This is a genomic window from Agromyces sp. 3263, assembly GCF_031456545.1.
Classification (GTDB): Bacteria; Actinomycetota; Actinomycetes; order Actinomycetales; family Microbacteriaceae; genus Agromyces.
This window is the reverse complement of record NZ_JAVDUV010000001.1, coordinates 2,786,466-2,841,067: the sequence shown is the minus strand read 5'-3', so window position 1 is coordinate 2,841,067 and position 54,602 is coordinate 2,786,466. Positions and strand designations below refer to the sequence as shown.

The following is a 54,602-nucleotide window of genomic DNA, read 5'->3' as shown; positions in this document are numbered from 1 at the left end:
ACGGGTCGCGGAAGGCGCAGTCCCGGGGGCCCCACGGCTGGTCGATGGGCTCCTGGAGCACCTCGGCCCCCGAGGCCCGCACCGTCTCGAACGTCGCGTCGATGTCGTCGGAGCTGAAGACGAGCATCGGCAGGACGCCCTTGGCGAGCAGCTCCTGCATCGCGTCGCCGTCGGCCTTCGAACGGCCCGCGTGCGGCTCGGAGAGCACGATGCCCAGGCCGGGCTGGGCATCGCTGCCGAGTGTGACCCAGCGATGCTTCCCCGAGGCCACGTCGTTCACCACCTTCAGGCCGAGCGCGTCGCCGTAGAAGGCGATGGCCTCGTCGACGTCGTTGACGGTGATGTTGGTGTACTGGAGTGCGATGGTCATGGAGGCGACTCTAGGCCGCGCTCACGCCACCGGCTTCTCCGATCCTGCTCGATGCGTTCCGCACCGGACGGGTGTGCGCCTTGGCGACGCAGGAGGGCATCGCGTTGACGGCGTCGTGCTCCCGGCTGCGGTACGCCGACGGCGACTCGCCGACGATCTCGGAGAATCGCGAGCTGAACGACCCGAGCGAGGTACAGCCGACCGCCATGCAGGCGTCGGTGACGCTCACGCCGGCGCGCAGCAGCGCCATGGCGCGCTCGATCCTGCGGGTCATGAGGTAGCTGTAGGGCGTCTCGCCATACGCCGCGCGGAACTGCCGTGAGAAGTGCGCGGGCGACATGAGCGCCTTCTCGGCCATGGTCGGCACGTCGAGCGGCTTGGCGTAGTCGCGGTCGATGAGGTCGCGCGCCCGGCGCAGGTACACCAGGGTCTCGAGCTCCTGCGGGGTCATGTTCCCGACGCTAGCATTCGGCGCCGCAGTTGTCAGCGGCGGGACCGCCCGAGCCCGTGCCGACCGGGACGCTCGACCCACTAGGGTGAATCCACCCCCACCCGAAGGAGCCTCGATGACGCGTGCTGCCAGACTCGGACCGGTCGCCGCCATCGTCGGCTTCCTCGCGTTCGTGGAGTTCACGAGCGGCATCCTGCAGGGCTACTACACGCCACTGCTGACCGACATCGCCCGCCACCTCGGCATCCACGACGCCGACGTGAACTGGCTCGAGGGCACCCAGCTCATGCTCTCGGCCCTCGTCGTGCCCGCGTTCGCGAAGCTCGGCGACATGGTCGGCCACAAGCGCATGCTGGTGTGGTCGACGGCCATCACCGCCGTCGCGTCCACGGCGCTCGCGTTCACCGACCAGTTCTGGGTGTTCCTCGCGGCATGGGCACTGCAGGGGTTCTACGTCGTGTGGCTCCCCCTCGAGATCGCGCTGATCTGGTCGCGCAGCCGGTCGGCCGAACGCCCCGCCGCGATGACGCGCAAGGCGGCGGGCCTGCTCGTCGCCGCCCTCGAGTTCGGGGCGATCGCCGGGGCGCTGGCGGCCGGCGCCCTCGCCGACGTGCTGCCGATGCAGGTGCTGCTGCTCATCCCCGCCGTCGCCGTCGTGCTGTGCCTCGTGGTCGTCGTGTTCGGCGTGAAGGAGTCACCCGGGCTCGCCGGCGGCCGTTTCGACACGGGCGGCCTGGTACTGATCTCCCTCGCGCTCCTGGCGCTCACCGGCGGGCTCAGCCTCATGCGCCTCAACGGCCCCGCCGACCTGCTGAGCTGGGCGCTGGTGCTGCTCGGCGCACTGCTCGTGATCCCCTTCGCGCGGTACGAGCTCCGACACGACGACCCGCTCATCGACGTGCGCATGTTCCGTTCGCCGTCACTCTGGCCGGTCTTCCTCACCGCGGGCCTCTTCGGCGTCAGCGTGCTCGGGGCGCAGGCGCCGCTGTCGACGTTCGCACGCACCGACGTCGCCGAGGTCGGCTACGGGCTCGGCGCCACGAGTTTCCAGACCTCGCTCCTCGTCGGCTCCTACGTGCTCTCCCTCGTCGTCGGCGCCATGCTGTTCCCACTCGTGACCCGTTGGATCACACCTCGCGTGGCGCTCATCGGCGCCAGCGCGCTCGTGTCGCTCGGGTACCTGCTGTTCCTGCCGTTCCACGAGGGATACGGCCAGGTGCTCGCGAACATGGTGATCGCGGGGATCGGCTCGGGTGCGCTCGTGGCCGCGCTCCCCGCCGCGGCCGCCGCGGCCGCCCCCGCGCACCAGACCGGCGTCGCGACCGGACTCACCAACTCGGTGAAGACGGTCGGCGGCGCGATCGCGTCGTGCGTGTTCGGCATCGCGCTCCTCGGTGCGGCCGGCGAGGCGGCCACGGGCACCGCCGGCTCCTTCGCCGGGTACGTCACCGTCTGGCTCGTCTGCGGCGTCACCGCGGCCGTCGCGGCCGTGCTGCTCGCGTTCGTGCCCAAGCTGGCGTTCTCGGATGCACCAGCGGTCGAGGGTGCCACGGTCGTACGCTGAGTCCGAGCGCCACCCGAGCGAGGGAGCAGTCGATGACGGATGCCGCGGAGTTGGTCGCGACGCTCGAGGGGCTCGCCACCGTGGCCGAGCGCGAGAAGTACACGCGGTACTTCCCGCCCGACCCCGACGCGCCCTTCATCGGGGTGCGGATGGGGGCGGTGTTCGACCTCGCCAAGACCGCACTCGACCTTCCGATCCCCGAGCTCGAGGCGCTGCTCGAGCGGCCGACCCACGAGGTGCGGGCACTCGCCTGCAGCATCATGGGCAAGTCGGCGGCGGCCAGGAAGGCCACCGACGGGCGACGGACCGACCTCTACGAGCTGTACCTCCGGCGGCACGACCGCATCGACCAGTGGGACCTCGTGGATCTCGCCGCACGAGACGTCGTCGGAGGCTACCTGCTCGACCGCGACCGCTCGCCGCTGGCCCGCCTCGCGGCATCCGGATTCTGGCCCGAGCGCCGCACCTCGCTCGTGGCGACGTTCGCGTTCCTGAAGCGCGGCGAGCTCGACGACGCCTACCTCCTCGCCGAGACGCTCGCCGCGGATGCGGAGCCGTTCGTGCAGAAGGCGCTCGGCTGGGTCCTCCGCGCCGCCGGCGACCACGACCGCGCTCGCCTCATCGCATTCATCGAGCCGAGGGCGGCGACCATGCCGCGGGTGGCGCTCCGCGCCGCGATCGAACACGTCCAGAAGGACGAGCGCGCGCGTCTGCTCGCCATCCGCTGAACGGCCGGCTGCGGCATCCGCCCCGACGCCGAACCGGTCAGGCGAGCGAGCGCTTCTGCCGTCGCCGGGCGCCGAGGTCGAGGAGGCCCACCGCGAACGCGACGGCGATGAACATCGCCACGGCGAGCATGCCGAGGCCGTAGGCATCGTGGTAGACACTGAGATCGCCCGAGTCGGCGGTGCCCGTCTCGCGGTAGATGGTCGCGTAGAAGAGCGACAACGTGACCGCCGTACCCACCGCCGTGCCGATGCGCTGGCCGAGTTGACCGACCGATCCGGCCAGGCCGCCCTGCTTGACCGGGATGTCGGCGAGGGCGAGCGTCTGGTTCGGCGAGATCACGAGCCCTCCGCCGAAGCCGGCGACGACCATCGCACCCGCCATGGCCCACGGGGTGATCTCGGGCGACGTGAAGAGGGCGGCGAGCACGAGCAGTCCGATCCCGACGAGCACCGTGGCGAGGCCCACCACGACCAGGGGCCGGCCGAGCCGGTTCACGAGGTTGCCGCCGATCCACGACGATACGGCGCTCATGAGGGCGAACCCGATGCTCACCATGCCCGCGAACACCGGTGCCAGGCCCAGCCCGTGCTGGAGGTAGAGCGTCGTCAGCAGGAACATCGACGGCGCCGCCGCGAAGTACGTCGAGGCGAGCACCGTGCCGTTGCGATACGAGCTCACGCCGAACAGCGAGAGGGGTACGAGCGGGTGGCGTCCGGATGCCGCGTAGTGCCGTTCCCACGCGACGAAGCCGCTCGCGGCGATGACGAAGACGACGAGCAGCCACCACCGGGCGGGATTGTCGTCGGGCGACCCGGTGGTGAAGAGGAAGGGCCACATCAGCGAGACGATCGTGACGGCGAAGAGCAGGAGGCCGACGGGGTCGAGCTCGAGCGGCCGTGACGACCTGGTCCTCGTGTCGGGGAGGAGCCAGAGCGCCAGCGCGATGGCGGCGAGCGAGAGGGGCACGTTCATCCAGAAGATGCCGCGCCAGCCGTCTTCCGGGCCGCCGATCGCGATCGCGAGCCCGCCGAGCGTCGGGCCGAACGCCGTCGCGATGCCGATCGTCGCGCCGAACAGGCCGAACGCCTTCCCGCGCTCGGCGCCCTGGAACAGCTGCTGGATCAGGCCGAGCACCTGCGGCATCTGGATGCCGGCCGCGACACCCTGCAACAGCCGCGCCACCAGCAGGAACTCGCCGGTCGGCGCGAGGGCGCAGGCCAGGCTCGTGACCGTGAAGAGGCTGAGCCCGATCACGAAGAGCGCACGGCGCGAGCGCTGGTCGCCGATGCGGCCCGCCGGCACGAGCGTCAGCCCGAACGCGAGCACGTAGCCCGACACGATGAGCTGCAGCTCGGTGGACGTCGCGCCGAACGCCGACTCGATCGACGGCAGCGCGACGTTGACCTTCGTGAGGTCGAGGATCGTCAGCCCGGCGACGGCGACGCACACCCAGTACGCACGCCAGCGCTTCGCGTCCGTCAGCGGAATCGACTGCGTGGGCGTGGGCTGCGACATCTCGTCCACCCTACGCCCGCGTCCAAGTCGAACGGAGAACGGCCGGCATCCGAGTGGATGCCGGCCGTCGAAGTGGACCCAGGGGGATTCGAACCCCCGACCTTCTCATTGCGAACGAGACGCGCTACCAACTGCGCCATGGGCCCGAGCGAGAACGACTCTATCATTTCTCGCAGGGTGGTTCGGACCACGCCACGGTGCCGGTCAGCCGACCTGGCGGCGTCGTCGCAGTACGGCATCGAGGTCGTCGAAGCCGGGCGCCGCGTCGTCGATGATGCCCATGCGGGCGTAGGGGCTGGCGGGTTCGAGCCGTTCGCGAGCGGATGCCGCGGGCTCGGCCGGCCCGGCGGATGCCACGGCCGCGGGGGCGATCGACGGCACGGCCGGCTCCAGTCGCTCGACCCGGCGGGCGACCTCGGCGTCCAGCTCGGCGCGCTTGAGTTCGGCGGCCGCCTCGACCGAGGCCATCGCCATCGCCGCGATCGTGCCGCGTGAGAGGTGCAGCGGCTTGGGCAGCGGCCGCGGTACCCAGCCGTGGTCTTCCGCCTCGGGCTCGGGGAGCTCGATGGGCTCGAACGGCACGGTCTCGGGTGCCGCCAGCGGGGCAGCGGCGACGACGGAGGGCACGCGGACGCGCGCCAGGCGGGCGAGCAGGCCGAGCGCGACGATCACGCCTCCCGCTCCGACGCCCGCGATGAGGAACGTGGCGCCGAAGGCCGTGGCGACGAGGCCGAGGACGACGGTGAGCAGCGAGACGAGGAGGAAGAGCGAGCTGAGTCCGCGACGCCGGCGAAGCGCGCGGCGCCGGCGCGCGGCATCCGTCGCCGTCACCGGTGCCGGCGTCGCGCCCGACGGCCGATCCGTCACGGTGGACGAGGTCGCAGCGGGCGCCGTCACGACCGTGATCGGCTCGGTGGCCGTCGCCTGCGCCGCAGCCGCGAGCTCGCGAGCGGTGGCAGCGGCGTCCTCGGCCGCGAGGCGTTCGGCGATCGCGAGGAGCTCGGCAGCCTCCGCCTCGAGCCGGGCGGTCTCCTCGTGCTCGTGCAGGATGCGCTGCTGGACGGCGACCTCGCGGGCGGTCGCCTCGACGCGCACCTCTTCGGGGGTCTCGCTCGTCTCGGCGAGGATGCGGAGCGTCTGCTGCAGGCGCACGGCGTTGCGCTCGGTGTCGAGGTACTGACGGCGCCGGAGCCAGCTCGGCAGCAGGTACGCGATCCAGAGCGCCGCGGCCGCCGCCACGAGCACCCCACCGCCGATCACGTCCATGCGACCACGCTAGGTCACGGTGGACGATTGGCTCCGCTCGTCGCGGGCGTGTTCAGCGATCGGCGACGTGGAGCGGGTACGCGGCGGCGGCGCGGTCCTCCGCCGGGATGCGCGCGGCATCCGCCGGCACCTGTCCGTCGCGCCAGCGGCGGAGGACTCCGCGCGGCACCTCCTCGGCCACCAGGGCGAATGAGAAGTGGTCGCGCCACTCGCCGTTGATGTGGATGAACCGGCGCCGCAACCCCTCGTAGCGGAACCCGAGCTTCTCGACGACGCGCAGCGACGGCTGGTTCTCGGGCCGGATGCAGATCTCCATGCGGTGCAGGCGCAGCACCGAGAAGCAGTAGTCGGTCGCGAGCGCGACGGCAGTGGGCGTGATGCCCCGGCCCGCCACCGACTGCGACACCCAGTAGCCGATGGTCGCCGACGACAGCGACCCGAACGTGATCGACGACACGTTCAACTGCCCCACCAGTTCGCCGTCGAGCTCGATGACGAACGGCAGCGCGTGGCCGGTGCGGGCGTGGGCCAGGAGGTTCCGGATGCTGGCCCGCGTGTCGATGAACGACCCGCCGCCCGGGTACGTGGCCTCCCACTGCCGGAGCCAGCCGCGATTGTCGAGCAGCACGCGCTCGAGCACCTTCGCATCGCGTGCGCGGATCGGCCGCAGGGTGACGTCCCCGTCACGCAGCGTGGGGATGGCGGCCGTCGCCATGGATCAGCTCCGGCCGAAGCCGGCGACGTAGTCGACCAGCCAGGGCTTCAGCTCGGGACCGAGGTCGTCGCGGTCGGCGGCGAGCTGCACGACCGCCTTGATGTAGTCGAGCTTGTCGCCGGTGTCGTAGCGGCGCCCGCGGAACACCACGCCGTAGACGCCGCCCGTGCCCTCGACATCGGCCGCCATCTCCATGAGGGCGTCGGTGAGCTGGATCTCGCCGCCCTTGCCCGGCTCGGTGTGCTCGAGCACGTCGAACACGCCGGGCTTCAGCACGTAGCGTCCGATCACGGCGTAGTTCGACGGTGCGACGTCTTTCGCGGGCTTCTCGACGAGTCCGGTGACGCGGACTACGTCGGGGTCATCGGTGGGCTCGACCGCCGCCGCGCCGTAGAGGTGGATGGAGTCGGGGTCGACCTCGAGGAGGGCCACGATCGTCGCGCCGCGACGGTCGTGCTCGTCGAGCATGCGGGTCAGCAGCGGGTCGCGCGGGTCGATGAGGTCGTCTCCCAGGAGCACCGCGAACGACTCGTCGCCGACGTGCTTGCGTGCGCGCAGCACGGCGTGGCCGAGGCCCTTGGGGTCGCCCTGTCGCACGAAGTGCACGTCGGCGAGGTCGCTCGACTCCTGCACCTTCGAGAGCTTGGCCCCGTCGCCCTTCTCCTCCAGCGTGTGCTCGAGCTCGGCGACCCGGTCGAAGTGGTTCGCGAGCGCGTTCTTGTTGCGACCGATGATCATGAGCACGTCGTCGAGGCCGGCCGCGACGGCCTCCTCGACCACGTACTGGATCGCGGGCTTGTCGACGACCGGGAGCATCTCCTTGGGCATCGCCTTCGTCGCCGGCAGGAATCGCGTGCCGAGGCCCGCGGCCGGGATGACGGCCTTCGTGATCCGTTGAGTCATGCCGACAGCGTAACCGGATGTCGCGACACGGCGCAGGGCCGACGCCGAGTCGTCGTCGTCCTAGGATGTCTGCCATGCCCGACGATCCGGACGTCCAGAAGCGCGTGCTGCGCGCCGAGCTCCGGGAGCGCCGCCAGAACATGCCGGCTCACGAGCGGGAGCTCGCGACGGAGGGCTTCACCGCGCGCCTCCAGGAGCTCGTCGGGTCGACCGACGCCGAGTCCCTGTCGTGCTACCTCTCGATGCCGACCGAGCCCGACACGCGGCCGTTCGTGAACTGGGCTGAGGCCCGCGGCATCCGTGTGCTGTTCCCGATCACCCGCGAGGACGGGCTGCTCGACTGGACGGTCGGCGAGGAGGAGGTCGAGACGCAGGGCCTGCACGGCATGCCCGAGGCGGTCGGCGAGCTGCTCGGCCCGATGGCGATCAACGACGTCGACCTCATCCTCGTGCCGGCCGCCGCGGTCGACGTCACGGGCATGCGACTCGGCTGGGGCCGGGGCTATTTCGACAAGACCCTCGGTTCGATGGGAAAATGTCCCCCGGTGTACGCCGTCGTCTTCGACAGCGAGTTCGTCGAGCGGGTGCCGCGCGAGGTGCACGACCAGGCCGTGAACGGCGTCGTGACGCCCACGCGCATCATCGCGTTCTGACCGGCGCACCACGATCCGGAAGAGTCACATGCCCACGTATTCCTACCGCTGCACCGAGTGCGACAACGCGTTCGACATCCACCAGGCGTTCACCGACGACGCGCTCACCGTGTGCGAGGTGTGCGGCGGCCGGCTGCGCAAGCTCTTCAACACCATCGGCGTGACGTTCAACGGCTCGGGCTTCTACCGCACCGATTCCCGCGCCGATGGCGCGAAGGGCAAGGCGGATGCCCCGTCGGGCGCATCAGGGTCGGGCGGGGGGTCGTCGGGGTCCGGGTCGTCTGGATCCGGGTCCTCCGGCTCGGGATCCGGCGGATCGTCGGCCGGCTCGTCGGGGTCGTCGGGCTCGACCGGCTCCTCGGGATCGTCGGGCGGAGCGAAATCGACCGGATCGGGCTCGTCGGCTAGCGTTGCCTAGGCGTGCCCGCGCGGGGCGCAGATCGAGGAGGCGGCGTGCTCAAGGGGTTCAAGGAGTTCATCCTTCGCGGGAACGTGATCGAGCTGGCGGTCGCCGTCGTCATCGGCGCGGCGTTCACCGCCGTGGTGAACTCGATCGTGAACAACCTCATCAACCCGCTGATCGGCGCGATCTTCCGCGCCGACAGCCTCGACACCGCCCTGGTCTGGTCGATCCCGACACTCGACGGCGGCACGGCCGACGTGAAGTTCGGCGCGGTGCTCGGATCGATCCTGACCTTCGTCATCGTCGCGGCGGTCGTGTACTTCGTCTTCGTGATGCCGATGAACCACCTGAAGGATCGCACCACCGCCAAGCGCCAGGCCGGAGTTCCCGATGCCGACGAGCCCGAGAACGAGGTGACGCTGCTCTCCGAGATCCGCGACCTGCTGGCCGAGCGCGTCGCGCCCGCGCACGGCACGGAATCGGTCGCCGCGACCACCTCCGGCAAGCACGCCGAGTAGCCGCGCGCCTGCCGCTCCGCACCGCCGTCGCGGCGGCACCGTGGTGGCGCCATGTCGTCGCCGTCACCAGTGCGGCGGGCGCTCCCGCGTGATGCGCTCGTCGTCAGGGCTGGGGCGACCGCGTTGCGACGTGGGCTCGGGCGGCTCGCCGGCTTCCGTCCCCGTCGTCGCCGGCTGCTCGGGCGACGGATCCGAACCGGGCGCCGGGGTGAGCCGCGCGCGACGGGACTTCCCGCCGGCACGCTCCACGCGCTGCCTGGGCTCGTCGGGCATCAGCTCGCCGCGGCATCCGCGGGATTCGCCTCGGGCTTGCCGAGGACCGTGGCGACACGGGTGGCGACCGCCTCGGGGTTGCCGAAGAGCTCGAAGCTGTGCACCCGCAGGTAGTGCCAGCCGAGCCGTCGCAGCACGTCGGGCCGAAGTCGCAGGGACTCCCGCAGGCTGAGCCCCTCGAACGCCTCGTCGGTCTCGACCACCACCGCCTTGCCGGCGTGGGCGGCCGCAAGCGGGAGCCGGCCGCGATGGTCGACGCTGACCCGGATGCCGCGCCGCGCCAGCCGTGCGGCCAGGTCGGCCAGCATCGACGCCCCGGCCTCGCCGTCGACGTCGGCCGCGGCGCGCTCCTCGGTCTGGCTGAGGATGTTGGCGAGCGCGAGCACGCCGTGGGACTGGCGCTCCTCGTCGATGTCCTCGGGCCGGAACGCGGAGACGAGGTCCATCGAACGCCGGGCCCGCGTCATGGCGACGGCGAGCAGCCGGTCACCGCCGGGTTCGCCGAGCGAGCCGAAGTTCGACAGCAGCCGGCCGTGCGGCGTGCGGCCGTAGCCGACGGAGAAGATGACGCGATCCCGGCTCTGCGCCACGGCCTGCTCGAGGGTGAGCACCGTGAACGGCTCGGCGCGGTCCTTGAGGATGAAGTCCGACAGGTCGGTGCGCTTGGCGAACGCCGCGAGCACCGACTGGTGCACCCGCGCCGCATGCCGGGCGCTCGCGGTGATGACCATGAGCGACTCGCGGGGCCGCTTCACGGCGTGGTCCATCACGAGCTCTACGACCTTCGCGACCTCGGAGTCGATGCTCTCGACCGTGCCCGTGACGGCGTCGGGGAGCCCGTTGCCGCGGACGTAGTGCAGCCCGAGGCTGCCGTGGCCGAGGAAGCTGCCCGCCCAGGGCAGGGACTGGATGCGTCCGGCGTAGAACCGGCGGTTCACCAGCTCGGCGAGGTCCTCGCCGCCGGCGCGGTAGCTCCTCGTGAGGGTGAGCGTGGGCAGCAGCTCGCCGAGCCGGGCCAGCGCCGAATCCGCGTGCAGCGCATCGACGCCGTGCTCGGTGGTGCCGGCCGAGCCGGGCTCCGAGTCGTCGATCCCGGTCTCGAACACGGTCGGGGTCTGCGTCACCGGGTCGCCGAACGCGACGACCTGCCGTGCGCGCCGGATCGCGCCGAGGTTCTCCGCGATGGTCGTCGAGCCTGCGTCCACGAGCACCACGGTGTCGAAGGGGATCGCGTCGTCGATCTCGGCCACCTCGTACGGCGACGCGAGCCAGATCGGCGCGAGCGTGCGGAACAGGTGCGGCGTCTCGGCGTGCAGCGCGGCGGGGCGCACCCGGTCGCCCCGGAGCATCCGCTTCAGGCGCTGGGCCTCGTCGGGATGATCGACGAGCGCGACCTTCCAGTTCTCGGCGAGGTGCCAGGCCAGCTGCGGACCCGCTGCCGACGCATGCGCCTCGTCGACGAGGCGGAAGTCGCCCTCGAGGCGGTCGAGCACCGTCGTGTTCGCGCCGAGGAGCGCCTTGTCGCCGGCGAGCATCGATTCGAGCACCGACTGCCACCAGGCGAGCTCGAGCTCGGCGGCGACGGCGCGCTCGGGCACGTGGCGCTTGGCGAGGTCGAGGAGCAGCGGGTCGAGGCCGAGGTCGCGCAGGCGCGAGAGCACCGCCGTGCGCTCCTGCAGGTTCGTGAGCACCTCCGACTCCGCGGCGAGTCCGCGCAGGTCGGACACCAGCTCGCGCACGGGCCTCGCGGCGAGCTGCCGGGGGGTGCCCACCACGCCGAGCGGTGCATCGAGCGCGGCGAGGTCGGTCGCGACCGTGCGGAAGGCGACATGCACGTCGTCGATGCCGACCGGCACGCTGGGGATCGCGCCCGCCTCCGAGTAGCGCTGCCACAGCGTGCGTTGCTGCTGGATGCCGCGGAGCGCGCCGTTGAGGTCGGTGACGTGCACGCCGGGGCGCACGTACTCGAGGGCCAGGCGGCGGAGGCGCCGGCGGTTGGGACCCGACATCCCGGGCGAATCGCGGCGGGCCGACGTGGCGGCGATGAGCTCGCCGAGGGGACGGTCGAACACCGACGGCTGGAACCGGTCGAGCGTCTCGCGCACGTCCAGGAGCAGGCGCAGGAAGACCCCCAGCTCGGCGACCGACTCGAAGGGGCGCAGGCGGGTCTGCGCGATCAGGGCGCGACCGCGCTCGAGCAGGCGGGGCAGCTCCGTGGCGTCCAGCCGCTTCGCGAGGTCATGGGCGTGCGTCGCCTCGTCGGAGGAGGTGAACGATGCGCCGTACCAGGGCGAGTCGCCGGGACCGTACCGGAACTCGCCGAGCTCGGCGGCCCGGGCGAGGTCGTGCGCGACACGGTCGCGGCCGGTGGCGAGCGCCACGAGCGAGGCGTGGTCGAGCCGGGCGGTCGTGGACGGGGCCTCCCGCAGCTGCGCCAGCTTGGCGAGCTCGCCGAGTGCGTCCAGCACGGACACGTGCAGCTCTGGGTCGTCGCGAGTGAGGGCCGTTCGGTAGTCGAGCAGCACCTTGCGGAGTCGCACGAGCGCGTCGTCGACGTCGGCGACCCGCGGCTGCTCGGCCTTCTCGTTTCGGGAGATCGCCTGGATGAGGTCGCGGCGGAGGCTGCCCGTGGACACGGCGGCACCGCCGAGCCCCACCTGGCCGAGGCGATGCGCGATGCCGTCGAGGCTCGCACGGCGGGCGCCGACCACGAGGACGCGCTTGTCCTTGGCGACGAGTGCCCCGATCGCGTTGACGATCGTCTGGGTGCCGCCGGTGCCCGGCAGCGTCTTGACGACGAGCGACGATCCCGACTCGATCTCGGCGACGACCTGCTCCTGCTCGGGATCCGCATCGAGGAGGAGGTGGTCGGTCGACGGCGGACGCTGGTCCTGCGGCACCGGCCGGGCACGCTCCCCCTGCTCGGCGAGCGACGCGCGCGCGGCGGCGTTGCCGGCGATGGCGTCGATGACGGGGTGGTCGAGCCGTCGCACGTCATCGGCCATGGCCGGACCGACCTCCGCGAAGGCCGACACGACGAGTCGCGGCGCGACGTGGAACCACGGCAGGTGCGAGGTGAGACCGCGCAGGCGGTCGATCACGGGCTGGGGCTTGAAGACCCCGTTGGTGATCGCGAGGGCGACGAAGGCGTCGGCATCGAGGGTGATCTGGAACTGCTCGCGCAGCTCGCGGGCGAGGGCCGGGTTGAGGAACGGCTGGCCCTTGAGCTTCAGCTCGAAGTCGCGGCCGTAGCGGCGGATGGCGAGGGGGCGGAGCAGCACCGGCGCGAGGTACTCCTCGCCGGCATTGCGCCACGACGCGAGTCCGATCGCCAGGTGCACCGACTCGATGCCGCGCACCGACCGGAGCTCGATGCCCTTCTGGGTGATCTCCGCGGCCGCGAGCCGCGCGTTGCGCAGCGCGAGCTCGTCGCGGATGAGGCTCGAGAGCAGGGTCGACTTGCCCGTGATGAACTGCGGCAGACCGCCGGGATGCGTCGTGGACAGCTCGATGCGGGTGCGCGGCGTGTCGACGAAGCGCACGAGCGGCGACCGGCCGCCGACCTCCGCGAGCTCGCCGCGCCAGCGGTGCCACGCGGGCTCAGCCACATTGCCGGCGACGAGTTCGGGGTCGCCGAGGCTGACTCCGTCAGGGCTCGTGGTGTCGTGTCGCATGGGATCCGGGGTGAGTTGCTCCGCGGCGGCGTCCGGCTCGGACCCGAGGAGGTCCTCCTCGTCATGGTTCCGATCGAGCCGCCACACACGGACACCATACGTGGCTTCGCGCGGAATCGAGGGAGCATCGCCGGTTCCGGCGGCGTTTCGACGGCCGCGGGTATGCTGCTGTATCCGGATGCCCCGACGAACCATCACCACTGGCGCAGCCGCTCGAAGGAGTCCCGATGCAGACCGCCACCCCCGCCGAGGTGCACACCGTCGACGGCGCCCACATCCTCGACGTGCGCGAACCCGACGAGGTGGCCCAGGCACGCATCGAGGGCGCTCAGCACATCCCGCTCGGCTCGCTCGTCGAGCGCCTGGCCGAGGTGCCGCGCGACCGTACGGTCTACGTGCTGTGCCACGTCGGTGGGCGGAGCGCCCAGGCCACGCAGTACCTCGAGTCCGAGGGCTTCGACGCGGTCAACGTCACGGGCGGGATCGTCGGGTGGTATCGGGCCGGTCTTCCGGTCACCCTCGGCGACGGCGACTGAGCCGGGAGCTCAGCGTGCGGTCTGCAGCTCCAGCCCGTGCGCGGCGGCGACGCCCTCGTTGACGAGCCGTCCGGCGGTGGCGTTCAGGCCGAGGGCCAGCGCGGGGTCCGCGGCGAGTGCGGCCTCCCAGCCGAGGTCGGCGATCCTCAGCGCGTACGGCAGCGTGGCGTTGGTGAGGGCCGGCGTCGAGGTCGCGGGCACCGCGCCAGGCATGTTGGCGACGCAGTAGAAGATGGCGTCGTGCACCCGGTAGGTCGGCTCGGCGTGCGTGGTCGGATGCGAGCCCTCGAAGCATCCGCCCTGGTCGATCGCGATGTCGACGAGCACGGCACCCGGCTTCATGCCGGCGACCATGTCGTCGGTGACGACCTTCGGCGCCGCCGCGCCCGGCACGAGCACCGCGCCGACCACGAGGTCGGCGTCCTTCAACTGCCGGGCGATCTCGTAGGGCGATGAGGCCAGGGTCTTGATGCGGTGGTCGTAGCGGGCATCGAGTTCGCGCAGCTTCGGCAGCGAGATGTCGAAGACGGTGACGTCGGCCCCGAGGCCGAGCGCCGTCGCCGCGGCCTGCTCACCGGCGACACCGCCGCCGATGACGACGACCTTCGCCGGCGCGGTTCCCGGAACGCCGCCGAGGAGCACCCCACGGCCGCCCTGCGACGCGTGCAGCGACGCCGCGCCGACCTGCGGGGCGAGCCGGCCGGCGACCTCGCTCATCGGGGTGAGCAGGGGCAGCGAGCGGTCGGGCAGCTGCACCGTCTCATAGGCGATCGCGGTGACGCCCGAGTCGAGGATGGCCCGGGTGAGCGGCAGGTCCGCCGCGAGGTGGAGGTAGGTGAAGAGGGTGAGGTCCTCGCGGAGGAAGCCGTACTCGGCCGCGATGGGCTCCTTCACCTTCATGACCAGCTCGGCCGACCACGCCTCGGCAGCCGTCTCGACGATGAGCGCCCCTGCCGCCAGGTACTCGGCGTCGTGGTAGCCCGCGCCGATGCCCGCGCCCGACTGGATGGCCACCTCGTGGCCGCGCTGCGCCAGAGCGTGCACGCCCGCGGGCGTCATCGCGACGCGGAATTCGTTGTTCTTGATCTCTGCAGGCACGCCGATGCGCATGGGGACTCCGAATGCTGTGTGGATGAGTACCTCCATGGTCGCCGCTCGTTCGCCGTCTGGGAAGGGTGGCCGCACAGAATTCGGTACCATGGTCGAATTCGTCCCATTCATTCGAGTGAGAGGTGGCTCATGGCCGATGCACCGCAGATCAGCGAGCCGGGCGCCGGCGTCGCCGGTGCGGCATCCGGGCCACTGGCCCTCGACCAGGTCGATCGGCAGATCATCGCCCTGCTGCACGAGAACGCGCGCATCCCGAACGTCGACCTCGCCCGCGCGGTCGGCGTCTCACCCTCGACGTGCCTCGCCCGCGTGCGGTCGCTCCGCGAGCGCGGGGTCATCGTGCGCTATACCGCCGAGATCAACCCGCTCGCGCTCGGGTTCACGCTGCAGGCGCTCGTGAGCGTGCGCATCCGGCCGGGTGCCAGGCACCTGATGGAGCAGATCTCCGACGAGCTGCGGCAGGAGCCCGAGGTCGCGCAGCTCTTCTTCCTCGGCGGCACCGAGGACTTCCTCATCCACGTGCGCGTGCGCGACAGCGAGCACGTGCGGCAGTTCGTGCTGAAGAACCTCTCGGCCAACCCGGCCGTGGCGCTCACCGAGACGAACCTGGTGTTCGAGCACCACACGGCACTGTCCGCCGGACTGCGCGCGGTGCTCTGAGCGCTACCGCGAGATGGGCAGGATCTCCGAGAGGTCCAGCCCGTCGGGCGACTCGAGCTGCTCGTAGGTGCAGCTCTCGGGGGTGCGATCGGGGCGCCACCTGCGGAACTGCGCCGTGTGACGGAACCGGTCGCCCTCCATGTGGTCGTACGCCACCTCGACGACCAGCTCGGGGCGGAGCGGCACGAACGAGAGGTTCTTGCCCGCGTTCCACCGGCTCACCGCCCCCGGCAGCCGTGCCGACTGGTGCGCCTCCTGGTCGGCCCACTCGCCCCACGGATGCACCGAGAGATCGTCGGCGACGAGCGGCTCGAGCTCCGCGACGAGGCTCGCCCGGCGAGCCATCGGGAAGGACGCGGCGACCCCCACGTGGTGCAGCCGTCCCTCTCCGTCGTACAGCCCGAGGAGCAGCGACCCGACGATCCCGCCGGTCTTGTGCCACCGGAAGCCCGCGACCACGCAGTCGGCGGTGCGCTCGTGCTTGATCTTGAACATCGTGCGCTTGTCGGGCTGGTACGTGCCGTCGAGCGGCTTGGCCACCACCCCGTCGAGCCCGGCGCCCTCGAACCGCGTGAACCAGTCGCGTGCCTCGGCGAGGTCGGCGGTGGCCGGGGTGATGAAGACGGGGTCGGATGCCGCGGCGAGCGCCTCCTCCAAGCCGCGGCGCCGGTCGGCGAACGGCTCCTCCATCAGGCGCTCGTCGCCGACGGCGAGGAGGTCGAACCCGACGAACGAGGCCGGCGTGGTCTCGGCCAGCATGGCGACCCGGCTCGCGGCCGGGTGGATGCGCTGCTGCAGTGCGTCGAAGTCCAGCCGCCCGTCGGCGGTGAGGATGATCTCGCCGTCGATCACGCACCGGGCGGGCAGGTTCTCGCGAAGGGCCGCCACCAGCTCGGGGAAGTACCGCGTCATGGGGCGCTCGTTGCGGCTCCCCAGCTCGATCTCGTCGCCGTCCTTGAAGACGATGGTGCGGAAGCCGTCCCACTTCGGTTCCACATGGCCGGCGTCGGGGATCTCCTTCACCGACTTGGCGAGCATGGGCGCGAGGGGCGGCATCACCGGGAGGTCCATCCGTCCATCTTGGTCCGCCCGGCGACGGACCGCAGCCCCGAAGGCGAAGGAGGTCGGGTAGCACCGCCCCACGGGCGGGTCAATCCCCTGTGCCCGCCTCGCGCGCGCGCGTACCGTCGAAGTCGGCGGACCTCGCAGTCGCGGTCAGCCGTGAGCGAGGAGTGAGCGATGACCGATCCCGCCCCCACCGATCCGAACGCGGCGGAGGAGCTCGACGAGGCGGTCGAGGCCGTCGAACAGCACCAGCAGGCCGAGCACGACGCCGACCCCGATGAGCACGTCGTCGTCCGCGACCCGGACACGGGTCACCTGAGCGAGGAGCCGGCGCAATGACCTCCACCATCGAGCCGGCGCACGACGACCGCCCGAGAACCGGCCACGGACTCCCGCCCATCGGCCTCTGGTGGCCGATGCTCGAACGTCCCCTGCAGCGCGAGGTGCTCGAGAACCTCGATGCCCCCCTGCGCGGCGTCATCGTGCGCCGCATCTTCGACCTCTGCGAACTCGACCACGAGCCCCTGCCCCGCGGCGGCGTGCGCCTCGGCGTGAACGAGCGCGCCTACATCGCCGGCTGGATGCACGCGGTCGACTGGGACTGACCGCTGGGACTGACGGCGCGTCGGATGCCTCGGCCGGGCCGACGGCGGGCACACTCCTGACGTGGGCAGTGAACGGGCGGTCGTCGATCGGCCGCGCTACGAGCGCGACACCGTGGAGTTCGCGCGCGCCTTCACCTTCTTCGACGCGGTGTATGCGTTCGCGCTGACCCTGCTCGTCGTCAACATCGATCCCCCCGGTGCGGTCGACTGGACCAGCCTTCCCGCCCTGCTCGCCAGCGGCCTGGAATGGCAGCTGTTCGGCTTCGCGGTGAGCTTCGCGGTGATCGCGGTGTTCTGGCGGGTGAACCACCGCATCGTCTCGGGGTTCCGCGCCGTCACGCCGGGCACCATCGTCGCGAACCTCGTCGCCATCGCCTTCGTGGTGCTCATCCCGTTCTCCACGCAGGGCATCAGCGACGAGGGCTCGGCGGATGCTCCCCTCGCGGTGGCCGTCTACGCCGTGAACATCAGCTGCGCCGTGTTCGCGCAGTCGGCGGTCTTCGCCGTCGCCCGCCGGGACGGCGTGCTCATCGCGCCACTGCCCCGGCGCGCCGACCGGGTGAACTTCATCGACACGATGACCACTCCGGCGATCTTCCTCGCCTCCATCCCCATCGCATACGCGTTCGGCGCCGACGCCGGGCGCTGGACCTGGGCACTGCTCGTCGTGGTCAACCCGCTCGTCGGCCTGTGGTCATCGAGGCGGGTGGCCCGCATCGTGGCCGAGGATGCCGCAGCACGCGGCATCCGTCGTCGCGACGATCTCGATCCCCCCACCGGGTCGAGCGCGTAGACACGCCGCCGGCACGTGCCGGAAGGGACGGCCCGAAGTCAAGACCCTCCCGCGATCCGGTTGCGCCCGGAATGATCGATCCGATCCGGCCGGCGCATCCGCGCAGTTCCCCGCCGGCGCGCCCGGAACGGAGTGGAATGGGCTCTCTGCTGTACGACGCCGACCACGCGGCGGAGTTCGATGACCGGACCCTCGCGCACCTGCAGGTGATCATCGTGAACAAGCTGCGGCGGCGGGAGAGCTTCCCGTTCACGTGGAGCGACGAACGCCGCTCGATGACCATCTGGCTGAGCCCGCACACCCCGGTGGCGTTCGTCTACCACGGCAACCGGCGCCCGCGGCTCAACCGCGCCTGGCTCGAGGACCTCGCCCTCATCGCGAACTCGGCCGGCGGGCTGATCGTGGTGCCGGAGCCGCCCGAGACGGAGTCGGTGGCGGCCGCCGAGGCGCAGGGCGTCGGCTGATCGGTCGGATGCGCTCCCTGCGAATTCGACCGGAGGACTAACGTTCGGGCCGCTCCCGGCGTACGCTCGCGTTATATCGCGTTTGATCGCGCTATATCGCGTTCCTGCCGGCACGGGTCGATCGCCCGACGTCGGGGACGCGCCGTGGCGATGACGGGACGAAGGCGGGGACATGGAAGAGCTGGAGCGGCCGTCATGAGCGGCCTCGAATGGGTGCTGGCGGCGCTCGGGATCGTGATCGCGATCGGGATCGCCTCGATCGTGACGGTCGTCCTCGTGCTGCGGGCGCTGTACCGACGCGTCCGTCGCAGCCGCGCGGTGGGCGGAACCGTCCTGCGGACGCGCGCCGCGCTCAGCCACGGACCCCAGCGGAGCGTCCTCGCGCTTCGCGTGCGCCTCGCCGAGACGCTCGCCAGCGGGCAGTCCGCGATCGATCTGCTCGCGAGCGGCCACGGGCCTCGTGGCGACCTGCCGCGGCTGTTCCGGCGCATCCAGGAGGAGAGCGCCGCGCTCGACCTCCAGCTGCGGCTCATGGAGAGCGAGACGGACTCCGCCGTCCTCGGCGAGTCCCTGCCTGCGGCGCGGCACCGCGTCGAACAGGTGACGGGCCTCGTGGGCCGGATGCGCACGACCGTCGCCGCCGTGCTCGCCGGCTCCACCGACGACGTGCTCACCACGCTCGACGGCGATGTCGATCGCGAGATCGCCGCACTGCATGCGGGCGTGCAGGAACTGCGCCGGCTCGACGGCCACGAGGCCCCAGAACCGATCCGACAGCCGACCATCGCCCGCTCCGACCGCTCGACACAAGGGATCTGACCATGAGCAGCAACACCGCGCGGATGCGCACCATCTTCCGCAGCAAGACCACGAAGGCCCTCGACAAGATCGAGGACCCCCGCGACACCCTCGACGACAGCTACGACCAGCAGGTGAAGCTCCTGCAGCAGGTCCGGCAGGCGGTTGCAGAGGTCGCGACCGCGAAGAAGCGGCTCGAGCTGCAGGGGCAGGAGCTGGGCACGAGGTACGCCCGCCTCGGCACGCAGGCCCGCGACGCCGTCGCCCACGGTCGGGAGGACCTCGCCCGTGCCGCCCTCGAACGCCGCGCGCTGCTCGAGAACCAGGTGGGCAAGCTGCAGCAGCAGTTCATGGCCCTCGACACGCAGACCGCGCAGCTCCAGGAGCGCGAGCGCCGGCTCACCGAGCAGGTCGCCGCGTTCCGCATCGAGAAGGAGACCATCAAGGCCACCTACACCGCGTCCGAGGCGCAGGTCCGGGCGAACGAGGCGGTCGCGGGCGTCGGCAACGCCATGAGCGACGTCGGCACGAGCCTCGACCGCGCTCGCGACCGCGTGGCCCAGATGCAGGCGCGTGCCGCCGCGACCGACGAGCTGCTGGCGAGCGGTGCGCTGCAGGACCTCACTGCCACACCCGACGCGGACATCGAGCAGCAGCTCGCCGCCGTGACGGCGAAGGCGGACGTGGATCGCCAGCTCGAGGCGCTGCGCAACGCCGGAGCGGCGCCGGCAGGTTCGGCCTCGAGCGGGCGCTCCCCCGGCGACGCCCCCGACGGGTGGTTGAGCATCGGACGAGGCTGAGCATCGGGGGGGGGGGGGGGGGGTGACCCCGCACGTGGTGCAAGAGTGCCCCTGGAGGGACTCGAACCCCCAACCCTTTCCTTAGGACGGAACTGCTCTTCCATTGAGCTACAGAGGCTGACCGCACGAGTCTACCGGCTCGCGATAGCGTGTTCTGCGGCGCCCGTGGCGCCCGAGAGCGCGGCCCGGCCGTGAGACGAGGAGTCGTGATGACCGGTGCGGAGGCCACGAGGTTCTGGGTGGGCGCCTCGACGCTCGGGGCGCTCGGATCGGCGGCACGCGGCATTCGACCGCTCGACATCGCCGCCGACGGCACCGTGACGCTCGGCGACGTCGTCGAGGTCGGACCGAATCCGATGTACCTCGCGGTCTCGGCGGCGACGGGCGTTCTGGGCATCGTGCACGAGCTCGCCGACGGGCTCGTCTCGACGTGGACGGTCGAGGGCGACGAGCTTCGAGCGTTCGGCGAACCCGGCCGCACCGGCGCCGCCGACCCGTGCCACCTCGCCTTCGACGAGTCGGGCGACTGGATCTTCGCGGCGAACTACTCGGGCGGCCGCCTCACCGCCCACCCGTCGGCTCCGGATGCCGCGGCCGACGCCGTGCACGCCGTTCCGTTCTCGGGCAGCGGGCCGAACCCCGAGCGCCAGACCGCGCCCCACGCCCACCAGGCGGTCGTGGACTCCGCACGCGACCGGCTGCTGGTGGCCGACCTCGGGTCCGACCGCATTCGCGTGCTCGCGCTGGACGCGCTGCCCGAGGCGCTCCGGCATGACGAGTCGCGCGACCTCGAGATCCATGCGGGTGCCGGGCCGCGTCACCTCGTGATCGCCGGCGACCTCGCCGTCGTCGCGAACGAACTCGACCGCACGGCGAGCGTCCTCGACCTGCAGGGCGGTCGCGAGCTGGCCTGGTTCGACGTCGACGACCGGGTCGCGCCGCGCGGGCTCGGGCTCTCGGCGATCCGCCTGACGAGGGCCGGCACGGTGCTCATCGGCGACCGCGACGCGGATGCCCTCGTCGCGATGCGGTTCGACCGCGACGCGCGCACGCTCGAACGCCTCGCCTCGGTGCCGACGGGCGGGCGGCATCCCCGTGACCTGCACGTGTCGCACGACGAGCGGTTCGCCCTCGTCGCCGACCAGGCCTCGGACTCGATCGCTGTCATCGCACTCGACGAGGGCGTTCCGACCGAGGTAAGGGCCACGCTGCAGACGCCGGCCCCGGCCTGCCTGGCCCGCCTGCCCTGAGCCGAGCAGGCCCGGGCTGCGGTCAGTTGTAGCCGAGGATCACGATCGCCGAGGTGGATGGCGCGAGCTCGTCGACCCACGCGATCTCGTCGAGTCGCGCCTCATCCAAGTCCTGCGTCATCGCCATCACCTGCCTCACCGTGGAATGAGGCCCAACGTTACCGAGGCCGCTCGACGAGATCACTGTCCAGGGCGTCCAACAAATCGAGCGGATATCGCCATGGCGTCGACAATGGCGCGGCGCGTTGGGTCAGCCGGGCGGGTAGAGGTACAGCGCCGAGCCGGCCGGGATGGTGCGCCGGTGGTAGGAGTGGTCGGAGTTCTGGTTGTACTCCTCGATGTTGACCGAGCCATCGGCGTTGATCGACTGCACGTAGGCGACGTGGTTGTAGGGGAACCAGGCGACGGCCCCGATCACCGGCTCGCTCGAGGTCGGCCACCCCTTGGCGGCCCATGCGTCGGCCCACGCGTACGCACTGCCCGATGCGAGGTTGCCCCAGTCCCACTTCCACGGGGCGCTGGTCACTCCTGCGTCGCGGTTGAGGCGCCACGCGACGAAGTCGACGCACTCGCGGTAGTAGTAGCGCAGCGGAGACAGGCCGCCGCCGTAGTCGTCGGGCACCTGGTCCCACCACGGGTAGTCGTCGCCCTCGGCCTTGACCGTGTAGATCGCGTAGCTGCCGGAGCCGCGTGACGCGAGCTCGGCCGCCCATGCGGACTGCTGCGCCTCCTCGGCATCGATGCGGGCCTGTTCGATCTCGGCCTTGGTGGTCACCGCGTAGGTGTCGGACGACAACGGGGCACCGCTCGCGAGTGCCGACACGTCGACGTCCTGCGCCTCGGCGCGGGAGAGGCTGAAGGCGCCGGATGCCGCGAAGCCGCCGATGCCGGGCATGATCGCGTAGGCGGGCAGGGCGACGGTGCCGACGATGGCGGGGACGACCAGCATCGTGGCGAACACGCGCACCGGCCGGTTGCGGCGCACCGTGCGCGACGAGCCCATCACGGGGCGGGCTGCATCCCCGGCGGGGGCCTGACGGGCCGTCGGCGCGGGAACGGCGGACACCGTGGCCTCGCGGGCCGAGCGTGCGCGGCGAGGGGCCTTCGGCGCGGTGCGACGGATGCGACCGCGATCGGCCGCTCGCCGCTCAGAGCGCGTGCGCTCGTGGGCGTCGTTCTCATCGTCACCGTGCAAGTGTGGAACCTCCGGATCCCGCTCGAGGCCGCACTGCGGCCCGGAGTGGGTTGGCTTCTCGTGAGATCTCGGAGGTCGGGGGTCTCCGGACTCGTACCACCATAGGGCACGTCCGCATGGATGTCACGGCGGGATCAGGCGGCGGTGGCGAGGTACTCGTCCCACTGCGGGAGCGGGCGCTCGAATCCGCGCACGACCCAACTGCGCCCCTGGGGCATGCCCGGCGTGAACCGGAGCTCCCAGCCCATCTCGGCCGGCGTGTGGTCGCCCTTGGTGTTGTTGCAGCGGAGGCAGCACGCCACGAGGTTCTCCCAGGTGTCACGACCGCCGCGGGATCGCGGGAACACGTGGTCGATCGTCGCGGCCGACCGGCCGCAGTAGGCGCACCGGTGCTCGTCCCGGCGCAGTACGCCCCGGCGGCTGACCGGGACCGCGTGCACCCGTGGGGTGCGCACGTACCGGGTGAGCAGGATGACGCTCGGACGTTCCCAGGAGCCGCTCGCGGCGCAGACGGGATTGCCCTCGTCGTGGAGGATGACGGTGGCCTTCTCGTTCATGACGAGGAGCAGCGCTCGCTTGAACGAGACGACGGCGAGCGGCTCATATCCGGCGTTGAGCACGAGGGTGCGCATGAAGTGCCTTTCGATCGGTGCTGGATGGCTTCCAGCCGCGTGAACGGACTGACGCGCCGAGCGCACGAAGGCGTGCCGGAGGGAGGGCCGTCGCCGAGGAACGCGATCCGCCCGGAGAACGAAGAACGGGCACCGTCATGAAGACAGTGCCCGTTGCGGCGTTCGCCCGGATCGTGCTCGGCTGACTGCTGCGCCGTTGGCGGAACTGCGCGCGCGCATCCGTGGAATGGATGCTGCGCGTCGCGACCATCGGCTTCCCCTGCCCGGTTCTCGGATCGTCAGGCTTCAAGGGTAAAGCACGAATGGCGCGCCAGGGCTTCCTGGCGCGCCATTCGTGTGCGGTGTCACGAGATGTTCACGAATCAGATGCCGATGCGCACGATGTAGTAGTCGCTCGTCCAGATCGGCTGCACTCGCACCGAGGCGCCCTCATACGGTGCGTGCAGGATCATGCCGTTGCCGGCGTAGAAGCCGTCGTGGCCGTCCATGATCACGAGATCGCCCGGCTGCGCGTCCGCCTCGGAGATGCGGGTGCCCATGGCTCCCTGCCCGGCCGAGGAGTGCGGCATGCTCACGCCGAACTGCGCGTAGACGTACATCACGAAGCCCGAGCAGTCGAAGCCGGCCGGCGTTGCGCCGCCGTAGACGTAGGGCGTGCCGATGTACTGCGTGGCGACGCCGTAGACGCTCCCGAGGTCGAAGTTCGGGTACGGCGGGTTCGCGAGGAAGTCGCCGACCGAGGGGCCCGAGTAGGACGCCGCGTACGAGGTCATCTGCGACTCCGCGGCCTGGCGCGCGGCCTCGGCGGCGGCGGCGGCAGCTGCCGCGTCGGCGGCGGCCTTGATCTCCTCGGCCGTCGTGGCCGCATACGCGTCGGTCGTGACCGGCGCCGCGATCACGTCGTCGGTGACCTCGACGGACTGCGCCTGCGCCTTCGTCAACGCCGTCTCGGCCGAGGTGCCGAACTGCGGGCCCTCGCTGCCGGGGGTGAACGCGTAGGCGGGGATCGCGAGGGTGCCGACGATGCCGGCGGCGACCGTCATCACGAGGACGTTCGCGAGGCCGCCGCGCCGCAGTCGGCGGGTCGACGGCAACGGTGCCGCGGCGACCTTCGCTGCGAGTTCAGTGGGTGGTGGGGTGGTCGGGGACTTCGTGGCGACCATCGCCTTCGAAGCGGCCCCTCGCGTCGTCTTCCGGGTCGGACGTCGCTGCGGGAATCGAGCCAAAACGTGTACCTCCGCCGCCCCACGACCGGTGCGGCCGTCCCACCTGGAGCGCAAGCTGCGCAGTCACGGGTTCCGGATCGAGCGGTGGGCGCCGGGGGGCGATCTCGATCCTGTTCCACCGGCTGGCTTTGGCGCCGGCGGACTCGATCGAGGATACGCGAGGGTTGGTCGAATGTCACATTCTGATCACGGAGTGGCCGTGATCAGGGATTATTCTCCGACGAAGATGTGACCGGCGACCTCGCTCGGCAGTTCGAGACCACCGTCGACGCCGTCGACCTCGACCAGGATGTACGGCCCGGCCGCGCTGAACGAGGCACGTGCGCCCGGCATCACGCCGGCGTGCTTGAGCTGGGCGAGCAGCTCGGGATCGAACTGCACGGGCTCTCCGAGGCGGCGCACGACGCCGCGCACCGGCTCGTCGCTCGCGGAGACCGCGTCGAGCACGCGCACCACGCCCTGCATGAACGGATCGGCTGCGGGAAGGCCCAGCTCTTCGAGACCCGGGATGGGATTGCCGTACGGCGACTCGCGGGGCCCGCCGAGCAGCTCGATCAGGCGGCGCTCGACCTGCTCGCTCATGACATGCTCCCACCGGCATGCCTCGTCGTGGACGTACTCCCACTCGAGGCCGATCACGTCGGCGAGGAGGCGCTCGGCCAGGCGGTGCTTGCGCATCACGTGCACGGCCTTGCTTCGCCCGTCGGGGGTCAGCTCGAGGTGGCGGTCGCCCGACACGACGACGAGCCCGTCGCGCTCCATGCGGGCGACGGTCTGCGAGACGGTGGGCCCGGAGTGACCGAGGCGCTCGGAGATGCGTGCACGGAGGGGCACGATGTCCTCCTCCTCGAGATCGAGGATGGTGCGGAGGTACATCTCCGTCGTGTCGATGAGATCCGTCACCAGAAGCCCTCCCTGTCGCAGCCCGTCATCCAGCCTAGCGGCCGCCGCCCCCTCGCTAGACTCGTGCGCATGCCCAGCCTCGTCATCCCCAGTGACCTCCTGCCCGCCGACGGTCGGTTCGGCTGCGGTCCGTCCAAGGTCCGCCCCGAGCAGCTGGCGCATCTCGCCGCCGAGGGCCCGCGGCTCCTCGGGACCTCGCATCGGCAGGCGCCCGTGAAGCAGCTCGTCGGCCGGGTGCGCCAGGGCATCTCCGAACTGTTCGACCTGCCCGACGGGTACGAGGTGGTGCTCGGCAACGGCGGCTCGACCGCGTTCTGGGACGCCGCGGCATCCGGCCTCATCGAGCGGCGCGCGCAGCTCTGCGCCTTCGGCGAGTTCGGCCAGAAGTTCGCCGGCGCCGCCGCGGCGCCCTGGCTCGAGGCGCCCGACGTGCGCAAGGCCGCGCCGGGCGGCCGATCGAATCCCGAGGCGGTCGAGGGCGTCGACGTGTACGCCTGGCCGCACAACGAGACGTCGACCGGCGTCATGGCCCCGGTGACCCGCGTCGAGGGCGACGACGGTGCGCTGACCGTGATCGACGCGACGAGCGCCGCGGGCGGCGTCGCCGTCGACCCGGCCGAGTTCGACGTCTACTACTTCGCGCCGCAGAAGAACTTCGCCTCCGACGGAGGGCTCTGGTTCGCGCTCTTCTCCCCCGCCGCGATCGAGCGGGTGGAGCGCATCGCCGCGAGCGGCCGTTACATCCCCGAGTTCCTCTCGTTGAAGAACGCCGTCGACAACTCGCGGCTCGACCAGACGCTCAACACCCCGGCGCTCGCGACCCTGCTCCTCCTCGAGAACCAGCTCGAGTGGATGAACGGCTCGGGCGGCCTCGCCTGGGCCGATGCCCGCACCCGCGATTCCTCGTCGGCGCTCTACGACTGGGCCGAGCGCACCGAGGTGACCACGCCCTTCGTGGCCGAACCCGCCGACCGCTCGCAGGTCGTCGTCACGATCGACTTCGACGAGTCGACGGATGCCGCGCGCATCGCGTCGGTGCTCCGCGAGAACGGCATCGTCGACACCGAGCCCTACCGCAAGCTCGGACGCAACCAGCTGCGCGTCGCCACCTTCACGGCGATCGAGCCCGACGACGTGCGCGCGCTGACGTCGTCGATCGACTACGTGCTCGAGCGACTGGGCTGAGGTCCGGTGCGACTCTGGCTGAACGACTCCGAGCGGCGCCCCGATCCGGCGCCGGCGCGGGCCGACGCACGCAAGGCCGTGCTGGCGGGCACGGTCTCATGGCTCGTGGCCCTCGTCGTCACCCTGGTGTTCCGTGCCCAGCTCGAGGCGGCCGACCTGGGCTGGCTCGTCTGGGCGTGCGTCACCGGCGTCGTGCTGGGACTCGTGGGGCTGGTGGTCGTGCAGGTGATCCGTCGGCGGATCGCCCGTCAGGAGACCGGCTCGGCCAGCTGACCCTCGTCACCCTCGGTCGGCTCGTCGTCGCCTGATTCGTCGAGGGCGTCGATGTCGATGCCGTCGAACTCGTCGTCGCCGTCGTCGTGCCCGAACGCCGCGTCGAGTTCCGCATCGTCGTCATCGTCGAGATCCGAGTCGTCGTCCTCGTCGAGATCCGAGTCGTCGTCCTCGTCGAGGTCGTCGTCCTCGTCGAAGTCGTCGTCGTGCTCGTCGTCGCCGTCGTCGTGCTCCTCATCGTCGTGCTCGTCGTCCGAACCGGCGGCCTCCGCGGCGGCGGCCGCAGCCGCCTGCTGTGCCGCGCGGTAGTCGGCGAGCCGCTCGGACCACGGGATCCACTCGGGCGCCAGGAGCGCGGTGTCGCCGGGCATCAGCTCGGTCTCGAGCACCGTCGGCTCGCCGTCGTCGACCCGGGCGATCGTGACACTCCACCGCCACCCCGGGTAGCCCGCGAGGTCGGCAGCGAACAGCATGGTGAGCACGTGCTCGCCCTCGGCGACGTGCCCGATGACGGATCCGACGGTCTCGGGCGGGGTCACCTCGAGGAGCGCACGACGGGCGAGGTCGACGGCGTCGAGGAGGATCACGTCGGGCTCGAACACCGGCACAGCGACATCCGCAGGCTCGTCGAGGGTCACCGCCACGGCATCCGCCGGCTCATCGGTCGACACGGGCGCGGCATCCGCCGGCTGGTCGATCGGGGTGGCGTCGACCTCGTCGACGGGCCCCTGCTGCTCAGGCATCGAGATCGTCTGCGACCTTGCGCAGCACCGCCGCGACCGTGCGCGACTTCGACTTGTCGGGGTAGCGGCCGCGCCGGAGGTCTGCGCCGATGCCGTCGAGCACCTTCACGACGTCCTCCACGATGATGGCCATGTCGTCGGCGGGCTTGCGATTGATCTTCGCGAGGCTGACCGGCGCCTCGAGCACCCGCACCGAGAGCGCCTGCGCCCCGCGCTTGCCCTGAGCGACGCCGAACTCCAGACGGGTGCCCGCACGCACGGTCGCGCCGGCGGGAAGAGCGGATGCGTGGAGGAAGACCTCCTGGCCGTCATCGGAGCTGATGAAGCCGAACCCCTTCTCCTCGTCGTAGAACTTGACCTTGCCGGTGGGCATCGTGTGAACCTCGCTCGCGTGGGGATGGACGGGCCGAATCGGGCTTCCGTCCTCGGTCCAGTCTAGAAGCCCGGGAGCCCTGCGTCCGCCCGCTGCCCTATTCTGGTGAGGTGAGCGACTCAGGCCCCATCACCCAGCACCGTGCCGAGCGCATCCTCGCCTACATGTTCGTCGCCATCGTGGCCATCTCGATCCTCGCGTTCATCGCGGTCATGATCGGCACCGCCAACGGCGCAGGAGCCGACGACGGCTTCAGCCAAGGCGTCTGGCCCCTGGTGCTCACGCTGCCGCTGTTCGGGCTGCCGATCGCCTTCCTCCTGCTCATCGCGCTCCTCATCGTGAACGGCGTGCGACGATCGCGCGCCGGTCGCACCGGATCGAGCTGACCCGCCGCCGTGCTGGAGCTCGCCGCACGTCTCCGCGAGCTGTCGCGAACAGATCTCGCGTCGGCGTTGCAGTCGCGCGAGTTCGACCCCGTGGGCGTGCGCGACCTCTTCGACCTTGCCGAGGTGCTGCTCGCCCCTGACTCGATCGACCACGCGCTGAGCCGGCTCGATCGCCGCCACCTCGCGGTGCTCGCCGCCGCATCGGCCGTCGCCGACGAGCACGGCGACGCCACGGCGGCGTCGGTGCACGACCAGCTCGTCGAGCTCGGGGCATCCGACGAACTGGCGGATGCCGCGCCGGCCCTGCTGGCGCGGCTGGGCACGCTCCTCCTGGTCGTCGAGACCCCGAAGCGCGTCCACGTGCCCACCGCGGTCTCGGCACGACTGGCCGCGCACACGCCCAGGGACATCCCGACGGCGGCCGACCTCGCGGCACCGGCGCCTCCCGTGCTCGTGAGCGTCGACCAGGTCGACCGCAGCCTGCTCGAGCGCCACGCCGCCGAGGCGGCCTACGCCACCGTCGCCGCGACCGCCGAACTGCTCGCCGAACTGGGGCTCCAGCCCGCGCGGGAGCTCGCGAAGGGCGGGCTCGCGCTGCCCGACTCGAAGCGCCTCGCCGAGTCCAGCGGCATCGCCCTCGAGGCGCTGCCCCGCCTCTTCCACCGCGCCGACGAGGCGGGCCTGGTGGTGCGCGACGGCGCGTTCTGGCTCGAGTCCGACCTCGGTGCGGAGTGGACGCAGCAGAGCGCAGCAGCCCGGTGGCGCCGGCTCGCGCAGTGCTGGCGCGACCGCGTGCCCGCTCCGCTCCGCGAGCTCGTCGCGCGCCGCAGCGAGCACCTCACGGCGACCGACCTTCGCGACGATGTGCACTGGTTCTACCCGGCCGGTGGCCGCTGGATCGAGGAGGGCCTCGACCGCCTCGTCGGCGACGCCGAGTCGCTCGGCCTCGCCGTCGCGGGCGAACCCGTCGAGACCGGTCGGCTCGTGCTCGCCGGCGACATCGATCGCGCCGCGCGGCTGCTCGCCGCGCACTTCCCCGCACAGGTCGACAAGGTCTACGTGCAGCACGACCTCTCCATCGTGTCGCCCGGTCCGCTCGAGCCCGCGCTCGACGCGAGGCTGAGGGGCTTCGCCGACGTCGAGGGCCGCGACCTCGCATCGACCTATCGCGTGAGCGCGGCATCCGTGAACCGGGGGCTCGCGGCGGGCGAGACGTCGGAGTCGATCCTCGCGTTCCTGCACGGCCTGTCGCTGACCGGCATCCCGCAGCCGCTCGCCTATCTCGTGGGAGAAGCGGCGTCGCGGTTCGGCTCGGTGCGCGTGGCCGCTGCCGACGATGCCGATGCGCCGGCGCGCGCCGCGATCCGCTCCGATGACGAGCAGCTCGTGCGCACGCTCGCGGTCGACCAGTCGCTGTCGTCGATCGGGCTGCGCCAGACCGGCCCGCACCGGCTCCTCTCCCGGTTCACGCCCGACGTCGTGTTCTGGGCGCTGTCCGATGCGAGGTATCCGGTGGCCGCCGAAGACGGGAACGGCGAGATCATCCGGCTGCGTCGGCACCGCCTCGCCACGGCACCCCCGCCGCCGCCGAAGACCGACCCGGTCGCCGCCCTGCTCGACCGCGTGCTCGCGACCGGCGACGCCGGCGCCACCGAGCAGGCGTGGCTCGCCCGCCAGCTCGAGGCCGCGGCCCGCGCGAAGGAGACCCTCACCGTCACCGTGCGCATGCCAGGGGGCCAGACCGCCGACTACCTGCTCGCTCCCGCGAGCGTCGCGAACGGACGACTCCGCGCCCGCGATCGCAAGGCCGACATCGAGCGCACGCTGCCCCTCTCCGCGATCGCCGCGGTCTCCCCGGCGCCCACCAACGTCTGAGGCGCGGGCGACGGATGCCGCGTGGCGGCCGTCGTCCCCCGAAGCGGGCGTAGACTCGAACGCTATGTCAGACGGCCCACTCATCGTGCAGAGCGACCGCACCGTGCTCCTCGAAGTCGCCCATCCGCTCGCGGAGGACGCGCGGCACGACCTCGCGGTCTTCGCCGAGCTCGAGCGCGCCCCCGAGCACGTGCACACCTATCGCATCACCCGTCTCGGGCTGTGGAACGCCCGCGCCGCCGGCCACGGAGCCGAGGACATGCTCGGCACGCTCGAGCGGTACGCCAAGTTCCCCGTGCCGCAGACCGTGGCCGTCGACATGCGCGAGACCGTCGGCCGCTACGGCCGGCTCATCGTCGACCGCACCGACGACGGCGCCCTGCGCCTGTACTCCACCGACATCGCCGTGCTCACCGAGGTGGCGAACGCCAAGCGCATCGCGCCGCTGCTCACCGAGCGGATCGATGACGAGAGCTTCCTCGTCGCGGCGTGGGCGCGCGGCGCCCTCAAGCAGGAGCTCGTGAAGCTGGGCTGGCCGGCCGAGGACCTCGCCGGGTACACGCCCGGCACGCCGCATCCGATCGACCTCGACCAGACGAGCTGGCACCTGCGCGACTACCAGCAGAAGGCCGTCGACAACTTCTTCGACGGCGGCTCGGGCGTGGTCGTGCTGCCGTGCGGCGCGGGCAAGACCCTCGTCGGCGCCGGCGCCATGGCCACGGCGAAGACCACCACGCTCATCCTCGTGACCAACACGGTGTCGGCCAGGCAGTGGCGCGACGAACTGCTGAAGCGCACGAGCCTCACCGCCGAGGAGATCGGCGAGTACTCGGGGCAGGTGAAGGAGGTCAAGCCCGTCACCATCGCCACGTACCAGATCCTCACCGCGAAGCGGAAGGGCGAGTACGCCCATCTGGCGCTGCTCGACGCGCTCGACTGGGGCCTCGTCGTCTATGACGAGGTGCACCTGCTGCCCGCGCCCGTCTTCAAGCTCACCGCCGAGCTGCAGGCGCGCCGTCGCCTCGGCCTCACCGCGACGCTCGTGCGTGAGGACGGGCGGGAGGGCGACGTGTTCTCCCTCATCGGTCCCAAGCGGTTCGACGCGCCGTGGAAGGAGATCGAGGCGCAGGGCTTCATCTCCCCCGCGGCCTGCTACGAGGTGCGCATCGACCTGCCCCAGTCGGAGCGGCTCGCGTACGCGGCATCCGCCGACGACGAGCGGTACCGGCTCGCGGCGACCGCACCCGCGAAGCTCGGCGTGGTGAAGGAGCTCGTGGCGAAGCACGCCGGCGAGCGGATCCTCGTGATCGGCCAGTACCTCGACCAGATCGACGAGCTCGCCGAGACCCTCGGCGCCCCGCAGCTCACGGGCGCGACGCCGGTCGACGAGCGAGAGCGGCTCTTCCAGGAGTTCCGTGACGGGCGCACCCCGGTGCTCGTCGTGTCGAAGGTCGCGAACTTCTCGGTCGACCTCCCCGAGGCGACCGTGGCGATCCAGGTGTCGGGCTCGTTCGGCTCGCGCCAGGAGGAGGCCCAGCGCCTCGGCCGCCTGCTGCGGCCGAAGGAGTCGGGACTCTCGGCGAACTTCTACACCCTCGTCGCCCGCGACACCGTCGACCAGGACTTCGCGCAGAACCGACAGCGGTTCCTGGCCGAGCAGGGCTACAGCTACACGATCCTCGACGCGCACGGGCTCGCGGCGTAACCACCGCACCCGTGCGAACCGCCATGTCTCCGGCATGGGCGAAAAACCGATTGCAGACTGCAAGCGGAGTGGCTACCCTCTGGACATACCGATTGCACTTCGCAATCGGTTTTGCAGGGAGGAGACACCCATGTCCAACGTCGTCTGCGACGTCGCCGTCTCGATGGACGGCTACATGGCCGGACCCGGCCAGACCCGCGACCTGCCCTTCGGGAGGATCGAGCACAACCGCCTCTACGACTGGATGATCGAGGACGGCGCGGAGAACCGGGACGAGTTCGACGCCATGCTCGACGCCGGCGCCTTCATCATGGGGCGCAACATGTTCGGCCCCGACCGGGGCGAGTGGGACCTCGACTGGAGCGGGTGGTGGGGCGACGAGCCGCTCTACCACGCGCCGGTGTTCGTCCTCGCGCACCGGGAACGACCCGACCTCGCGATGGCGGGCGGCACCACGTTCCACTTCGTGACGGCGGGACTCCACTCGGCGCTCGAGCGGGCCAGGGCGGCCGCCGGCGACCGCGACGTCGTGATCGTCGGTGGCGCCGCGACGGTCAACCAGTTCCTCGCCGCCGGGCTCGTCGACGAGGTCCGCGTGCACGTGACGCCCACGATCATCGGGGCGGGCCCTCGCCTCTTCGACGGGGTGCCGCCGGCGGCGTTCGAGCAGGTCTCGTCACGGGGGACCTCGCTCGTCACGCACCTCGCGTACCGGCCGGTGCGCTGACCCGCGGCCGCCGGGCTCGCTCGACGCGGAGCGTTCGACCGCGTCACGCGCGCGCGTTCGACCGAGTCAGCGCGCCCGTGAGTACCGCAGCAGCAGCAGGTCGCCGGCGGGGATCGCATGCACGAGCCGCATCCGTTGCTCGACCTCGGGCGCCCCGCGCACGATGCGGCCGGCGCCGCCCGCGACCAGGAGCGGACTCAGGCTGAGGCAGAGCTCGTCGACGAGATCCGACTCGACCAGCGAGCCGAACAGGTGCGGGCCGCCCTCGCAGAGCACCTGCCGCAGGCCGAGGCGGGCGAAGGCGTCGAGCATCGCCGCGAGGTCGACGGTGTCGTCGCCGCACACCAGCACATCGGCGACCTCGGCGAGCGCGTCGCGTCGGTCGGCGGGCGCCGCGTCGCGCGTCACGACGATCGGCCGCTCCACCGCGCGCGCGAACACCGGATGCTCGGGACCGAGGTCGAGACGCGACGAGACCACGGCCAGCCGGGGCTGCGGCGGGAGCCCGCGCGACCGCCGCCACGCGGCATCCGCTTCGCCGACCTGCAGGCCGCCGTATCCCTCGACCCGCACCGTGCCCGCGCCGACCAGCACCACGTCGGCGAGCGTGCGCAGCACCTGCATGGCGAGGCGGTCGTGCTCGTCGCCGAGGCTCCCGCTTCGCCCCTCGAGGGTCACCGCCCCGTCGAGGCTGGTGACGAAGTTCATCCGCACCGCGGGCATCTCGCGGTCGGCGATCGCGTAGGCCTCGAGGAGCTCTTCCCTCGTCGGCGCGGTCATGGCTCCTCGTTCGGGCCGTCGCCCATGTTGTGCCTGAGATGGGTCGGTTCGCGCCATCCCATGACGGCCTCGATCATCCGCGCCGCGTCGACCGATTCGGCGACGTTGTGCATGCGCAGGATGCGGGCGCCCTGGGTGACGCAGAAGACCGCCGCCGCGAGGGAACCGGCGAGTCGAGCGTCGCGCGCGCGGTCGAGCGTCTCGCCGATGAAGTCCTTGTTCGACACCGCGGCGACGAGCGGGAACCCGAGCCGTGTGAGCTCGCCGAACCGTCGGGTCAGCTCGAGGCTGTGGCGTGTGTTCTTGTTCAGGTCGTGCCCCGGGTCGAGCACGATCCGCTCCTCGGGCACGCCGTGCGCGACGGCGAGTGCGGTGCGCTCCTCGAGGAACGCGGCGACCTCGCCCACGACGTCGTCGTACTCGGGCCGCGGGAACCACTGGCGGGGTTCGGCACGGCTGTGCGTGATGACGAGCGTGGCAGCGGATGCCGCGACCACCTCCGCGATCGCCGGATCGTGCACGCCCGTGGTGTCGTTGATGACGTCGGCGCCGGCGGCGATGGCCGCGGCGGCGACCTCGGCGTGGAACGTGTCGACGGAGAGCGCGGCCCCCGCACCCGCGAGCGCCGCCACGACCGGCACCACGCGATCGATCTCCTCGCCGACGGGGATCGCGGGACCCGGCCCGAACTTCGCGCCGCCGATGTCGATCCACGCGGCGCCCTGCGCGATGGCGCGCTTGCCGGCGTCGACGGCGGCGTCGAGGCCGAAGGTCGCGCCGCGGTCGTAGAACGAGTCGGGGGTGCGGTTGACCACGGCCATCACGGCGATGGAACGTCGGAAGTCGACCTCGCGACCCGCGATGCGACGCACCGGATGGGCGAACGCGGGCTCGACCCAGCCGAGCGGGCCGCTCACGCGGTGACCTGGGCGGCGCTCGCGCGGCAGGGGGAGGTCATGCCGTCGCCTCGGCGACGAGGCGCTCGAGGGGCACGGCCGGGTCGACGATCCGGGCGCCATCGATGCGGGCCCGTGAGCGGATGAGCTGCTGCACCTGCTCGTTGACGTCCCAGACGTTGACGTTCATGCCTGCGACGACCCGGTCGTCTGCCAGCCAGAAGGCGATGAACTCGCGCCCCGGCACGTCGCCGCGGAACACGGGCTCGACGCCCGCCATGAGAGGACCGTAGCCCGAGAACTCCATGCCGAGATCGTACTGGTCCGTGTAGAAGTAGGGCGGCTCGTCGAACTCGACGTGCTCGCCGGCCATCGAGCGGCCGGCCGCGGGGCCGTGGTGCTCCGCGGTCGCCCAATGCTCCGTGCGCAGGTGCCGGCCGAGGAAGGGCTGGTACACGTTCGCGACGTCGCCCACGGCGAAGACGTCCTCAGCGCTCGTGCGGAACGCGGCATCCGTCATGACGCCGTCGTCGACCTCGATGCCGGCCGCCTCGGCGAGTGCGGTCGCGGGCGAGGCGCCGATGGCGACGATCACCGCATCTGCGGGCACCACCTCGCCGCCCTCGAGTGCCACGCCGGTCGCGCGGCCGTCATCGCCGGCGATCCCGTGGACCTTCGTCGACATGCGGAGGTCGACCCCGTGGTCGCGGTGCAGGCGCGCGAACACCTCGCCCGCTGCGCGGCCGATCGCTCCCTCGAGCGGCACCGCGTCGGGCGCGACGACCGTGACGTCGTTGCCGTAGCCGCGCGCGGCCGCCGCGACCTCGAGCCCGATCCAACCGCTGCCGATGAGCGCGATGCGACGACCCCCGGGCGAGAGCAGCTCGCGGAGCGCCACCGAGTCGCCCACCGTACGCAGGGTGTGGACGCCGGCGAGGTCGGCGCCCGCGCCCGGCCACCGACGCGGCTCCGACCCGGTCGCGAGCAGCAGGCGGTCGTAGCCGAGGTCACGGCCGTCGTCGAGCCGCACCCGGTGTCCCCCGACGTCGAGCGCGGTGGCACGGATGCCGCGGAGCACGTCGACCCGGTGCTCGGGGTACCATTCCGCGGGATGCACGTCGAGGTCGTCGCGGGAGCCGCCGCCGTTCAGGAACTCCTTCGAGAGCGGTGGACGGATGTACGGCATCTCGTCCTCCGCCGCGACGAGGCGCACCAGCCCGTCGTAGCCCGCCGCCCGCGCCCCCTCCGCCGCGCGAGCGCCTGCCAGGCCGCCGCCGATGATCAGGATGCTCCGCTCGCCGTTCATGAGGCCCGCCCCGTTCCCCGGGTCGCGCACCGCGACTCGAATGCCTGTCGGAGGCGCGGATCCTCGGTGAGGAGTCCGGAGAACCTGCTCGTCGTGGTCACGCTGCCCACGATACGTGGCCCGCGCAGTGACATGCAGAGGTGTTCGGCCTCGAGCACGACGCCCACGCCGCGCGGGGCGAGCTCGACGTCGAGCCACTCGGCGATCTGCTCCGTCATCCGCTCCTGCACCTGGAGCGCCCTCGACACGTGCTCGACGATCCGCGCGAGCTTCGACAGGCCGACCAGGCGGTCCCCCGGCAGGTAGCCGACGTGGGCGACGCCGCGGAACGGGAGCAGGTGGTGCTCGCAGAGCGAGTGGAACGGGATCTCGGTGAGGAGCACGAGGTCGCCGTATCCCTCGTCGTTCGGGAACGTGGTGACCCGGAAGGGCTCGGGCGACAGCAGTTCGATGAGCGCGTCGGTCGCGCGCCGCGGCGTGTCGGCGAGGTGCGGCGACCCGAGGTCCTGGCCGAGGGCGGCGAGCAGGTCGGCCATCGCGCGCTGCGCGCGATCGCGGTCGATCGGGGGCGCCTCGTCGTCGGCGACGGCGTGCAGCGGCACGAGGGCGGGCGTTCCATCGGGGCTCATGCAGCACCTCCAGCGTCTCGTTCGGCGGGGCCGGGCGGCCCATTCCGCGCTTTCCACCGACGCTAGGTCGACGGCATTCTTCTGTCAATGCTTCCTGTTTTTAGAGTAGGCTGCGGATCATGGCATCCCAAGGCGGCGGCTCCGACGACGACCGCTGGTCGGCGGCGGCGGTCCTGGCCGATCCGCTGCGGCGACGCGTCTACGCCGCCGTCGTCGAGCACGACGAGGCCGTCAGTCGAGACGTCGTCGCCCGCGAGCTCGACCTGCCTCGGTCCACCGCCGCGTTCCACCTCGAACGCCTGGCCGCAGCGGGCCTCCTCGCCGTGGAGTTCCGCCGCCTCAACGGCCGCTCCGGGCCGGGGGCGGGGCGGCCGTCGAAGCTCTACCGGCGCAGCGACCGGGAGTTCGCGCTCGACCTGCCCCGGCGCCTGTACGCCGTCGCCGGCGGCGTCATGGCCGACGCCATCCAGCAGGCGATGACGGGCGCCTCTCCGAAAGCCGCGCTGCACGACGCGGCCGATCGTGCCGGCCGTCGCCTCGCCCTCGGCGCACCGGCGCTCGACGTCGCCCTCGAGCGATCGGGGTTCGAACCCCGGCCCGACGGCGGGGACACCGTGCTCGGCACCTGCCCCTTCCACAAGCTCGCGGCGCAGCATCCCGAGGTCGTCTGCGACCTCAACCACGCCCTGGTCTGCGCCATGGCGCAGGAGGTCGGCGATGACGCCGGTCGGGTGCACCTCGACCCCGGCGCCGGCGGATGCTGCCTGCGGATCTCCGCGGCATCCGTAGCATCCAAGTGACTCACAGGCAGATCACAGCGAACGTCAAGAGAATGACCCCATGAGCGATGGACCACGCATTCTCATCGTCGATGACGAGCCCAATATCCGCGATCTCCTCACCACGAGCCTCCGGTTCGCCGGCTTTGCCGTGCGCGCCGTCGGCAACGGCGCGCAGACCATCTCGGCCGTGCTCGAGGAGGAGCCCGACCTGATCATCCTCGACGTCATGCTGCCCGACATGAACGGGTTCGGCGTCACCAAGCGACTCCGCTCGGCGGGCTACACCGCCCCCATCCTGTTCCTCACCGCGAAGGACGACACCGAGGACAAGATCACCGGCCTCACGGTCGGCGGCGACGACTACGTCACCAAGCCGTTCAGCCTCGACGAGATCGTGGCGCGCATCAAGGCGATCCTGCGGCGCACCATGCACGCCGAGGAGGACGCGGTCATCCGCACCGGCGAGTTGACCATGGACCAGGACACTCACGAGGTGCTCGTCGGCGACGTGCCCGTCGAACTCTCCCCCACCGAGTTCAAGCTGCTCCGCTACCTCATGCTGAACCCGAACCGCGTGCTCTCGAAGGCCCAGATCCTCGACCACGTGTGGGAGTACGACTTCAACGGGGACGCCGGCATCGTCGAGAGCTACATCTCCTACCTCCGCCGCAAGCTCGACCAGCACTCGAACGAGCCGCTGATCCAGACGAAGCGGGGATTCGGGTACATGCTGAAGTCCTCCAAGCCCTGACTCAGGCTTCGCCGCCTAGACTCGGGCAGCCATGCATCAGACGATCAACGAGCGGTGGAACCGCATCTCCCTGCGCACCAAGATCACGGGTGTGACGGTCCTGATGCTGACCCTCGGGCTGCTCGTCTCCGGCATCGGCACGGCCGCCATGCTCCGCTCCTACGTCGAGGAGCAGACGAAGGGCAAGCTCGCGGCCATCGCTTCGGGCGACCTCATGAAGTACTTCACCGACGAGGGCGGCGACGCCGATCCGGGCACCAACCTCGACGACCTCGCGTTCCGGCCCGCCGAAGACGTGTTCGTCGCCGTCTACGACGAGCAGACGGGCAAGTGGGCGCACAACTGGGGCGACCGCGACCGCGCCGAGCTGCCGCAGCTGCCCGCCATGCTGACGCCCGCGATGGTCAACGAGAAGAACGCCGGCGGCTACCAGGTGTTCCCGTTGCGGGACTCCGACGGCAACTCGACCTTCCGGGCCGTGGCCGCGCTCATGACGGCCGACCAGCACGGCACCTACGCGCCGATCATCATCGCCGTGTCGTCGAAGGCGACCGAGCAGCTGCTCGCCGTCTACCTCACCATCTTCCTGGGCTTCGGGCTCGGCGTCGTCCTCATCGGCGCCCTGCTGACCCGCATGCTCGTGACCTCGACGTTCACGCCGCTGCGCGAGGTGGAGCGCACGGCCGCCGCGATCGCCGACGGCGACTTCAGCCAGCGCCTCGGCGGGGCCACGCCCAACACCGAGGTCGGCCGGCTCAACCGCTCGCTCAACACGATGCTCAACCGCATCGACCGCGCGTTCCGGGACCGCGCACGCACCATCGAGCAGATGCGCCGCTTCGTCGGCGACGCCTCGCATGAGCTGCGCACGCCCCTCGTCTCGGTGCGCGGCTACGCGGAGCTCTACCGCATGGGCGCCCTGCAGAGCCCCGAAGAGGTCGCGCAGGCCATGGACCGCATCGAGAAGGAGGCCATCCGCATGGGCGGCCTGGTCGAGGACCTCCTGGCCCTGGCCCGGCTCGATGAGGCCAAGCCGCTCGAGCTCGCCGAGGTCGACCTGGTGCCGCTCGCGCGCGATGCCGCGCTCGACGCGATGGCGGCGAACCCCGCCCGCACGGTGACAGTGATCGCGCCCGAGGAGCTCGGCACCACGGATGCCGCGACTCCGGCGCCCGAGCTCGAGGTGGAGCTCGAGGCCGAGCGACCGGCGACCGGCGCCATCTCCTTCGCCGGCGCGACCCTCGCGCGGCTTCGGGGCCGTCGACCACGCGGCGAGGTGACGCACGCCGGAGCCCCGCGACGACCGGGTGGCCCGAAGTCCACCGGCTCGGCATCCGGCGGGTCGCGCCGGCAGTCGGCGCGATCTCGTGCTGCGGCGACGGATGCCGCGTCCGCAACGGTCGCGGAGACCGCCGCCATGGCGTCCGGCACGGGCCGGTCGACGGCTTCCGCCTCGCCCGCGGAGGCGACGAGTCGGTCCGCCCAGGGCGGCGCCGTGGTGACCGCACCGGTGCGGCGCGCGGTGGTGCTCGCCGAGGAGAACAAGATCCGGCAGGTCATCACGAACCTCATGGCGAACGCCATCCGGTTCACGTCCGACGACAGCCCGATCGACATCCGCGTGTCGATCGACGATCCCGCCGAACGCGCGATGATCGAGGTCATCGATCACGGCGAGGGCATCCCGCCGCAGATCCGCGAGAAGATCTTCCAGCGCTTCTGGCGCGCCGACACGTCGCGCACCCGCGAGACCGGCGGCTCGGGCCTCGGGCTCGCCATCGTCTCGTCCATCGTGGCCGCGCACAACGGCACGGTGGACGTGGTGGAGACGCCCGGCGGCGGCGCGACGTTCCGCGTCTCCCTCCCGCTCGCGGGCTCGGCCGCGGCTCCGCAGTCGGTCACCGCCGGCTGACGCCGCGCGGTTCCTCGACGACTCGTCCTCACCAGCCGAGGGCGATCGGATGCCTCGGCGTGCCCGTTCCCGCGCCGTCCGCCGGGCTCGGGCGGCCCCTACCGTGGTACGCACACCGACCGAGAGGACGCACTTCCATGACCACGTATCACGTCGACGCCGCACAGGTCTCCGCGGCGACGCAGACCGTCCAGGGCACCATCGGCCGCATCCAGGCGGAGGTGTCGTCGCTCCTCGGCCAGCTGACCGGGCTGCAGTCGTCGTGGTCGGGGCAGGCCGCCACGGCGTTCCAGGGCGCCGTCTCCGACTGGCGGGCCACGCAGCTGCAGGTCGAGCAGAGCCTCGCGCACCTCAACCAGGCGCTCGGCATGGCCGCCACGCAGTACGCCGACGCGGAGCAGGCCAACGCGAGGCTGTTCCTGCGCTGACCGCGACGGGCGGGGCGACGCGCGCAGGGGGCACCGCCGCACGGCTCCCGCGCACGACGAAGGGCGTCTCCCGGAGGAGACGCCCTTCGCGTTGATCGGGCCCGCGGGCCGTGGATCGATTCGGACTAGAAGTCCATGCCGCCCGTGGGGTCGCCGGCCGGAACCGGGTTCTTCTCGGGCTTCTCGGCGACGACGGCCTCCGTGGTGAGGAAGAGGCCGGCGATCGATGCGGCATTCTGCAGCGCCGAACGCGTCACCTTGGCGGGGTCGATGATGCCCTGCGCGAGCAGGTCGCCGTACTCGCCGGTCGCGGCGTTGAGGCCGTGGCCGTCGGGCAGCTCCGCGACGCGGTTCGCCACGACGCCGGGCTCGAGGCCCGCGTTGAGTGCGATCTGCTTGAGCGGCGCCTCGATGGCGACCTTGACGATGTTCGCGCCGGTCGCCTCGTCGCCCGTGAGCGAGAGCTTCGCGAACGCCTTCGCGCCGGCCTGGATGAGGGCCACGCCACCACCGGCGACGATGCCCTCCTCGACGGCGGCCTTCGCGTTGCGGACGGCGTCCTCGATGCGGTGCTTGCGCTCCTTGAGCTCGACCTCGGTGGCCGCGCCCGCCTTGATGACGGCGACGCCGCCGGCGAGCTTCGCGAGGCGCTCCTGGAGCTTCTCGCGGTCGTAGTCCGAGTCGGTGTTCTCGATCTCGGCACGGATCTGCGCCACGCGGCCGGCGATGGCCTCGGGGTCGCCCGCGCCCTCGACGATGGTCGTCTCGTCCTTGGTGATGACGACCTTGCGGGCCTGGCCGAGCAGATCGAGGGTGACGTTCTCGAGCTTGAGGCCGACCTCCTCGGAGATGACCTGGCCGCCGGTGAGGATCGCGATGTCCTGCAGCTGCGCCTTGCGACGGTCGCCGAAGCCGGGAGCCTTCACGGCGACCGACTTGAAGATGCCGCGGATCTTGTTCACGATCAGGGTCGCGAGCGCCTCGCCGTCGACGTCCTCAGCGATGATGAGGAGCTGCTTGCCGGTCTGGATGACCTTGTCGACGATGGGGAGCAGGTCCTTGATGTTCGAGACCTTGCTGTTGACGATGAGGATGTACGGGTCCTCGAAGACCGCCTCCTGGCGCTCGGGGTCCGTGACGAAGTACGCCGACAGGTAGCCCTTGTCGAAGCGCATGCCCTCGGTCAGCTCCAGCTCGGTGCCGAAGGTGTTCGACTCCTCGACGGTGACGACGCCCTCCTTGCCGACCTTGTCGATCGCCTCGGCGATGATCTCGCCGATCTGGGGGTCGGCGGCGGAGATCGACGCGGTCGCGGCGATCTCTTCCTTGGTCTCGATCTCCTTCGCAGCGGCGAGGAGCTCCTCGGAGACGGCCGCGACGGCCTTCTCGATGCCGCGCTTCAGCGAGATGGGGTCGGCGCCTGCGGCCACGTTGCGGAGGCCCTCGCGCACGAGCGCCTGGGCGAGCACGACCGAGGTCGTGGTGCCGTCGCCGGCGACGTCATCGGTCTTCTTGGCGACCTCCTTGACGAGCTCGGCGCCGATCTTCTCGTACGGGTCGTCGAGCTCGATCTCCTTGGCGATCGACACGCCGTCGTTCGTGATCGTGGGGGCGCCCCACTTCTTCTCGAGCACGACGTTGCGACCGCGCGGGCCGAGGGTCACCTTGACCGCGTCGGCGAGCTGGTTGAGTCCACGCTCGAGCCCGCGGCGGGCCTCCTCGTTGAAAGCAATGATCTTTGCCATGTGTGTCTCTCGTCCCTTCTCGGACGTCTCAAAGATTCGTTGGTTAGCACTCAAATCGAGTGAGTGCTAAGACGATTCTGGCACTCGACCGTCACGAGTGCAAGCGAGCACGGATGCCGCGCGCCGCGGCTCAGGGCACGAACGTCGCCGAGCCCTCGTCGGGCACGAGCTCGACCCACGTGTTGCCCGGCGCGAGCCGGATCCGGCTGCCGTCGTCGGCCGTGAGGACGATCGGCGCGGCCGCGGCATCCTTCGTCCACGTCCCGTGCACCGTCCTGCCGGCGACCGAGGCCCATGCCTCGCCCGAGCCCACCATGACCGTGCGCGGCACCTCGCCGTAGCTCCAGTCGATGCCGACCCGCAGGGTGACGACGTTGGTCGCGCGCACCCGGTCGCCCGATGCCTCGGAGTCGGGTGCCCCCTCCTGGGAACGGAGCCATGCGCCGGAGGTCGCGTCCCACTCCCACGACGGGAATCGCGCCTCCGAGAAGACGAGGTCGATGCGCGAGGTCGGCGTCGCGGCGAGTGCCGGTGCGGCGAGGGGATCCCTCGTCCCGTAGGAGAACTGCACGGGCGGCGGCGCGAGCGAGGCGTTGCGCGAGACCGCCTCGGCGGCGGCGAGGATGACGTCGTGCGGACTCGGGCGCTCATCGGCGCGCTCGAAGAGCCCGGTGTCGTCGAAGTCGAAGACGATGTTGACGAGGGGCGTCGCCATCATCATCTCGACGAACTGCTCCTGCCCGCCCGAGTACGACATGATACCGCCGAACGGCGAGGCGATGTCGGGGTCCATGGGGCGCACCGATCGCACCGGGCCGACGGACTCGGGCACGTCGGAATGCCAGACCACGAGGTACCGGGTGAGCCCGCCCTCGACGAGCTCCTCGAACGCGATGTCGCTCCGGTTGAGGGCGATCTGCGGACGCGCCTCCTCATGGTTGTCGATCTTGACGGCGATCGACGGATGCGGCGCCGCCGGCTCCTCGAGTCGCGTGCCCCGCAGCGGGCTGAACGCGACGGTGACCGGCGGTCCGCTGTCGCCGGCCGGTCGAGCGGTCGGCGAGGGCGTCGCCACCGGCACGAGGACCGGCGGGCCGCTGCATCCGGTGACGAGCAGGACGGAGACCGCGACCACGGTGAGCGCTGCACCACGGAACGCGGCGGCCGAGCGAGCGGGCCACGCCATGCGGTCATGCTACCGATGCGCCGCACGCGAGGAGCGCCCCGGCGCGCCCGGATCTCGTCCGGCGACGAGTCGCGCCGTCAGGCCACGCGCGTCGGGAGGACGACGAGGAACGCGCCGCCGGCGAGCCGGCGGCGCGTTCGAGCTCTCGGGCTAGGCGGGACGCACGCCCTCGGCCTGCGGCCCCTTGGACCCCGTGCCGACCTCGAAGACGACCTGCTGGCCCTCTTCGAGCACCTTGTAGCCGGACATGTCGATCGCGGAGTAGTGGACGAACACGTCCTGGCCCCCGTCGTCGACGGTGATGAATCCATAACCCTTTTCAGCGTTGAACCACTTCACGGTTCCGTTCGCCATGCGTTGCTCCCATGTTGCCGTTCGTCGATCAGCACGTGCCTGTCGCCTGTACCGGGGCCCTCGGAACGTGCCGGCATGGCACCGAGGCGGCGCCGGGCGTGACACGGGAGAGAGCGACCAATTCCAGATACTAACGACGTGGTTTCGCGGCACAAGGGGTTCGGCGCAAGAAAATGTCGCGGAATGGCAACGATTCGCTGCGGATCACCCGCCGGTGGCCGTCGCGTAGTCGGATCCGACCACGAGCACGAGCGGGGTGCCGATCTGGGCGAACTGCTCGGAGAGGCGCACGTCGGCCTCGGGGATCGCGGCGGCGACACCGCGAGCGGCGCCCTCGAGATCGGGGGTGGCGTAGTAGACGACCGTCTCGGTCAGGTCGTTCTCACTCGCGTTGGCGGTCGTGCCGACGGGGATGCCCGCGGCCGTCAACGTCTCGGCCGCCCGGGCGGCGAGGCCGGCGGTCGTCGTGCCGTTCAGCACCGTGACGGGGATGTCGGGAGCGACCGTCGGCGGCGCGGTCACCGCGGGGGTGGGTGTGGGCGTGGCCACGCCGGTGTCGCCGAAGTTCAGCCGGTCGTTGAAGAGCACGACGCCGCCGATGCCGACCGCGACAAGCACGACGGTGACGAGCGCGGCCCAGCCGAACGCCACCCAGCCGGCGCCGCGCCGCGCGGGCGCGCGGTGCGCTCCGACCCGCTCGATGCCGTGCGGAATGGAGTCGAAACGATCGCGGGGGAACTTCTGCGCCATGAGGTCCAGTCGTCGGGGTCGGGGGCCGCGCTCAGTCGAGCGCGCGGCCGATCGAGAGCGAGCGACGGGCTCGCATCGCTGCGCGCGCCTCACGCATCCGTTGCAGGCGCTTGACGAGCATCGGGTCGTGACGGAGCGCAGCGGGTGAATCGATGAGCTCTCCGAGGATCCGATAGTACCGGGCGGCGGAGATGCCGAACTCGTCGCGGATGGCCTGCGCCTTGAGGCCCGGCTGCTGCCACGCACGGCCCTCGAAGGCCAGCACGCGGATCGCCCGGTCGTCGAGCACGGCGTCGCCGTCGCCGCGGGAGGGCACGTGCTCAACGCCCATGGGTCCTCCCGTCGCTCCCGGCCGCTCGCCGTTGCAGCACATCCTAGGGAACCGCCGCCGTGCGCACGCCGAGCGACCGCGGCGTGTGCATCCCGGGCGCCCGGAACACGTGGCATCCGTCACGCGTTGCACCTCGTGCAGGAAGACCTGCGAGCATTGGTGCCTGCCATCATGGCACCCGACCGGAAGGAGCACGCGTGGAGTACCGCGTGAACAAGAGCGACGAGGAATGGCGCGCGGAGCTCGGCGAGGAGCGCTACTCCGTGCTGCGCGAGGCCGCGACGGAGCGCCCGTGGACGGGCGAGCTGCTCGACGAGGAGCGGGCGGGCGTGTATGCGTGCGCGGCCTGCGGAGCCGAGCTCTTCAAGAGCGGCACCAAGTTCGACTCCGGCTGCGGCTGGCCCAGCTTCTACGAGTCGGTGCGGCCCGAGGCCGTGCAGCTCATCGAGGACACCTCCCTCGGCATGGTGCGCACCGAGGTGCGCTGCGCCGCCTGCGGCTCGCACCTCGGTCACGTCTTCCCCGACGGATTCGGCACGCCGACCGGCGACCGTTACTGCATGAACTCGATCGCCCTCGACTTCACCGCGGAGTCCTGAAGGGTGGCGTCGGTGCTCGACGCGGCCCTCGCCCGGCGGTCGTCGCCGAAGGTGACGGATGCCGCGCCCGACGATGCGGCGCTCGTCGCGCTGCTCGACGCGGCGGGCCGAGTCGCCGACCACGCCGCGCTCCGGCCGTGGCGGGTCATCGCGTTGCGCGGACCCGCGCGTGAGCGGCTCGGTGCCGCGCTTGCCGCTGCGGCCGGCGCCGAGGGCGAGGCCGCGGCGAAGCTCGCGGGAAAGCCCCTGCGCGCGCCACTGCTCCTGGCGGTGGTCGCGGTGACGACGCCCGACCACCCGAAGGTGCCCGAGTGGGAGCAGGAGGCCTCCGCGGCCGGCGTCGCGCACCTCTTGAGCCTGCTGCTCGACGACGCGGGGTGGGGCGTGATGTGGCGCACCGGCCCGTTCACGCGGCATCCGCTCGTCGCCGCGATGCACGGCCTGGCGCCGAACGAGCGACTGCTCGGCTGGCTCTATGTCGGCGGCCGCACGGAGGCGCGCCGGCCCGAGGGTCGCACCGACCCCCTCGCCGCGGCGCGACTCACGACGCTCGACTAGCCCCTTCGGCGGGTGCCGCGTCGTGCATCGGCCCGGGCGGTGCCGCATGGCGCCGGCGCGTCCACCCGACGCTCGCGATCACCACGGCCACCAGCGCCAGCAGGGTTCCGCCGATCGTGGCGGCGTCGACCGGGCGTCCGGCCGCCGGCGCGAGCAGGTCGAGCGACAGCGCCGCCGCGAGCTGCCCGGCGACACCGCACAGCGCGAGCACGAGCACGCCCACGATGCGCACGAGCACCGCCTGGCCGGCGATGAAGATGCAGCCGATCGCGCCGCCCGCGTACAGCCACGGCTCGGTGGGCATCGACTCGGGCCAGCCGACGGATGCCGCGTGCACGAGCATCACGACGACGAGGGCCGCGGTGCCGACCGCGAAGTTCCCGACGGTCGCCGTCAGCGCGCTCTCGGCCGCGCTGCGCACCCGCCCGTTCACGGCCTGCTGCCAGGCGGCCCCCAGGCCGGCGGTGAACGGCAGCAGCATCAGCAGCACGGGCACGTCGCCGCCGAGCTGGGCCGAGACCGCCCAGCCGACGGCTGCGAGCGCCAGCACGGCGCCGACCACTCGGGTGACGGTGAGCGGACGCCGGCCGCCGGGGCCGAGCCCGAGCAGGTCGAAGACGATGCCGCCGAGGGTCTGGCCCGCCACGATCGCCACGGTGAAGAGGGCCACGCCGACGACCGCGACCGAGAGGCCCTGGGTCGTCACGAACCAGGCGCCGGCGATGCCGCCGAAGAGCATCCACCAGGCGATCCGGCGCTCGCGGAGCGCGACGACCACCCGGCCGATGCCGACACGGCCCGGCCGCCACGCCGCGAGTACGACGAGGAGGATCACGAGGCCGCTCCCGAACGAGATCGCCGCCGCCGTGAACGGGTCGTCGAGCGCGTGGGCGAGCTGTCCGTTGATGCGCGACTGGAGCGCCGTCAGCGCGCCGCACGCGAGCGCGAACACGATCGCGAGCCACATCGGCAACCGCGTCCGTTCGACGTGGGCATGCCGATGCGGGTGCTCGGACGGTGCGACGGGCGCCGCGGCATCCGTGCTGGGATTCTCGGTCAAGAGCCGGCTGCGGGACTCGAACCCGCAACCACCGCTTTACAAGAGCGGTGCGCTACCAATTGCGCCAAGCCGGCGAGAGGCGATGCCTCCCCGACATCCTACCGACGGCACGAAGGCCCGGCGCGGGCCGGGCCTTCGCGGTCGGACGGATGACGACTACTGCGCCGGGGTGGGCGTGGGCGTCGGCGTGGGGGTGGACTCAGAGTCGTTGAACGTCTGGCTCGTCGCCTGCAGCACGAACGCCTGGAACTCCTGCGGGTCGTCGAGCGAGCCGCCGTACTGCTGGCCGTTCACGAGCACCGTCGGGGTGCCGGTGACGGAGGGCAGCTCGGGGTTGGTGTTCGGGATCGGCTCGGTCAGGGCGCGGTTCGTCGAGTCCTGGACCCAGGCCTTGAACTGCACGTCGTCGATGCACTTCTCGATCGTCGACTGGTTGCTCACCCCGACCTCCTCGGCGAGCGACTTGAGCTCGTCGTCGGTGAGGCCGGTGGAGCCCTCCTCGGGCTGGTTCTCGAAGAGGATCGCGTTGTAGTCGAAGAACGAGTCGGGCGACGACTCGGCGACGCACGCCGCCGCGTTGGCGGCACGCAGCGAGTACTGCGTTCCTGCCGACTTGTTCGTGAGGATCGCGATCGGGTGCACCTCGAGGGTGGCGGCGCCCGACTCGACCATGGTGCGCATCGACTCCGAGTTCGTGGCCTCGAACTGGCCGCAGAAGGGGCACAGGTAGTCGACGTAGATGACGATGTTGGCGACCTCGCCGCTGTCGTCGGGCACGGTCGGCGTGGGCGTCTCGCCCGCCGCGAGCGCCGGGGTCGAGACGGCGACGATGCCGCCGTCGTCACCGGCGGTCAGCAGGATGCCGTCGCTCGCCATGTTCTGCGGACCGGGTCCCTCGGGCTTCACGCTCTGGAAGATGAGGGTGCCGACGAGCGCGGCGATGGCGACGACCGCCACGATGATGCCGCCCTGGATCAGGATCTTGTTGCGGCGCTCCCGCTTCTTCTGCTCCTCGCGGAGAAGCCTGGCCTTCTCTCGGGCCGCCTCTCTGCGTTCATTTCGGGATGGGCGTGGCTGATTCGATCCGCCGTAGGTCATCGATGGTCACTCCGGTCGCTGTGGGTGCGCGCGCGTATGCATGCGAACGCACCCACGATAGTAGGAAGCATGTCTGGGAATCACCCAAGCGGATGCCGGATGCGTGCCGTTCCCGGCATGGGAATCACCCGAGCGCCGAGCGCAAGGCGTCGGGGCCCGATTCGGCCGCACCCCGCGCGCATGCGATACTGATGAGGCGTCGACGTCGACGCGCTTCCATTCACTACGGATCGTCCGGCACGTACCTGCCGGTGAAGGAGACAGAAGAACCATGGCATCAGTCACGTTCGACAAGGCCACCCGGCTCTACCCCGGTGGCACCCGCCCGGCGGTCGACAAGCTCGACCTGGACGTCGCAGACGGCGAGTTCCTCGTCCTCGTCGGCCCTTCCGGTTGCGGCAAGTCCACGTCGCTCCGCATGCTCGCCGGCCTCGAAGAGGTCAACGAGGGCAACATCTTCATCGGCGACCGCAACGTCACCGACGTGCCGCCGAAGGACCGCGACATCGCGATGGTCTTCCAGAACTACGCGCTCTACCCCCACATGACCGTCGCCGAGAACATGGGCTTCGCGCTCAAGATCGCCGGCGTCGGCAAGGACGAGCGCGCCGCTCGCGTCCTCGAGGCCGCGAAGCTGCTCGACCTCGAGCCCTACCTGGCTCGCAAGCCGAAGGCGCTCTCGGGCGGCCAGCGTCAGCGCGTCGCCATGGGCCGCGCGATCGTGCGCCAGCCGCAGGTGTTCCTCATGGACGAGCCGCTGTCGAACCTCGACGCCAAGCTCCGCGTGCAGACCCGCACCCAGATCGCCTCGCTGCAGCGCCGTCTCGGCGTCACCACGGTCTACGTCACCCACGACCAGACCGAGGCCCTGACCATGGGCGACCGCATCGCGGTCCTGAAGGACGGCATCCTGCAGCAGGTCGGCACTCCGCGCGACCTGTACGAGGCGCCGAACAACGTGTTCGTGGCCGGCTTCATCGGCTCGCCTGCGATGAACCTGTTCCACGCCGACCTCGTCGAGGGCGGGATCATGTTCGGCACCGCCAACGTGCCGGTCGAGCGTGAGGCGCTCGCCGACGCGAGCAGCAAGGTCGCCACGATCGGCGTGCGCCCCGAGGACATCGTCGTCTCGCCGAACGAGGGCGAGGGCCTCGCGGTCGACGTCGACCTCGTCGAGGAGCTCGGCGCCGACGGCTACCTCTACGGGCACTCGACGGTCGAGGGCAAGCGCACCGACATCGTCGCGCGCGTCGACGGCCGCGTGCACCCGAACGCCGGCGACCGCGTGTACCTCACCGCCACGCCGGGCCACGTGCACATCTTCGACTCCGAGTCGGGCCTCCGCCTCAGCAAGAAGCCGATCGTCGCCTGACGTTCCACGCAGCACCGGGATGCCGGTCGGGCTTCGGCCCGGCCGGCATCGCCGTGTCCCCGGCCGGCCTCGCCGTGGCCGCGGCCGGCGTCACCCCGTCTGCGGCCGCCACCACCGACGACTACGCTGAACCACGATGAGCGGCTCACTTTCGATCACCTCGGCCATGGCCGATCCGGCACTGCTCGACCTCCCCTGGGACCTCCCGCTGGAGTCCTGGCCGAGCGACACCATCGCCGCGCTGCCGAAGGGCATCTCACGCCACCTCGTGCGGTTCGCCCACCTGGGCGGCCATGTCGTGGCGATCAAGGAGACCACGGCCGACATGGCCAAGGGCGAGTACGAGATGCTGCGACTGCTGCAGCGTACCGAGATCCCCTGCGTCGAGCCCGTCGCGGTCATCACGAACCGAACGGATGCCGAGGGCGAGCCCCTGAAGCCGGTGCTCGTCACCCGGCATCTCCGGTTCTCCCTCCCCTACCGCGCGCTCTTCTCCCAGACGCTCCGGCCCGACACCGCGACCCGGCTCATCGACGCCCTCGCGGTGCTGCTCGTGCGACTGCACATCGTCGGGTTCTTCTGGGGCGACGTGTCGCTGTCGAACACCCTGTTCCGGCGGGATGCGGGCGCCTTCGCGGCCTACCTCGTCGACGCCGAGACCGGCAAGCTCTACGAGGGCGGCCTGTCGAACGGCCAGCGCGAGAACGACCTCGAGATCGCCCGGGTGAACATCGCCGGCGAGCTCCTCGACCTCGAAGCGGGTGGCCGCGTCGCCGACGAGCTCGACCCGGTGCGCATCTCCAACGGCATCGTCGAGGCGTACCGCAGCCTGTGGAAGGAGCTCACGGGCTCCGAGTCGTTCTCGACCGCCGAACGCTGGCGCATCAACGAACGCGTGAACCGCCTGAACGACCTCGGCTTCGACATCGAGGAGCTCGCGATCCGCACGGACGACACGGGCACGACGCTGCGGATCCAGCCGAAGGTCGTCGACGCGGGGCACCACCAGCGTCGGCTGCTCCGCCTGACCGGGCTCGATGCCGGCGAGAACCAGGCACGTCGCCTGCTCAACGACCTCGACTCCTATCGCGCCGCCTACGGCAAGGCCGACCTCGATGAGGAGATGGTCGCCCACGAGTGGCTGATGCGCGTGTTCGAGCCCGTCGTGCGCGCGATCCCCCTCGACCTGCGGGGCAAGCTCGAGCCGGCCGAGATCTTCCACCAGCTCCTCGAGCACCGCTGGTTCATGGCGCAGCAGGCGGGGCACGACATCCCGCTCGCCGAGGCGGTCACGTCCTACGTCAACCAGGTGCTCCGCCACCGTCGTGACGAGGCGACCGTGCTGGGGCCGCCCACGGGTTCGACCTCGACGATCGAGGTCGTTCCCGAGACGTCGGCCATCGCGGTGGTCGACCCCGACGACGAGAACGACTGGCGCCTCAAGGTCTGAGGCCGGCCCGGCCCGCGCCGGAGCCCGGCCGGCGCCTGAGCCCGGCTCAGAGTGCGACGCTGCGGTTCTCCCCGATGTCGGGCGTCTTGCGCGTGAAGATCGCCGCGGCCGCCTTCACGAGCGAGAACACGCCCGGCTCCGTCTTCGCCCAGTACTCGGCCCCGTCGCCGGTCACCTCGAGCACCGCGATCGTCGGGTCCTCGCGGCCCTGCTCGAACCACGCCTGGGCGGCCGGGTTCCACAGCTCGTCGATGAGGGCGTCGTCGCGCACCACGCGCGCGTGGCCCGCGACCGACAGGTAGCCGTTCTTCGAGGCGAACGACACGTTCACGACGGGATCCGCGATGATCTCGCGGGTCTTCTCGCTCGGATCCTGTACGAGGAACCGGATGACGCCGTCGAAGTCGTCCTGCAGCACCGCGAGGGGGCGCGCGTGCAGCGTTCCGTCGGCTCCTCGGCTGGTGAGCAGCGCCGTGTCGGCGCCGGTCACGAGCTTCGCGATGCGTTCGCGCTCCTCGGCGGGATCGGGCGGCGTCTCGGCAGTGCCTGGCGCGTCGGTCGGCCGCGTGTCGTCGTCTCGGTGCTCGTCGATGTTCTGCGTCATGTCCCTGACGCTACGTGTCGGCGTGATGGCGAGCGAGGCCTTGACAGCGTCAGACGGGCGACTCGGCCCGCAGCTTCGAGATCTCGTAGAGGGTGACGGATGCCGCGATGCCGGCGTTCAGCGATTCGGTCGACGACTCGATGGGGATCGACACGATGGCATCGCAGGTCTCGGCCACGAGCCGTGAGAGGCCCTTGCCCTCGCTGCCGACCACCACCACGATCGGGCGCTCGGCCCACGAGAGGCCGGGAAGCGACACGTCGCCGTCGCCGTCGAGTCCGAGCACGAACACGCCGCGCTCCTTCAGCGCCTTGAGCGTCTGCGTGAGGTTCGCCGCCATCGCGACGGGCACGCGAGCGGCTGCGCCGGCCGAGGTCTTCCATGCGGCGGAGTTCACGCCGACCGAGCGACGCTGCGGCACGATGACGCCCTGGCCGCCGAACGCGCCCGTGGAGCGGAGGATCGCGCCGAGATTGCGGGGGTCGGTGATGCCGTCGAGCGCGACGAAGAGGGGGGTCTCGTCGCGGGCGAGCACCTCGTCGAGCAGCTCGATCGGGTGCGCGTACTCGTAGGGCGGCACCTTGAGCGCGAGGCCCTGGTGCACGCCGCCCTCGCCGGCGAGGCGGTCGAGCTCGGGCCGCATGACCTCGAGCATGGGGATGCCGCGGTTAGTGGCGATCTTCATCGCCTCCTTCACCCGGTCGTCCATCTCGACGCGCGCGGCGACGTAGAGGGTCGTGGCGGGGATGCGGGCCCGCAGCGCCTCGACGACGGAGTTGCGGCCGGTCACGATCTCGGACTCGTCGCCCGATTTCGACCGTCGTGCTGCGCCGGATGCCCCGCGAGGCGCGCCGGCTCGCTGGCCCTGGCCGGCCACCTTCCCGGGAGCCTTCCCCTTGCCGCCCGCCGCGCGATACCGCTCCTCGGCGGCCTTGCGCTTGCCGGCGGGGTGCCAGGCACGGTCCTCCGCCTTGGGCGTGGGACCCTTGCCCTCGAGCGCCTGCCGGCCCTGCCCGCCGGACCCGACCTGCTTGCCCTTGCTCTTGCGCACGGCTCCGGCGCGCGGCTTGCTGCTGCCCTTCATGATCCCAAGCTCCAATGCGTGCCGGTCTGGCTGTCTTCGATGGTGATGCCCGCGGCCGAGAGCTCGGCGCGGATGAGGTCGGCCGCGGCGAAGTCCTTGGCCGCGCGAGCGGCCTGTCGGTCTTCGATGAGGCGGGTGACGAGGGCGTCGAGCGCGGATGCCGCGGGCGCGGCATCCGGAGCCCAATGGGTGTCGCGCGGGTCGATGCCGAGCACCTCGACCATCGCGACGACCTGGCCGTGCAGGGAGGCGGCGTCGTGCAACTCCTCGGCGTCGAGCGCCTGGTTGCCGGCCCGCACGGTCTCATGGAGCACGGCGAGCGCCTGCGGCACGCTGAGGTCGTCGTCCATCGCCTCGGCGAACGCGTCGGGGATGAGCGGGCTGCCCACCCCGGCGAACCGGGTGCCGGCGAGGCGGCGCTCGACGCGCACCAGGAACGCCCGGATGCGGTCGACGGCCGCCTCGGCCTCGGCCAGGGAGGTGGGCGCGTAGTCGAGCGTGGAGCGGTAGTGCGCGGCGCCGAGCAGGTAGCGCACGGCGAGCGGCGACGCGAGCTCGAGGAGCTCGCCGGCGTAGACGGAGTTGCCGAGCGACTTCGACATCTTCTGGCCGCCGATGTTCACGAGCCCGTTGTGCACCCAGTACCGCGCGTACGCGTCGCCCGCCGCCGTCGACTGCGCGAGCTCGTTCTCGTGGTGCGGGAAGCGCAGGTCGAGGCCGCCGCCGTGGATGTCGAACTCGGTGCCGAGGTAGCGCGTGGCCATGGCGGAGCACTCGATGTGCCAGCCCGGCCGCCCCGGGCCCCACGGCGACTCCCACGACGCCGACTCGGGCTCGGCCGGCTTACGGCCCTTCCAGAGCGCGAAGTCGCGGGGATCCCGCTTGCCGCGCGGGTCGGCGTCGGCCGCTGCCTCCATGTTGTCGCGGGCCTGCCGGGTGAGCTCGCCGTAGGATGGCCAGCTCGCGGTGTCGAAGTAGACGTCGCCCGAGCCGTCGGGTGCCGCGTAGGCGTGTCCGCGCTCGATCAGGCGGGCGATGAGCTGCTGCATCTGCTGCACGCTCGCCGTCGCCCGGGGCTCGTAGGTCGGGGCGAGGATGCCGAGCGAGGCGTACGCGGCGGTGAACTCGAGCTCGACGCGGTAGGCGAGCGCCCACCACTCCTCGCCGACGCCGTCGGCGCGCTCCTCGTCGGAGGCGGCGAGGATCTTGTCGTCGATGTCGGTGACGTTGCGGACGAACACGACGTCGTACCCGCGGTACCCGAGCCACCGCCGCATGAGGTCGTAGGCGAGGGCGCTGCGCAGGTGCCCGATGTGCGGGCTCGACTGCACCGTCGGCCCGCAGACGTACATGCCGACGCGCCCCTCGCGGAGGGGCACGAAGTCACGCAGGGCCTGGGCCTTCGAGTCGTAGAATCGCACGGTCACCCGCCAAGCCTACCGGCGAGCCCCCGCCGACGACGTCGGGGACGCCACGTGCCGGAGCGCGGCCTCAGGCGGGAACGATGAGGGCGGTCGCGATCGCCGCGATGCCCTCGCCCCGGCCGGTGAAGCCGAGCCCGTCGGTGGTCGTGGCCGACAGGCTCACCGGCGCACCGAGGATGCCCGAGAGCATCGCCTCGGCCTCGGCCCTGCGGGGTGCGAGCTTGGGGCGGTTGCCGATGACCTGCACCGACACGTTGCCGACGGCGAACCCGGCGCCGCGGAGCAGCCGCACGACCTCGGCGAGAAAGACCTCGCCGTGCGCGCCGTCGAATCGCGGGTCGCTCGTCCCGAAGACGGTGCCCACGTCGCCGAGGCCGGCCGCCGCGAGCAGTGCGTCGCAGATGGCGTGGCTGGCCGCGTCGCCGTCGCTGTGCCCGGCGAGCCCGCGCTCCCCGGGCCAGGCGAGGCCGGCAAGCCACATGGGCGTGGTCGGGTCGTCGGCGAAGGCGTGCACGTCGACGCCCGTGCCGGTGCGCACGACCGGTGGACGCGCCGCGTCGACGGAGGCGGCGGGCTGGGCGGCCTCCCGCGCCGGCGTCGCCGACCCCGCCCGTGAACGACCGGCAGCCCGCTCGGCGACGATCGACTCGGCACGACGGAGGTCGGCGGGCAGGGTCACCTTGAACGAGCGGGCGTCGCCCGGCACCACGTCGACGGCGATGCCGGCGGATGCCGCGAGCGCCGCGTCATCTGTGTACTCCTCGGTGGCCCGGGCGTACGCGGCCTGCAGCGCGGAGCGCGGGAACCCCTGCGGGGTCTGCACGGCGGCGAGCTCGGATCGGTCGACCGTCTCCACCACCCGGCCGTGCGGCCCGACGCGCTTGATGGTGTCGACCACGTCGAGGCCGGGAACCACCCCGTGACCGCGGGCGCGAACCGCCGCGACGACCTCGTCGAAGACGATGGACGGGGTGAGCGGGCGGGCGGCATCGTGCACGAGCACGGTGTCGACGACGTGCGGCACGAGCGCCAGCCCTGCGGCGACCGAGGCCTGGCGTGTGGCCCCGCCGGCGACCACGTCGAGCGGGGCGGATGCCGCGGCGGCGGCCCCGGCGAAGCGCTCTCGCGTCTCGCCGACGCGGTCGGCGGGCGCCACGATGACGAC

The 54,602-nt window shown here is 71.5% G+C and carries 58 protein-coding genes and 3 tRNA genes (2 of these 61 cut by a window edge); 28 read left to right on the top strand and 33 right to left on the bottom strand.

The window, feature by feature from the left end; all coding sequences use genetic code 11:
• Positions 1-370 carry the 5' portion of a VOC family protein gene (locus J2X63_RS13025; RefSeq protein WP_309977713.1) on the bottom strand. It extends 35 nt beyond the left edge of the window, so 370 of the gene's 405 nt are visible here — the first part of the coding sequence; its start codon is at positions 368-370; its stop codon lies off the left edge, out of view.
• A gap of 10 nt (positions 371-380) precedes the next feature.
• Complete coding sequence (locus J2X63_RS13020; RefSeq protein ID WP_309977711.1) at positions 381-821, bottom strand: helix-turn-helix transcriptional regulator; 441 nt, start codon at positions 819-821, stop codon at positions 381-383.
• 115 nt (positions 822-936) lie between these two features.
• Here J2X63_RS13020 and J2X63_RS13015 point away from each other — a divergent pair, with 115 nt between their 5' ends.
• Entirely contained in the window at positions 937-2,385 is a 1,449-nt protein-coding gene (locus tag J2X63_RS13015) for an MFS transporter (RefSeq protein WP_309977709.1), read from the top strand.
• Between the two features lie 32 nt (positions 2,386-2,417).
• Positions 2,418-3,113, top strand: coding sequence for a DNA alkylation repair protein (locus tag J2X63_RS13010; RefSeq protein ID WP_309977707.1), 696 nt, complete (start codon positions 2,418-2,420; stop codon positions 3,111-3,113).
• Between the two features lie 37 nt (positions 3,114-3,150).
• Here the strand turns inward: J2X63_RS13010 and J2X63_RS13005 are convergent, their stop codons facing one another.
• The 5 genes from J2X63_RS13005 to galU all read right to left on the bottom strand — a co-directional run bounded on the left by J2X63_RS13005 (position 3,151) and on the right by galU (position 7,513).
• A complete protein-coding gene (locus J2X63_RS13005) occupies positions 3,151-4,629 on the bottom strand; it encodes an MFS transporter (RefSeq protein WP_309977706.1) in 1,479 nt (492 codons plus the stop codon).
• Positions 4,630-4,702: 73 nt separating this feature from the next.
• Positions 4,703-4,775 (bottom strand) — tRNA-Ala (locus J2X63_RS13000).
• A 58-nt stretch (positions 4,776-4,833) separates the two neighbouring features.
• Complete coding sequence (locus tag J2X63_RS12995) at positions 4,834-5,895, bottom strand: hypothetical protein (protein ID WP_309977704.1); 1,062 nt, start codon at positions 5,893-5,895, stop codon at positions 4,834-4,836.
• A 52-nt stretch (positions 5,896-5,947) separates the two neighbouring features.
• Positions 5,948-6,610, bottom strand: coding sequence for a GNAT family protein (locus tag J2X63_RS12990; RefSeq protein WP_309977702.1), 663 nt, complete (start codon positions 6,608-6,610; stop codon positions 5,948-5,950).
• A gap of 3 nt (positions 6,611-6,613) precedes the next feature.
• Positions 6,614-7,513 (bottom strand): UTP--glucose-1-phosphate uridylyltransferase GalU, encoded by a 900-nt coding sequence (gene galU, locus J2X63_RS12985; protein WP_309977701.1) that lies wholly within the window; start codon positions 7,511-7,513, stop codon positions 6,614-6,616.
• Between the two features lie 74 nt (positions 7,514-7,587).
• Here galU and J2X63_RS12980 point away from each other — a divergent pair, with 74 nt between their 5' ends.
• Genes J2X63_RS12980 through mscL form a run of 3 tightly spaced genes read left to right on the top strand, consistent with a single transcriptional unit; the run spans position 7,588 to position 9,087 of the window.
• Positions 7,588-8,166, top strand: a complete 579-nt coding sequence (locus tag J2X63_RS12980) for a 5-formyltetrahydrofolate cyclo-ligase (protein WP_309977699.1) — start codon at positions 7,588-7,590, stop codon at positions 8,164-8,166.
• Between the two features lie 28 nt (positions 8,167-8,194).
• Entirely contained in the window at positions 8,195-8,584 is a 390-nt protein-coding gene (locus J2X63_RS12975; protein WP_309977697.1) for an FmdB family zinc ribbon protein, read from the top strand.
• A 35-nt stretch (positions 8,585-8,619) separates the two neighbouring features.
• Entirely contained in the window at positions 8,620-9,087 is a 468-nt protein-coding gene (gene mscL, locus J2X63_RS12970; RefSeq protein WP_309977694.1) for a large conductance mechanosensitive channel protein MscL, read from the top strand.
• Positions 9,088-9,359: 272 nt separating this feature from the next.
• Here the strand turns inward: mscL and J2X63_RS12965 are convergent, their stop codons facing one another.
• The gene (locus tag J2X63_RS12965; RefSeq protein WP_309977691.1) at positions 9,360-13,034 is read right to left on the bottom strand and encodes an AAA family ATPase; all 3,675 of its coding nucleotides are present in this window, start codon (positions 13,032-13,034) and stop codon (positions 9,360-9,362) included.
• A gap of 227 nt (positions 13,035-13,261) precedes the next feature.
• Here J2X63_RS12965 and J2X63_RS12960 point away from each other — a divergent pair, with 227 nt between their 5' ends.
• On the top strand, positions 13,262-13,570 hold the full coding sequence (locus tag J2X63_RS12960) for a rhodanese-like domain-containing protein (protein WP_309977687.1): 309 nt from the start codon (positions 13,262-13,264) through the stop codon (positions 13,568-13,570).
• A 9-nt stretch (positions 13,571-13,579) separates the two neighbouring features.
• Here J2X63_RS12960 and ald read toward each other — a convergent pair whose 3' ends face one another.
• On the bottom strand, positions 13,580-14,680 hold the full coding sequence (gene ald, locus J2X63_RS12955; protein ID WP_309977684.1) for an alanine dehydrogenase: 1,101 nt from the start codon (positions 14,678-14,680) through the stop codon (positions 13,580-13,582).
• Between the two features lie 129 nt (positions 14,681-14,809).
• Between ald and J2X63_RS12950 the strand changes: the two genes are divergently transcribed.
• Entirely contained in the window at positions 14,810-15,340 is a 531-nt protein-coding gene (locus J2X63_RS12950; RefSeq protein ID WP_309977682.1) for an Lrp/AsnC family transcriptional regulator, read from the top strand.
• Positions 15,341-15,343: 3 nt separating this feature from the next.
• Here the strand turns inward: J2X63_RS12950 and J2X63_RS12945 are convergent, their stop codons facing one another.
• Positions 15,344-16,411 carry an ATP-dependent DNA ligase gene (locus J2X63_RS12945; RefSeq protein ID WP_309977678.1) on the bottom strand — a complete coding sequence of 356 codons (1,068 nt, stop codon included), beginning with the start codon at positions 16,409-16,411 and terminating at the stop codon, positions 15,344-15,346.
• Positions 16,412-16,579: 168 nt separating this feature from the next.
• Between J2X63_RS12945 and J2X63_RS12940 the strand changes: the two genes are divergently transcribed.
• From J2X63_RS12940 to J2X63_RS12915, 6 genes are all read left to right on the top strand, one after another.
• Positions 16,580-16,744, top strand: coding sequence for a hypothetical protein (locus J2X63_RS12940; protein ID WP_159605097.1), 165 nt, complete (start codon positions 16,580-16,582; stop codon positions 16,742-16,744).
• Positions 16,741-17,010: a hypothetical protein gene (locus J2X63_RS12935; RefSeq protein ID WP_309977675.1), complete on the top strand. Its 270-nt coding sequence runs from the start codon at positions 16,741-16,743 to the stop codon at positions 17,008-17,010. Before J2X63_RS12940 ends, J2X63_RS12935 begins: the two co-directional genes overlap by 4 nt.
• Before the next feature lie 61 nt (positions 17,011-17,071).
• The gene (locus tag J2X63_RS12930) at positions 17,072-17,803 is read left to right on the top strand and encodes a TMEM175 family protein (protein WP_309977673.1); all 732 of its coding nucleotides are present in this window, start codon (positions 17,072-17,074) and stop codon (positions 17,801-17,803) included.
• Between the two features lie 137 nt (positions 17,804-17,940).
• A complete protein-coding gene (locus J2X63_RS12925; protein ID WP_309977670.1) occupies positions 17,941-18,267 on the top strand; it encodes an ATP-dependent DNA ligase in 327 nt (108 codons plus the stop codon).
• A 195-nt stretch (positions 18,268-18,462) separates the two neighbouring features.
• A complete protein-coding gene (locus J2X63_RS12920; RefSeq protein WP_309977668.1) occupies positions 18,463-19,086 on the top strand; it encodes a hypothetical protein in 624 nt (207 codons plus the stop codon).
• 2 nt (positions 19,087-19,088) lie between these two features.
• A complete protein-coding gene (locus J2X63_RS12915; protein ID WP_309977666.1) occupies positions 19,089-19,865 on the top strand; it encodes a PspA/IM30 family protein in 777 nt (258 codons plus the stop codon).
• A 46-nt stretch (positions 19,866-19,911) separates the two neighbouring features.
• Here J2X63_RS12915 and J2X63_RS12910 read toward each other — a convergent pair.
• Positions 19,912-19,983: transfer RNA gene (locus tag J2X63_RS12910), tRNA-Arg, on the bottom strand.
• Between the two features lie 91 nt (positions 19,984-20,074).
• Between J2X63_RS12910 and J2X63_RS12905 the strand changes: the two genes are divergently transcribed.
• On the top strand, positions 20,075-21,115 hold the full coding sequence (locus J2X63_RS12905) for a beta-propeller fold lactonase family protein (protein ID WP_309977665.1): 1,041 nt from the start codon (positions 20,075-20,077) through the stop codon (positions 21,113-21,115).
• 250 nt (positions 21,116-21,365) lie between these two features.
• Here the strand turns inward: J2X63_RS12905 and J2X63_RS12900 are convergent, their stop codons facing one another.
• The 4 genes from J2X63_RS12900 to J2X63_RS12885 form a co-directional block, all read right to left on the bottom strand.
• Positions 21,366-22,310, bottom strand: coding sequence for a CHAP domain-containing protein (locus J2X63_RS12900; RefSeq protein ID WP_309977663.1), 945 nt, complete (start codon positions 22,308-22,310; stop codon positions 21,366-21,368).
• 134 nt (positions 22,311-22,444) lie between these two features.
• Positions 22,445-22,942, bottom strand: a complete 498-nt coding sequence (locus J2X63_RS12895; RefSeq protein ID WP_309977661.1) for an HNH endonuclease — start codon at positions 22,940-22,942, stop codon at positions 22,445-22,447.
• A gap of 362 nt (positions 22,943-23,304) precedes the next feature.
• Positions 23,305-24,105, bottom strand: a complete 801-nt coding sequence (locus J2X63_RS12890; protein ID WP_309977659.1) for a C40 family peptidase — start codon at positions 24,103-24,105, stop codon at positions 23,305-23,307.
• Positions 24,106-24,378: 273 nt separating this feature from the next.
• Positions 24,379-25,071: a metal-dependent transcriptional regulator gene (locus tag J2X63_RS12885; protein WP_309977658.1), complete on the bottom strand. Its 693-nt coding sequence runs from the start codon at positions 25,069-25,071 to the stop codon at positions 24,379-24,381.
• Between the two features lie 69 nt (positions 25,072-25,140).
• On the opposite strand from J2X63_RS12885, the gene serC reads away from it, so the two are divergent.
• Complete coding sequence (gene serC / locus J2X63_RS12880; protein ID WP_309977656.1) at positions 25,141-26,256, top strand: phosphoserine transaminase; 1,116 nt, start codon at positions 25,141-25,143, stop codon at positions 26,254-26,256.
• Between the two features lie 6 nt (positions 26,257-26,262).
• On the top strand, positions 26,263-26,529 hold the full coding sequence (locus J2X63_RS12875) for a DUF2530 domain-containing protein (RefSeq protein ID WP_309977654.1): 267 nt from the start codon (positions 26,263-26,265) through the stop codon (positions 26,527-26,529).
• On the opposite strand, the gene J2X63_RS12870 is transcribed toward J2X63_RS12875, so the two are convergent.
• Positions 26,505-27,272: a DUF3027 domain-containing protein gene (locus tag J2X63_RS12870; RefSeq protein ID WP_309977652.1), complete on the bottom strand. Its 768-nt coding sequence runs from the start codon at positions 27,270-27,272 to the stop codon at positions 26,505-26,507. The genes J2X63_RS12875 and J2X63_RS12870 overlap by 25 nt on opposite strands.
• A complete protein-coding gene (locus J2X63_RS12865) occupies positions 27,265-27,645 on the bottom strand; it encodes a cold-shock protein (protein ID WP_159603760.1) in 381 nt (126 codons plus the stop codon). The genes J2X63_RS12870 and J2X63_RS12865 overlap by 8 nt, the downstream gene beginning before the upstream one ends.
• A 110-nt stretch (positions 27,646-27,755) precedes the next feature.
• Between J2X63_RS12865 and J2X63_RS12860 the strand changes: the two genes are divergently transcribed.
• From J2X63_RS12860 to J2X63_RS12845, 4 genes are all read left to right on the top strand, one after another.
• Complete coding sequence (locus J2X63_RS12860) at positions 27,756-28,031, top strand: multidrug ABC transporter ATPase (protein ID WP_309977648.1); 276 nt, start codon at positions 27,756-27,758, stop codon at positions 28,029-28,031.
• 9 nt (positions 28,032-28,040) lie between these two features.
• Positions 28,041-29,906 (top strand): helicase-associated domain-containing protein, encoded by a 1,866-nt coding sequence (locus J2X63_RS12855; protein WP_309977646.1) that lies wholly within the window; start codon positions 28,041-28,043, stop codon positions 29,904-29,906.
• Positions 29,907-29,970: 64 nt separating this feature from the next.
• Positions 29,971-31,611, top strand: a complete 1,641-nt coding sequence (locus J2X63_RS12850) for a DNA repair helicase XPB (RefSeq protein ID WP_309977644.1) — start codon at positions 29,971-29,973, stop codon at positions 31,609-31,611.
• Positions 31,612-31,741: 130 nt separating this feature from the next.
• Positions 31,742-32,338 carry a dihydrofolate reductase family protein gene (locus J2X63_RS12845; RefSeq protein WP_309977642.1) on the top strand — a complete coding sequence of 199 codons (597 nt, stop codon included), beginning with the start codon at positions 31,742-31,744 and terminating at the stop codon, positions 32,336-32,338.
• A gap of 66 nt (positions 32,339-32,404) precedes the next feature.
• Here the strand turns inward: J2X63_RS12845 and J2X63_RS12840 are convergent, their stop codons facing one another.
• From J2X63_RS12840 to folE, 4 genes are read right to left on the bottom strand one after another with little or no spacing between them, the layout of a single operon-like run.
• Entirely contained in the window at positions 32,405-33,118 is a 714-nt protein-coding gene (locus J2X63_RS12840) for a pyrimidine reductase family protein (protein ID WP_309977640.1), read from the bottom strand.
• Positions 33,115-34,035, bottom strand: a complete 921-nt coding sequence (folP, locus tag J2X63_RS12835) for a dihydropteroate synthase (RefSeq protein WP_396133135.1) — start codon at positions 34,033-34,035, stop codon at positions 33,115-33,117. Before folP ends, J2X63_RS12840 begins: the two co-directional genes overlap by 4 nt.
• Before the next feature lie 37 nt (positions 34,036-34,072).
• Positions 34,073-35,320: an FAD-dependent oxidoreductase gene (locus J2X63_RS12830; RefSeq protein ID WP_309977638.1), complete on the bottom strand. Its 1,248-nt coding sequence runs from the start codon at positions 35,318-35,320 to the stop codon at positions 34,073-34,075.
• Complete coding sequence (gene folE / locus J2X63_RS12825) at positions 35,317-35,949, bottom strand: GTP cyclohydrolase I (protein ID WP_309977636.1); 633 nt, start codon at positions 35,947-35,949, stop codon at positions 35,317-35,319. Before folE ends, J2X63_RS12830 begins: the two co-directional genes overlap by 4 nt.
• Before the next feature lie 119 nt (positions 35,950-36,068).
• On the opposite strand from folE, the gene J2X63_RS12820 reads away from it, so the two are divergent.
• The 4 genes from J2X63_RS12820 to J2X63_RS12805 all read left to right on the top strand — a co-directional run bounded on the left by J2X63_RS12820 (position 36,069) and on the right by J2X63_RS12805 (position 39,822).
• Positions 36,069-36,749, top strand: coding sequence for a helix-turn-helix domain-containing protein (locus J2X63_RS12820; protein ID WP_309977634.1), 681 nt, complete (start codon positions 36,069-36,071; stop codon positions 36,747-36,749).
• Positions 36,750-36,789: 40 nt separating this feature from the next.
• Entirely contained in the window at positions 36,790-37,482 is a 693-nt protein-coding gene (locus tag J2X63_RS12815; protein WP_056734571.1) for a response regulator transcription factor, read from the top strand.
• A gap of 31 nt (positions 37,483-37,513) precedes the next feature.
• Positions 37,514-39,394, top strand: coding sequence for an ATP-binding protein (locus tag J2X63_RS12810; RefSeq protein ID WP_309977631.1), 1,881 nt, complete (start codon positions 37,514-37,516; stop codon positions 39,392-39,394).
• A gap of 137 nt (positions 39,395-39,531) precedes the next feature.
• On the top strand, positions 39,532-39,822 hold the full coding sequence (locus tag J2X63_RS12805) for a WXG100 family type VII secretion target (protein ID WP_309977629.1): 291 nt from the start codon (positions 39,532-39,534) through the stop codon (positions 39,820-39,822).
• A 125-nt stretch (positions 39,823-39,947) separates the two neighbouring features.
• On the opposite strand, the gene groL is transcribed toward J2X63_RS12805, so the two are convergent.
• The 5 genes from groL to J2X63_RS12780 form a co-directional block, all read right to left on the bottom strand.
• Entirely contained in the window at positions 39,948-41,567 is a 1,620-nt protein-coding gene (gene groL, locus J2X63_RS12800; protein WP_309977627.1) for a chaperonin GroEL, read from the bottom strand.
• 130 nt (positions 41,568-41,697) lie between these two features.
• Positions 41,698-42,753: a DUF3048 domain-containing protein gene (locus J2X63_RS12795; RefSeq protein WP_309977625.1), complete on the bottom strand. Its 1,056-nt coding sequence runs from the start codon at positions 42,751-42,753 to the stop codon at positions 41,698-41,700.
• A 150-nt stretch (positions 42,754-42,903) separates the two neighbouring features.
• On the bottom strand, positions 42,904-43,107 hold the full coding sequence (locus tag J2X63_RS12790) for a cold-shock protein (protein WP_309977623.1): 204 nt from the start codon (positions 43,105-43,107) through the stop codon (positions 42,904-42,906).
• Positions 43,108-43,311: 204 nt separating this feature from the next.
• Entirely contained in the window at positions 43,312-43,857 is a 546-nt protein-coding gene (locus tag J2X63_RS12785) for a LytR C-terminal domain-containing protein (protein WP_309977621.1), read from the bottom strand.
• A 31-nt stretch (positions 43,858-43,888) separates the two neighbouring features.
• The gene (locus J2X63_RS12780) at positions 43,889-44,188 is read right to left on the bottom strand and encodes a DUF3263 domain-containing protein (protein ID WP_309977619.1); all 300 of its coding nucleotides are present in this window, start codon (positions 44,186-44,188) and stop codon (positions 43,889-43,891) included.
• A 197-nt stretch (positions 44,189-44,385) separates the two neighbouring features.
• Between J2X63_RS12780 and msrB the strand changes: the two genes are divergently transcribed.
• Both msrB and J2X63_RS12770 read left to right on the top strand, forming a co-directional pair.
• Positions 44,386-44,787 carry a peptide-methionine (R)-S-oxide reductase MsrB gene (gene msrB / locus J2X63_RS12775; RefSeq protein WP_309977618.1) on the top strand — a complete coding sequence of 134 codons (402 nt, stop codon included), beginning with the start codon at positions 44,386-44,388 and terminating at the stop codon, positions 44,785-44,787.
• A gap of 3 nt (positions 44,788-44,790) precedes the next feature.
• On the top strand, positions 44,791-45,345 hold the full coding sequence (locus J2X63_RS12770) for a nitroreductase family protein (protein WP_309977616.1): 555 nt from the start codon (positions 44,791-44,793) through the stop codon (positions 45,343-45,345).
• On the opposite strand, the gene J2X63_RS12765 is transcribed toward J2X63_RS12770, so the two are convergent.
• The 3 genes from J2X63_RS12765 to J2X63_RS12755 form a co-directional block, all read right to left on the bottom strand.
• A complete protein-coding gene (locus J2X63_RS12765) occupies positions 45,329-46,405 on the bottom strand; it encodes a DMT family transporter (RefSeq protein WP_309977613.1) in 1,077 nt (358 codons plus the stop codon). The two genes, J2X63_RS12770 and J2X63_RS12765, sit on opposite strands and share 17 nt — an antisense overlap.
• Before the next feature lies 1 nt (position 46,406).
• Positions 46,407-46,479 (bottom strand) — tRNA-Thr (locus tag J2X63_RS12760).
• A gap of 82 nt (positions 46,480-46,561) precedes the next feature.
• Positions 46,562-47,503, bottom strand: a complete 942-nt coding sequence (locus tag J2X63_RS12755; protein ID WP_309977611.1) for a thioredoxin domain-containing protein — start codon at positions 47,501-47,503, stop codon at positions 46,562-46,564.
• Positions 47,504-47,774: 271 nt separating this feature from the next.
• On the opposite strand from J2X63_RS12755, the gene J2X63_RS12750 reads away from it, so the two are divergent.
• Together J2X63_RS12750 and J2X63_RS12745 are read left to right on the top strand one after the other, a co-directional pair.
• On the top strand, positions 47,775-48,875 hold the full coding sequence (locus tag J2X63_RS12750) for an ABC transporter ATP-binding protein (protein ID WP_159604979.1): 1,101 nt from the start codon (positions 47,775-47,777) through the stop codon (positions 48,873-48,875).
• 136 nt (positions 48,876-49,011) lie between these two features.
• Complete coding sequence (locus J2X63_RS12745; protein WP_309977608.1) at positions 49,012-50,325, top strand: DUF4032 domain-containing protein; 1,314 nt, start codon at positions 49,012-49,014, stop codon at positions 50,323-50,325.
• A 46-nt stretch (positions 50,326-50,371) separates the two neighbouring features.
• Here the strand turns inward: J2X63_RS12745 and J2X63_RS12740 are convergent, their stop codons facing one another.
• The 4 genes from J2X63_RS12740 to ispD all read right to left on the bottom strand — a co-directional run.
• Complete coding sequence (locus J2X63_RS12740; RefSeq protein WP_309977605.1) at positions 50,372-50,929, bottom strand: pyridoxamine 5'-phosphate oxidase family protein; 558 nt, start codon at positions 50,927-50,929, stop codon at positions 50,372-50,374.
• A gap of 49 nt (positions 50,930-50,978) precedes the next feature.
• Entirely contained in the window at positions 50,979-52,013 is a 1,035-nt protein-coding gene (rlmB, locus tag J2X63_RS12735) for a 23S rRNA (guanosine(2251)-2'-O)-methyltransferase RlmB (protein WP_309977603.1), read from the bottom strand.
• Positions 52,010-53,440, bottom strand: a complete 1,431-nt coding sequence (gene cysS, locus J2X63_RS12730) for a cysteine--tRNA ligase (RefSeq protein WP_309977601.1) — start codon at positions 53,438-53,440, stop codon at positions 52,010-52,012. Before cysS ends, rlmB begins: the two co-directional genes overlap by 4 nt.
• A 64-nt stretch (positions 53,441-53,504) precedes the next feature.
• Positions 53,505-54,602, bottom strand: partial view of a 2-C-methyl-D-erythritol 4-phosphate cytidylyltransferase gene (gene ispD, locus J2X63_RS12725; RefSeq protein WP_309977599.1) — the 3' portion only. Its footprint extends 153 nt past the window's final position; the window shows 1,098 of its 1,251 coding nt (coding positions 154-1,251); the start codon falls outside the window, past its right edge; the stop codon is at positions 53,505-53,507.

Excerpts from the sequence above, each read along its gene's own strand:
- J2X63_RS12820 (WP_309977634.1), top strand. The coding sequence starts at position 36,069 with ATGGCATCCCAAGGCGGCGGCTCCGACGACGACCGCTGGTCGGCGGCG.
- J2X63_RS12975 (WP_309977697.1), top strand. The coding sequence starts at position 8,195 with ATGCCCACGTATTCCTACCGCTGCACCGAGTGCGACAACGCGTTCGAC.
- J2X63_RS12890 (WP_309977659.1), bottom strand. The coding sequence starts at position 24,105 with ATGGTCGCCACGAAGTCCCCGACCACCCCACCACCCACTGAACTCGCA.
- J2X63_RS12740 (WP_309977605.1), bottom strand. The coding sequence starts at position 50,929 with ATGACGCAGAACATCGACGAGCACCGAGACGACGACACGCGGCCGACC.
- J2X63_RS12905 (WP_309977665.1), top strand. The coding sequence starts at position 20,075 with ATGACCGGTGCGGAGGCCACGAGGTTCTGGGTGGGCGCCTCGACGCTC.
- J2X63_RS12935 (WP_309977675.1), top strand. The coding sequence starts at position 16,741 with ATGACCTCCACCATCGAGCCGGCGCACGACGACCGCCCGAGAACCGGC.
- J2X63_RS12995 (WP_309977704.1), bottom strand. The coding sequence starts at position 5,895 with ATGGACGTGATCGGCGGTGGGGTGCTCGTGGCGGCGGCCGCGGCGCTC.
- J2X63_RS13010 (WP_309977707.1), top strand. The coding sequence starts at position 2,418 with ATGACGGATGCCGCGGAGTTGGTCGCGACGCTCGAGGGGCTCGCCACC.
- J2X63_RS12925 (WP_309977670.1), top strand. The coding sequence starts at position 17,941 with ATGGGCTCTCTGCTGTACGACGCCGACCACGCGGCGGAGTTCGATGAC.
- J2X63_RS12790 (WP_309977623.1), bottom strand. The coding sequence starts at position 43,107 with ATGGCGAACGGAACCGTGAAGTGGTTCAACGCTGAAAAGGGTTATGGA.
- folE (WP_309977636.1), bottom strand. The coding sequence starts at position 35,949 with ATGAGCCCCGATGGAACGCCCGCCCTCGTGCCGCTGCACGCCGTCGCC.
- J2X63_RS12920 (WP_309977668.1), top strand. The coding sequence starts at position 18,463 with ATGAGCGGCCTCGAATGGGTGCTGGCGGCGCTCGGGATCGTGATCGCG.
- J2X63_RS12805 (WP_309977629.1), top strand. The coding sequence starts at position 39,532 with ATGACCACGTATCACGTCGACGCCGCACAGGTCTCCGCGGCGACGCAG.
- galU (WP_309977701.1), bottom strand. The coding sequence starts at position 7,513 with ATGACTCAACGGATCACGAAGGCCGTCATCCCGGCCGCGGGCCTCGGC.
- J2X63_RS12870 (WP_309977652.1), bottom strand. The coding sequence starts at position 27,272 with ATGCCTGAGCAGCAGGGGCCCGTCGACGAGGTCGACGCCACCCCGATC.
- J2X63_RS12755 (WP_309977611.1), bottom strand. The coding sequence starts at position 47,503 with ATGACCTACGGCGGATCGAATCAGCCACGCCCATCCCGAAATGAACGC.
- J2X63_RS12865 (WP_159603760.1), bottom strand. The coding sequence starts at position 27,645 with ATGCCCACCGGCAAGGTCAAGTTCTACGACGAGGAGAAGGGGTTCGGC.
- J2X63_RS12830 (WP_309977638.1), bottom strand. The coding sequence starts at position 35,320 with ATGAACGGCGAGCGGAGCATCCTGATCATCGGCGGCGGCCTGGCAGGC.
- ald (WP_309977684.1), bottom strand. The coding sequence starts at position 14,680 with ATGCGCATCGGCGTGCCTGCAGAGATCAAGAACAACGAATTCCGCGTC.
- groL (WP_309977627.1), bottom strand. The coding sequence starts at position 41,567 with ATGGCAAAGATCATTGCTTTCAACGAGGAGGCCCGCCGCGGGCTCGAG.
- J2X63_RS12845 (WP_309977642.1), top strand. The coding sequence starts at position 31,742 with ATGTCCAACGTCGTCTGCGACGTCGCCGTCTCGATGGACGGCTACATG.
- J2X63_RS12850 (WP_309977644.1), top strand. The coding sequence starts at position 29,971 with ATGTCAGACGGCCCACTCATCGTGCAGAGCGACCGCACCGTGCTCCTC.
- J2X63_RS12990 (WP_309977702.1), bottom strand. The coding sequence starts at position 6,610 with ATGGCGACGGCCGCCATCCCCACGCTGCGTGACGGGGACGTCACCCTG.
- J2X63_RS12745 (WP_309977608.1), top strand. The coding sequence starts at position 49,012 with ATGAGCGGCTCACTTTCGATCACCTCGGCCATGGCCGATCCGGCACTG.
- J2X63_RS12750 (WP_159604979.1), top strand. The coding sequence starts at position 47,775 with ATGGCATCAGTCACGTTCGACAAGGCCACCCGGCTCTACCCCGGTGGC.
- J2X63_RS12960 (WP_309977687.1), top strand. The coding sequence starts at position 13,262 with ATGCAGACCGCCACCCCCGCCGAGGTGCACACCGTCGACGGCGCCCAC.
- J2X63_RS12895 (WP_309977661.1), bottom strand. The coding sequence starts at position 22,942 with ATGCGCACCCTCGTGCTCAACGCCGGATATGAGCCGCTCGCCGTCGTC.
- J2X63_RS12950 (WP_309977682.1), top strand. The coding sequence starts at position 14,810 with ATGGCCGATGCACCGCAGATCAGCGAGCCGGGCGCCGGCGTCGCCGGT.
- J2X63_RS12980 (WP_309977699.1), top strand. The coding sequence starts at position 7,588 with ATGCCCGACGATCCGGACGTCCAGAAGCGCGTGCTGCGCGCCGAGCTC.
- J2X63_RS12810 (WP_309977631.1), top strand. The coding sequence starts at position 37,514 with ATGCATCAGACGATCAACGAGCGGTGGAACCGCATCTCCCTGCGCACC.
- J2X63_RS12940 (WP_159605097.1), top strand. The coding sequence starts at position 16,580 with ATGACCGATCCCGCCCCCACCGATCCGAACGCGGCGGAGGAGCTCGAC.
- J2X63_RS12785 (WP_309977621.1), bottom strand. The coding sequence starts at position 43,857 with ATGGCGCAGAAGTTCCCCCGCGATCGTTTCGACTCCATTCCGCACGGC.
- J2X63_RS12945 (WP_309977678.1), bottom strand. The coding sequence starts at position 16,411 with ATGGACCTCCCGGTGATGCCGCCCCTCGCGCCCATGCTCGCCAAGTCG.
- J2X63_RS12915 (WP_309977666.1), top strand. The coding sequence starts at position 19,089 with ATGAGCAGCAACACCGCGCGGATGCGCACCATCTTCCGCAGCAAGACC.
- J2X63_RS13005 (WP_309977706.1), bottom strand. The coding sequence starts at position 4,629 with ATGTCGCAGCCCACGCCCACGCAGTCGATTCCGCTGACGGACGCGAAG.
- J2X63_RS12780 (WP_309977619.1), bottom strand. The coding sequence starts at position 44,188 with ATGGGCGTTGAGCACGTGCCCTCCCGCGGCGACGGCGACGCCGTGCTC.
- serC (WP_309977656.1), top strand. The coding sequence starts at position 25,141 with ATGCCCAGCCTCGTCATCCCCAGTGACCTCCTGCCCGCCGACGGTCGG.
- J2X63_RS13020 (WP_309977711.1), bottom strand. The coding sequence starts at position 821 with ATGACCCCGCAGGAGCTCGAGACCCTGGTGTACCTGCGCCGGGCGCGC.
- J2X63_RS13015 (WP_309977709.1), top strand. The coding sequence starts at position 937 with ATGACGCGTGCTGCCAGACTCGGACCGGTCGCCGCCATCGTCGGCTTC.
- J2X63_RS12840 (WP_309977640.1), bottom strand. The coding sequence starts at position 33,118 with ATGACCGCGCCGACGAGGGAAGAGCTCCTCGAGGCCTACGCGATCGCC.
- rlmB (WP_309977603.1), bottom strand. The coding sequence starts at position 52,013 with ATGAAGGGCAGCAGCAAGCCGCGCGCCGGAGCCGTGCGCAAGAGCAAG.
- J2X63_RS12795 (WP_309977625.1), bottom strand. The coding sequence starts at position 42,753 with ATGGCGTGGCCCGCTCGCTCGGCCGCCGCGTTCCGTGGTGCAGCGCTC.
- J2X63_RS12815 (WP_056734571.1), top strand. The coding sequence starts at position 36,790 with ATGAGCGATGGACCACGCATTCTCATCGTCGATGACGAGCCCAATATC.
- J2X63_RS12965 (WP_309977691.1), bottom strand. The coding sequence starts at position 13,034 with ATGCGACACGACACCACGAGCCCTGACGGAGTCAGCCTCGGCGACCCC.